Origin of the sequence: Pseudoalteromonas apostichopi (assembly GCF_030297135.1) — a bacterium.
Classification (GTDB): Bacteria; Pseudomonadota; Gammaproteobacteria; order Enterobacterales; family Alteromonadaceae; genus Pseudoalteromonas; species Pseudoalteromonas apostichopi.
Map to the genome: position 1 here is coordinate 980,413 of NZ_AP028065.1, position 57,671 is coordinate 1,038,083.

A 57,671-nucleotide genomic window follows, 5' to 3' on the forward strand; every position below is an offset into this window, starting at 1 on the left:
CGGCTCTGATAAGGCCTAAATTACCTTCTTCGATAAGGTCAAGTAGCGCAAGGCCACGGTTGTTGTAGCGGCGGGCAATTTTTACCACTAAACGTAAATTACTTTCGATCATTCGCTTGCGAGAGGCTTCGCAGCCTTTCAGTGCTTTTCGAGCAAAATAGACTTCTTCTTCTGCACTTAGCAGCGGAGAAAAACCAATCTCACCTAGATACAGTTGTGTAGCATCTAGATTTTTGGCAACTTCTTCTTTTGCAAAAATTTCATCTTCGTTGTCGACTTCTTCTAATAATTCAGAAGATTCTTCTTCGACTACCGTGTCTTCAAATTTATCGTCAATCGTGTCAGTTTTTTTCTCAAGTTTTGCTGTGTGACCCATAAGCGTCCTCCCGAGCAAATATGTGATTGAGCTAAATCACTTTATCAATACCCTAAATGGCTAAGGTAGATACTTAGCAGGATTGACTGCTTGACCCCGATAACGAATTTCAAATCTCAAAGCCGTAACCGAAGAGTCTGAACTGCCCATTTCTGCTATTTTCTGCCCCGCCTTTACTTCCTGTTTTTCCTTTACAAGCAACTTTGAATTGTGCGCATAAGCACTTAGGTAATCATCATTATGTTTCAGAATAATTAAATTACCATACCCCCTCAATGCGTTGCCCGCGTATACCACAGTTCCATGTGCAGCAGCTAAAACAGAAGCCCCTTGTTTATTAGTAATTTGTAATCCTTTAAAGCCATTCTCTTTATTAGAGAATCGTTGTGTTACTTTACCTTTTGCAGGCCAGCTCCATACAACTTTTGCATTAGAATTACTGTTTTTATCACTAATTATTTTGTTGGCTTGTTTCTGAACATACTCTCGTTGTTTTGGCTGATCAAGCTCTTTCTTTAATTTTTTGTTATTTTTTTGTGTATAAACAGTAGACTTTTTACTCAAATTCGTATATTTTTTCGTCTTTTTTGGTTTTTGTGCCGATTTTTTAAGCAGCACTCTCTGCCCAGGGAAGATAGTATAAGGTGCTGGAATATCGTTTATTTTTGCAAGAGTGCGAAAATCTTGCTGAGCGCTGAAGGCAATTGAGTACAAAGTATCTCCCTTTTTGACTACATATTTTGAGCCAGAGATATTTACTTTGCGAGTGGCTGGTTTAACTTTATTATCTAAACTACTGACAGGCGCCGGTGCTTCGCGAGAAGTACAACCAAAGAGCAAAATACTAAGAAACAAAGTAACATAGACTGTTAACTGCCTGCTCATCGTAAAATGCTCCTTATCGTACTAATTTAATGGTTTTGCGGGTTATCGCAGTAAAAAGTACGCAACCACTACTAAAACAACTAATCCCCAGCCAAGCGCTTCAACATATTGACGTAATTTTTGTTCCATTTTAACACCCCCCCACTTCATTAAAGCCGACACTAAGAAGAAGCGTGCACCACGGCCTATTGTCGAGGCAATTAAAAACGGCAAGAATGCCATTTGCATCAAGCCTGCACCTATGGTGAAAACCTTATAAGGTATAGGTGAAAAGCCCGCTAAGAAAACAACCCATACACCATAGTTTTCGAACCAGCTTAATGCAGTATCAAATTTAGCTTGCCAACCCATTTGTGTGATGAGTGGTTCAACCACAGGTTCAAATAACCAAAAACCAAGTAAGTAACCTAAAATACCACCGATTACAGAAGCTATGGTGGTAAAGCTGGCAAAGCGCCACGCTTTATCTGGTTGGGCTAGCGACATAGGCGCTAGCATGACATCCGGCGGCACCGGAAAAAAAACGGATTCAGCAAAGCTCATCCCTGCTAAATAGCGCTCTGCATGGCGGTGTTTAGCCCATATAAGCGCCATATCATATAACTTAGTAAACAACTTCAAAGTTTAACGTCCTATTCAATATCACCAGGTACCAAAGGTACAAATCGTACTGGTGCAACTTTATGTTCTGTAAATGTGTCGCCATTTCTAACGACCATCATTAATTGCTGATCTTGCTCACCAATAGGTGCAATCATAACGCCCCCATCAGCAAGTTGTGCAAGTAGCCCTTGCGGCATAGTGGCAGCTGCAGCTGTAACAATAATTCCTTCAAAAGGTGCTTGTGACTGCCAGCCCTGCCAACCGTCTCCGTGTTTCATGGTGACATTGTATAAATCAAGCTTGTGTAAACGGCGCTTTGCTTGCCATTGCAGTGCTTTGATACGCTCCACCGAGCACACTTTAGTAAAGGTTTTTGCCAGTATTGCGGTTTGATAGCCGGACCCAGTACCAATTTCAAGCACTTTGTCACGTACCCCAGCTAAGCGAAGTAATTCTGTCATGCGCGCCACAATATAGGGCTGCGAAATCGTTTGTCCTTGACCAATTGGCAATGCGGTATTCTGATAAGCTTTGTGCTGTAAAACATCATCGATGAAAATATGTCTGGGTGTCGAGGCAATCGCTTCAAGCACAGTGCTATCTTCTACACCCTCGCGTTTTAATAATTCAGCTAATGCGAGTGCGCTGCGATTATAATTAGTCAGCACTATTAATCTCCATATTTGCTAACCAGCTATCAACGGCTTGTAAGCTTTCTTTCGCCGTCATATCAACACTGAGAGGTGTGACTGATGCGAAACCATTATTAATGGCGTAAAAATCAGTACCTTCACCAGCATCACTTTCAGCACCTAAAGTCCCATACCAATAAATATCACGACCCCATGGATCTTGTTGTTTAGTCATGGTTTCAGCTTTATGGCGCGAACCTAAACGGGTGACCTTTACGCCTTTTAGCTCAGTTAGCGGAATATCTGGCACGTTTAAGTTGATGATTTGATCTTTCGGTAATGGGTGCGAGGCCAACTCTTTAATAATGCTTACAGCAACGGCCGCAGCAGTCTCAAAATGATTTCCTTCTTTAGAGCATAACGAAACAGCAATAGCAGGTAGTCCTAGATGGCGTCCTTCGGTAGCAGCTGCAACAGTACCTGAATACAAGGTATCATCACCTAAATTTGCACCGTGGTTTATACCGGCTACAACTAGATCTGGCTGCTGTTCAACTAATTCATTAACCCCTAAATGCACACAGTCAGTCGGCGTGCCATTAATCGAAATAAAGCCATTATCAAGCGTGGTTGCACGCAATGGATTCATTAGCGTTAATGAATTACTTGCGCCACTACAATTGCGATCTGGAGCCACTAAGGTCACATCAGCAATTTGCGTTAACGCATGATACAAAACCGCAATCCCTTTAGCATGCACGCCATCATCATTGCTTAGTAAGATTTTCATTTACGCATCCTTTTGTTTTTGTTCTTTAGGGCTAGCGTCTTGATACTCCACCAGCTCTCTTAACAAGGCTGTAGCAAAACAACCTTTTGGCAAACCAAAACTTAACTTTAAAGTGCTTTCGTCAATGGTTTCAACTGCCAATGAGTCTGGAATAAGACGTAACATTCTACGTTCGTTCTTAAGGCCTAACTCGCTTAGCCCATCTATCCAAGATTGATAAGGTTCGAGCCACATTTTTTCGGTCTTGGTCAAACCCTTTTCGCCTTTACCAACCATAGGGGCCGACATCATAATATCGCCAGACGCTAAACGCGCTATATTGTCATCACTTATATTGTCTTCAAAAAACGCATTACTTCCGCTAAGCATAAACACTTCGCGGTGCATTGTTTTAGCAAGGCCATGCTCGGCAACACGCTTGCTTACTATTTCATTAAAGACATAAGAGCGTGCAGCTGAAATAACTAAACCACGCAATTTTTTATCACGGATACGCTCTCCAGCAAACATTCGCTTTGCCATTTCAAGGTTGTGGCCACCATGACCAAAGCGCTGCTCACCAAAGTAATTAGGCACCCCTGCGCGCACCGCATTAATACGACACAAAATATCCAGTGGCTCAGTCACATTTCGTAAAGTAATGCTAAAGCGATTGCCTTTATGGCAGCCGGTTCGAAGCTTACGATTATGACGCTGTTGCGATACAACAAAAAACTGCTCGTTATTTAACTCACTAAATTCAATGTGCTTTTTAATCGGTACTGGCACACTAAACCATTGTGTACACACACCATGGCGGTCTTTTAAACCCGCATAACTTACATCACGTGGGGATACGCCAGCTTTTTCGGCAATGCGTTTAGCAACAAACTGAGTATTTTCGCCTTTTTTTACAACCTGTAAGCAAACATGCTCACCAGAGCCTGTAAACTCAATACCTAAATCTTCATCAACCATGAAGTCTTCGGCGTGGGTTTTAAAATCAGCCTTAGAAAGGGGTTTACCGTATAAGTAGTTTAACTCACTCATGCGTTTTGTTTGCTCATAATCACTACAGCGTGGCTAGAGATACCTTCTTTACGGCCTTCAAACCCTAACTTTTCTGTGGTTGTTGCCTTCACATTTACTTGAGAAATATCAGCTTCAAGGTCTTGGCATAAGTTTTCACGCATAGCTTGAATATGCGGCAACATTTTTGGCGCTTGAGCAACAATCGTGACATCGGCATTGCCAAGTACGTAACCTTGCTCTTTAGCAAGACCAACCACGTGGCGTAGCAAAATTCGGCTATCAATATTTTCGTATTCGCTGGCGGTATCAGGGAAATGCTTGCCAATATCACCCATTGCTAATGCACCTAAAATGGCATCACATAATGCGTGGATTGCTACATCACCGTCTGAATGAGCTAAGAAACCTTGCGGATAATCTATTTTTTCACCACAAATTACCAGCGGTCCTTCGCCGCCAAATTTGTGTACATCAAAGCCATGGCCAATTCGAATCATGAGGTACTCTCGTTTTGTTGTTTTTGCAGTAAAAATGTTGCTAAATCTAAATCTTCTGGGGTGGTGATTTTAATATTATCACTACGACCAACAACCAGCTTAACAGGCTGCTTAGCCCATTCAATTGCCGATGCCTCATCGGTGATAGTCACACCACTTTTAAGAGCTTGTGATAGCGCATCTGTCAGCGCCTGATAAGGGAAAAATTGAGGGGTTAAAGCCAGCCATAAATCATCACGTGGCACCGTTTGCTCACTGTGCGTATGGCCGCGCTTGATGGTGTCTTTTACTTTTGACGCTAAAATACCGCCTTCATTATCTTTTATACATTCAGTTATTAAACGCTGAATATCAGCCAAACACACTAATGGTCTTGCTGCATCGTGAACAAGCACCCAATCTGGCGGATTGTCGGCAAGTGATACCAAGGCATTTAGCACAGAATCAGCGCGCTCTTTGCCACCTGAAACGCGTTCAATACGCTTATCAATATGAGGTAAATCAGCAAAATAACCATCATCATCGCTGATTGCTACTTTAATAGTATGTAAATCGTTCAGTTCGGCAAGCTTACTCAGGGTATGTTCTAAAATAGTCTTACCCGCAAGTTCAATATACTGTTTTGGCGCCGAATGCTGCATTCGACTCCCTACTCCCGCAGCGGGAACAATGGCGGTTATAATTTGCTTAGTGTTCATTTTGCTGTTGACCTGGTAATACACGAATAAAGGTTTCGCCAGGTTTGATCATTCCTAATTCATTGCGCGCTCGCTCTTCGATTCCCTCTTGACCGAGTTTTAAATCTTGAATATCGGCTTTGAGGACCTTGTTGCGCTTTAATAATTTTGCATTAGTGTCTTGATGAGAGGTAACCGCCTGTTTTAAACGAGTGTAATCTTGCACTCCATTATGGCCAAACCATAAGCGATACTGAATAAATAAAGCCAAACATAACAAGGCGAATTGAAAAACCCGCATTGAACACTCCTTCGCGGTTAAATTAAGTCAAAGGGCGTTTTAAATTACGCCAATTTATATTGCTTGCAAGTAGCATTTCTCTTAATGACAAACGCTTAGGTGTAGTGCGTTTATTAAATTGCCATTGATGGCCACAGCACGCAGCTGCCATCACCGCTTTTGCAGGCTTTAACAGGTGTACATGTGTGTGCTCTAACGATTCACCTGAATTATCAAACCAACCAAGCTCGTTGCAATGTACCTTATTGTCGCTTACTTGATCTAAGCTGTCTATGCGCACCGTAGTACATTGTTCGTCATTAATTAGCACGGGAACAATTAACCCGCGCTTAGCATGGTGACTATAAAACTCTTCTGAGTCTTTTTTATTATAAACTGGCGGCGTTGTTTTTTGTTTTTCAAGCCAACTACCGTTTTGTGAATCTAGCTGCAATGGCGCATCACCACTCACAATACGCATAGCCAAACGCTCTATGTAGTAGGGCAAGCTTGCTAATAAGCGTTTTAGCCTTGCAGCATCTGGTTCATCAACCAAACGTGGGATCTCACGAGCATAAAATGCGTTGCATAACTGCGCATACAAAGCACGATCGGCATCAGTCTGCCAAATTTCGGCTTGTTGCGAGTGTTCGCTCTGTGAAGTTGGTTTAGACAATGCGCGCTCTTATAAAACAAATGCTTGACTGTTTTATAGCATAGAGCGTTTATTGAGCGCTACTTTACTGCGCCTTTTTTACCCAATTTTGCGTTGCCAGTTTCTAAAAACTGCACCACTGCATCACGCTTTTTACCTAATAACAAACTACCATCAGCTAAAAACATAAAGTTTTGCCAACAACGTTTAAAAACCGCAAAGCTGGTTTCAATAATATTGTCGCGAGCCATACAAAAATACACAGTGGTGTTTGCTTCCCACGCTAAGTGGTTAAGGATCTCTTCTGGTAACTGCTCATCACCAGCTTCCCACGCATTTTCCCAGTTAATGGTTTCTGAAAAGCTGTCTTCTTTGCCACACCAATCTGTTTTATCAAAAAAGTCCGGGTGGTCATGCTCACGGCTTACCATAGTGGTCCATAAAACCGCAGCGCGTTCAGCGCTCATAGGTTTGATTTGCGTTGCGTCTTCGCTGCTTATAGGCATATCTTTATGACGGAAAACCCAGGCTTTTTTGTATTCATCTAACGAAATATAATTCATAGTTTAGGCAGTTTGTTTCAGCGTATAATGTGCAAACTGCAATTATACCCAAATGACTCCAAGATGCGAGATAAACACATGACAATCAAACCTGGTATTTACCAACATTACAAAGGCCCAAAATATAAAGTTGAATATGTTGCTACTCATAGCGAAAGCAATGAGCCACTGGTAATTTACCAAGCGCTATACGGAGAATTTGGTATGTGGGCACGCCCGCTCAGTATGTTTACAGAAACAGTCATTGTAGAGGGGAAAACTGTACCGCGTTTTGCATACCTTTCAGACGTCGTCTAACTGTGGCATCATGACGTTATTAATCACTGCTCAGACCAGATAAGGTGACATCGTGCTTTTTAATTCAACCGATAACTACATTGCCAGTAACTCATTAAAACAAGCGGTTAACGCAGCAATCTTGCTCGAAAAACCCCTGCTTATAAAAGGTGAGCCAGGCACAGGCAAGACCATGCTGGCGGAAGAGCTTGCGAAAAGCTTAGACACCACGCTGATTCAATGGCACATCAAATCAACCACTAAAGCGCAGCAAGGCCTTTATGAATATGATGCGGTATCACGCCTGCGCGACAGTCAGTTAGGTGATGAGCGTGTGCACGATATCAGCAACTACATTGTAAAAGGCAAATTATGGCAAGCCTTTACCTATGGAGAGCAACATAATAAACGCCCAGTGCTATTGATTGATGAAATCGACAAAGCCGATATCGAATTTCCAAACGACTTGCTATTAGAACTCGATAAAATGGAGTTTCATGTTTATGAAACCGGCGAGCGAGTGATTGCTAAGCAACGTCCGATTGTGATCATTACGTCGAATAACGAAAAAGAGCTGCCAGATGCCTTTTTACGTCGTTGTTTTTTCCATTACATTGATTTTCCAAGTAGCGAAGAAATGGCACAGATTATCGATGTACACCACCCTCACGTTAAACAAGATTTAGTTCGCCAAGCACTTGAGGTGTTCTTTAATCTACGTGAAGTAAACGGCATTAAGAAAAAGCCATCAACCAGCGAATTGCTTGATTGGTTAAAGCTACTGATGGCTGAAGATATAGACGCTAAAACACTGCATGATAAAAGCCAAAAAGGTGGCTTAATGCCGATGTTTGGGGCGTTATTAAAGAACGAGCAAGACATTAGCTTAATCGAAAAACTTGCTTTTATGAGCCGCCGTTAAGATGTTAATTGCGTTTTTCTTTAAGCTTCGAGAATACCGCTTACCAGTTAGTTTGCGAGAGCTACTTGATTTGATCAATGCGCTCAAGCAAGGGGTTATTTTTGCAGACGTTGACGCGTTTTATTACTTAGCGCGTACCATCATGGTTAAAGATGAAACCCATTTTGACCGTTTTGATAAAGCCTTTGCTGATTACTTTAGTGGAGTCGCTGACCTTGATCTTCTCGAAAGCTTAAAACAACAACATGCCTTGCCTGATGATTGGCTGCGTAAAGAGTTTGAAAAGCATTTAAGCGAAGAAGAAAAAGCGCAATTACAAGCCATGGGCGGCCTTGATAAACTCATGGAAACCCTCAAGCAACGCCTTGAAGAGCAACAAAAGCGCCATGCTGGGGGTAATAAGTGGGTGGGTACTGGTGGCACTTCGCCATTTGGCGCCTATGGTTATAACCCAGAAGGTGTGCGAATAGGTCAAGACGGTAATCGACATCGCCGTGCAGTGAAAGTATGGGATAAACGCAGCTACCGAAACCTTGATAGCGACCGTGAAATAGGTTCTCGCACCATTAAACTTGCTCTTAAAAAACTGCGTAAATTTGCCCGCACTGGTGCCAGCGATACACTCGATCTAACCGAAACTATCCGCGCAACGGCAAAGCAAGGCGGTATGCTAGATGTAAAAATGGCTCCAGAGCGCCACAATGCAGTAAAAGTATTGATGCTGTTTGATATCGGCGGTTCAATGGATGATTACATTCATACCTGTGAAGAGTTATTTAGCGCTGCACACAGCGAGTTTAAACACCTTGAGTTTTACTATTTTCACAACTGTTTATATGAACATGTTTGGCAAGACAACGAACGTCGCCACTCAAATGTGATTGATACCATGACCTTGATTAACAAGTTCACCAGCGACTACAAGGTGATCTTTGTTGGCGATGCCACTATGGGGCCCTACGAAATAGCCTACCCCGGTGGCAGCGTAGAACATTGGAATGAAGAGCCTGGCAGTGCCTGGCTAAATCGTATAACCAATCACTTTGATAAAGTCGCTTGGCTCAACCCACAACCTGTTGAACACTGGCGCTATTATCAATCGATTGATTTTATAAAGCAGCTAATGGACAACCGCATGTACCCACTCACGCTAGATGGGATTAGTAATGCCATTAGGGAGTTGAGTTAGAGCCGTCAGCTGACGGCTGAAAGCTGATAGCTGATAGCTCCCTTTACATTACCTTCCAAACCAAAAACACCAGCGCAAAGCCAACTAAATAAAGCAAACCCAGCCAGCTTAGGGTACGTAATAAGGGTGAGTGATGAATGCTAGGTTCTGAGCGCACTAAACTAAAGTTCAGCCATGCAAATACGGGAGTCGTTACAAAAGCGAGGGTCATTGCAAAAGTAAGCATTGGCCCAAGGGCTGATTTAAAAAATAAAATCACTGCCATGCCAGCAAATGCTTGCAGTAATAACCACATATTTAAACTATGTTTAGATTGTTTAATCGATAGCAGTTTATGCGACTCATTTAATGTTCTGGCGTAGCCGTCAAGCACTGTTAGCGTGGTACCAAACATACATAAAAAAGCGATACCCGAAACCAGCGGCCTTGCCCACTCGCCCATAGTGAGGGCATACATATCAATTAGCTGCTTAGCAAAGGCCACGCCACCTAATTGCACAGCTTGTGCTTGGCCATATTGCACTAATACACCTAGTGAGAAAAACACGAGCGCCAGTGCTGCGGTAAGCCAGTAACCCAAATTAAAATCAAACAAGCCTTGTTGTTTTGTCACCGCTTGTTGGTGCTGCTTTTCTTTTAGCCACAGTGAGCTAATTGCTGATATTTCGATAGGTGCAGGCATCCAGCCCATCAAAGCAACCATAAAGCCAAGCATGGCAAGTTCATAAGGCGACGGGCCCACATAGTCAACAGACGCCGCTGTTCCATTATTCATAACGCCATTATTAATCGCTACTATCAACGCAGCTACTGTTGTAACCGTTAGCAGCCCCATAATTAGCTTAGAAACATTATCGAGCGCTTTAAAGTGCCCCAATAACAAAATAAGCAAACATACAGCCAAAATCAGCCAGCATAATAAGGTTACAGAAATAGTAATAGGTAATGCGTAGTGCAGCAGGCTAGCCGTTAATAATAAAACCCCTGCAGTGTTCACCACAGCGGCAACAATATTAAGCGCAATAAAACTATAGAAATACCCAGGCCCTTTTTGCTTATAGCCCTCAACTAAACTTTGCTTAGTCGCGAGTGTGTACTCCATGCCAAATCGAAAGAATGGGTACTTCAATACGTTTACTACAATGATTAGCCAAAATAGCTGCCAGCCGAATAACGACCCTGCTTGTGTTGATGCTACTAGATGTGAGCCACCAATGGCGGCTGTAGCCATTAAAATACCCGGCCCTAGAGCATTTAATTTAGATTGCCAATTTGATACTGCTGATTGCATACGCTTTGTGTGTTTTATTCTTAGTTACAAGCAACTTACAGCGTTTTAGGTGAGATTGGAAGCAGAGCAAGTTAGCAACTCTAGACAACTTACAATATGTGTCAAGTAACTCACTAACTTTACTCTTTCCCCTAGTAACTCGCTAACTTTTTGAATTTCAACCTGAGTGACGGCTGAAGGCTGAATAATAAGACTAAAAAAGCCAAGCGTTTCGCAACGGTTGGCTTTTTTAGGTTAAGTTTTAAGGCTAGTCACTTGGACTGGCGAATTATAATTAGCTCAGATTCATTTCCTGAATGATTTCGTGGGCAATTTCCGGTGTAGTACTGACCGGCTTTTCGTGTAGTTTGGCTTTCATTTGCCCTTTACGATGCTTCAGAGATGCATCTAGTTTTTTTGCGGCACTTGCAATTGCTGGGTACATCACATCATCCTCAGCTTTTACTGATAAACTTGCACCTTCATAGGTTGTGCTGATCTCAGCTTGATGTTTGTGATGTTCTTTTGAAAGAATAATATCAAGAGATATTAGTGATGGAAAATGGCTTGCAATTTTCGAGAACTTCTCGTTGATGTGCTCTCTTACAGAGTCAGTAACGTCAACATGATGACCAGAAATATTAATCTTCATAGGGTATCCTTTTTTATTGTTACCTCACAGTTAGTATTGGGGGCGAATTGAATTAACACAAGCGAAAATTGCAGATAATTAGTAATTGATTGTAACCACTGATGATTTAGATCATGCGTTGCGGATAAAGTATGCAAAAGCCCGCACCACACGGGCTGTTCAGAGAGGTTAACATCTGCTCATTAAGTGTACGAGCAACAATAATCTGCGAAATCAGTTACCTTGACGCGGAAGGTAACGTTCGCGTCTACATTAAATGAATCTCCCGCCTTCATGGTTTGCCACTGTGTTTCGCCAGGCAGTAATACTTGCCACTCTCCCGCTAGCAGCTCCATGTGCTCTTTTTGATTTGTGCCAAACTCAAATTCTCCTGGCTGCATAAAGCCCAATGTTTTAGTGCTGCCATCGGCAAATAGCACAACACGGCTCGAAACTTTTCCATCAAAATAGACATTCGCTTTTTTTACAACACTTACACTGTCAAACTGAGTCATACTTACTCCTGAGATGTTTTGTTATTAACGTATAAACATTGCCAGTTGTCGGTTTAGTATTCAAGTAGGGCTGGGTGAGAAATAATCAAGCCGGATTAGCTGTAAGATCGTACAATTGTTGTAGGACAGGCTTTAGCGCGAGTATCTGAATGGATCGTTTTACGTTTTAATGGAACCTCAAAGAATATGGCTTTAACGCTTTGTAACGCGGCTTGCATCCAAGCTCAAACCGATACCATATTTAGGTATCTATTGGTATTTAGGGCTATATCATGGCTAAAACACTAGCATTACTTTGGGTGACCATTTTGACAGTTTTATTGCTAATCAACTCCAAAGCGGCCGCTATGGCTCAGCAAGTGAAGTCATACGCGCCGCTTTACGTTTACTTGAAAGCCAAAAAACGAAAATGAACACTTTACGCCAATTACTTATTGAAGGTGAAAATAGTGGAGTTGCGGATTATGACCTTGATTCGTTTATCAATGAATTAGATAAAAATGAAATAAAATGAGGCCATTTTAGTTAACTAACAAGGCAAAATCTGATTTAAAAGATGCAGCCTTGTTTACATCTCGACGCAGGGGTCGTAAACAGCGAAATATTTATCTAAAACAGTTTGATGACATATTCTGGCTATTAGCCGAAAACCCTGAAATTGATAAAGACTGTGACGAAATTCGCGATAGCTACAGAAAATTTCCACAAGGAAGCCACGTAATCTTTTATCGTCAAATCGGCAGTCAAAATATTGAGATTATCCGTATTCTCCACAAAAGTATGGATGTGAATCCAATTTTTGGCGCATAGCCTTCATTTAAAAGGCGAAAGTAGCAAACTCAAATCTGACTTCTGGTATTTAACTTAGAAACATGACTTTTCCCGCCAAATAAATTTCACGCCTACGGTGAGGAATTTTTAAAGCTGACGGCTGAAAGCTGAGAGCTAAAACCGTTGGGTTTCACTCCGCTCTACCCAACCTACGGGGCATAAAAAAGCCCGCGCTGTGGTTATACAGGGCGGACTTTTAAATTTTAGCGGCTAAAGCTTAGAACAAAGCGTTTGCTTTGTTTACGATGTTTTCAACAGTGAAACCAAAGTGCTTGAATAGTTCGCCTGCCGGTGCTGACTCACCGAAGGTCGTCATACCAACTACTGCGCCATTTAGGCCTACGTATTTGTACCAGTAGTCTGCGATGCCCGCTTCAATTGCTACGCGGCGTGTTACGCTTGCTGGTAGTACGCTTTCTTTATAAGCAGCGTCTTGCTCATCAAATAAATCAGTTGAAGGCATAGATACCACGCGTACTTTTTTACCTTGTGAACGAAGTTCTGCAGCGGCATCTTGTGCAAGCTGTACTTCAGAGCCTGTTGCAATAAGGATAAGTTCTGGCTCACCGTCACAGCTAAGTACGTAACCACCTTTTTTCACATCAGCTAACTGCTGTGCAGTTCGCGTTTGTTGCTCAAGGCCTTGGCGAGTGAAAATCAGTGACGTTGGGCCATCTTTACGTTCAATAGCTTGTTGCCACGCAATTGCAGACTCAACTTGGTCACATGGGCGCCAGTTCACTAAGTTTGGCGTTAAACGCATGCTAGCAATTTGCTCTACTGGTTGGTGCGTTGGACCATCTTCACCTAAACCAATTGAATCATGCGTGTATACGAAGATGCTCGGCTGCTTCATTAATGCCGCCATACGTACTGCGTTACGAGCGTATTCCATGAACATTAAGAAAGTAGCGCCGTAAGGGATAAAGCCTTTGTGCAGTGCAATACCATTCATAATCGCTGACATACCAAATTCACGTACACCGTAGAAAATATAGTTACCGCTTGCATCGTTTGCTTCTAAGCCTTTTGAACCATCCCAAAGTGTTAAGTTTGAACCAGCAAGGTCAGCAGAGCCACCCATGAATTCTGGTAATAATGGACCAAACGCGTTTAATGCATTTTGTGATGCTTTACGAGTTGCTGGGTTTGCTGGGTTTGCTTGTAACTCTTCGATGTAAGCTTGTGACTTTTCAGCCCAATCAGCTGGTAACTCACCATTTGTACGGCGTTTAAACTCAGCAGCAAGTTCAGGGTATGCGCTTGCGTAAGCGGCAAATTTTTCGTCCCAGCTTGCTTCTAGTTGCTTACCTTTTTCTTTGCCATCCCACTCGCTGTAAATATCAGCAGGGATCTCAAATGCATCGCCAGTCCAACCTAGGAACTCACGAGATGCTTTAATTTCGTCTTCGCCTAGTGGTGCACCGTGACAGTCATGGCTACCTGATTTGTTAGGTGAACCGTAACCAATCACTGTTTTACAACAAATGAGTGATGGCTTATCAGTAATGCTGCGAGCTTCTTCGATTGCGGCGCGAATTGCATCTGGGTTATGACCATCTACATCGCTTACTACGTGCCAGCCGTATGCTTTGAAGCGTGCTGGTGTGTCATCGCTGAACCAACCTTCTACTTCACCATCAATTGAGATGCCATTGTCATCCCAAAACGCAACTAGTTTACCTAGGCCTAATGTACCCGCCAATGAACAGGCTTCGTGAGAAATACCTTCCATTAAGCAGCCATCGCCCATGAATGCGTACGTGAAGTGATCAACAATATCGTGGCCTTCACGGTTAAACTGTGCAGCTAGCGCTTTTTCGGCGATTGCCATGCCCACTGCATTTGTGATCCCTTGACCTAATGGGCCCGTAGTAGTCTCAATACCAGGAGCGTAACCATACTCTGGGTGACCTGGTGTTTTTGAGTGCATTTGACGGAAGTTTTTAATTTCTTCTAGTGGTAAGTCATAGCCACTTAAGTGCAGTAGAGAATAGATCAGCATTGAACCGTGACCATTCGAAAGAATAAATCGATCGCGGTCTGCCCACTCTGGATTCGTAGGGTTGTGCTTTAGATAATCGCGCCATAGTACTTCCGCGATATCTGCCATGCCCATAGGGGCGCCAGGGTGGCCAGATTTGGCCTGTTGTACTGCGTCCATTGATAAGACGCGAATAGCATTTGCAAGTTCTTTGCGTGATGGCATGAATTCTCCTACCTTTATGTATTTGCGCTGGTTGTTTATGAAGCCCCATTCTTACTTATTGTAAGGGTACAGTGCAATTAAAAATCCGCATTAAATGCACCAATTATGGGCGTTTATTAAGAACAATACGTTATTAGTAATTTTAAATGGACGTCTAGGCGTAAAATTACTATGCAAACATATTTGTTTTAGATAAAATACGCCCCTTAATTTTTTAGCGCTATTACCGACGTTTGTGAAGCGCAATATTTGTGAGCAGAAATACAATGGCAAAACATTTATTTACTTCTGAATCTGTTTCTGAAGGTCATCCGGATAAAATCGCGGACCAAATCTCTGACGCGGTTCTAGATGCTATCTTAGAGCAAGATTCTCATGCCCGTGTTGCATGTGAGACTTACGTTAAAACTGGTATGGTGATGGTTGGTGGTGAAATCACAACTAGCGCTTGGGTTGATATCGAAGAAATCACACGTAAAACAGTACGTGAAATCGGTTACACGCACTCTGACATGGGTTTCGATGCTGACTCTTGTGCAATCCTAAATACTATCGGTAAGCAATCTCCAGACATCAACCAAGGTGTTGACCGTGCTCGTCCTGAAGAGCAAGGTGCTGGTGACCAAGGTCTAATGTTCGGTTATGCATGTAACGAAACTGACGTTTTAATGCCTGCACCAATCACTTATTCACACCGTCTAGTTCAGCGTCAAGCTGAAGTTCGTAAAAGCGGTGAGCTTAACTGGTTACGCCCAGATGCAAAATCTCAAGTAACGTTTGCATACGAAAATGGCAAGCCTGTTGGCATTGATGCAGTTGTTCTTTCAACTCAACACTGTGATTCAATCTCACAAAACGACTTAGTTGAAGCGGTAATGGAAACTATCATTAAACCGGTTCTTCCTGCTGAGCTTATCTCAAGCGCAACTAAGTTCTTCATCAACCCAACTGGCCGTTTCGTAATCGGTGGCCCAATGGGTGACTGTGGTCTTACAGGTCGTAAAATCATCGTTGATACATACGGTGGTATGGCTCGTCACGGTGGTGGTGCTTTCTCTGGTAAAGATCCATCAAAAGTTGACCGTTCAGCTGCATATGCTGCTCGTTACGTTGCTAAAAACGTGGTTGCTGCTGGCCTTGCTGACAAATGTGAGCTACAAGTTTCTTACGCTATCGGTGTTGCAGAGCCAACGTCTATCAGCATCGAGACATTTGGTACAGGTAAATTAGAAGAAGCGCGTCTAATCGAATTAGTACGTGAGCACTTCGACCTACGCCCTTACGGCTTAATCCAAATGCTTGATCTTGAGCGTCCTATCTATCAACCGACTGCGGCATACGGTCACTTCGGTCGTGATGAGTTCCCTTGGGAGCGTACAGACAAAGCAGACGCACTTCGCGCAGCTGCTGGCCTGTAATAGGTTTGATAAAATGAAAAAAGCGCCGTTTGGCGCTTTTTTTGTGTCTGATTTATAAGTAACTCACTATCTTTTCGTAAACTGCGACACCCCAAACTAAAGCAAGAATAAGCAAGCTCAATGTCACTGCCGCAGAAGCCATATCTTTAGCCCTTCCCGATAATACATGATACTCAATCCCTACTCGGTCAGTGAGCGCTTCTATTGACGAGTTAAGTAACTCAACAATTAATAATAACAAGTAAGGAATAAACAACACTAACCAATGATTCAACGACTGTGCAAACACGACTGATAAAGGTAATAAACACACCCCTAGGTAGATTTCAGAGCGAAATGCGGACTCTTCTTTAAATGCCGCTTTAAATCCTTTAACTGAACATTTAGTTGCTTTAAAAATGCGTCCAATACCAATACCATTTGGCTTATTAACCAAGGGAATTTTTGGTTCTTTCATGCTTTTCCTACTGCTCGCCTTTTAGCAACAAGTGCCACGCTATGCCCATATATTGGTTATATGCGTTGAATGTTGCGTTATCTATTTTTGCAAAAGGTGTGCTTTGTTTGTTGTAACGCACATCATATCGCTGCTTTTCGTTGATCAAATGATATTCATAAATCCCCGAAAAGTCACCTCGCCATAATTGTTGTCCTTTGCGAGCTGTCTGAAAGCCATAAATTGTCCGGTCTGTTGTTGGTGATAATAGTGATTTACCAACGCTATAGAATGCACTATTTGGCTTTGCCACCAAATTCAAAATAGTAGGAGCAATATCCATATGGCTGGCCAGCTGCGGTTCTGCCTTTAGTTGCTGTATAGCTTGACCATAAAAAACAATGGGTACATGAGTGAGTTCATATAAATTAGGCTGGTCATGAATGTAACGACGGCTGTAATGATCGCCAGTAATAACAAAAAGTGCATCAGGGTATTGCGACTCCATCTTATCAACAAACTCTCCAAGCATATGGTCCGCATACCAAAGGTGGCCAAGTGTATAGGGCGACAAAAGTTCTGAGTTTAACTCTCGTAATGCTGAAGGGTAATCATCAATAGACTCCAAGGGGTAGCCATACTGTTTTAAATTTAAATTAAAAGGCCCGTGATAACTGGTTGTCATTACAACATTAAAGGTATTTTCTTTCGCTTTATTAGCAACCAGTTCGAATAGTTGTTGATCATCTATACCCCACACACCTGCTGAACCTTTACCTCCCATGTCTGCTGCTGAATATAATCTATCAACACCTTGTGATTTTGCGTATGTCCCAATATTCTGCCAAGACAATAACCCCCCATAAAAAAACTGGCTGCGATAGCCTTGCTGTTCCAATTGCTCGAATAACGACATTGGACTAGCTGGTTTTTGTGGGCCAATCTTGCTCATATTAACGCCTGCATAAGGAATGCCGGATAAGATGCTTGAAAGCGAGTTCATTGTGCTACTCGCTGCAGGCAATGCATCTGGGAAATACAAACCTTTTTCAGCCAGTTTTTGTAACTGTGTTGTAAGACCTAGCCCAAAATACTTTTCTTGCAATGGCCACGAATCATAACTTTCCATTATGATAAGAAATATTCTCGATGGCTGCGTAGTAAGTACGCCAGTTGTAGTATGCTTTAAATTAATTAGCGGTTCGCTAATAGATTGATCATTAGCTAAATAAGGATTCTTGGAGTTAGCGCCATGACTCTGAAGTTCATTATAATCTCTGATTGCGTATATAAAGCTTCTCAACGGATTTATGACTAAGTTATTGGCGAAAGGATCTGGTGTCACTGCAGACCATTTGCGCATTGCAGGGCGAGATTCAAAAGACCCTCTTACAGCACAAATTGTTAAAACAACCATGATTATAACAAGCACTGTGCGCTTGACTTTACAATCCGTAAACAAATTACTCAGTACATGAAGCTGATGCCGATTAATCCAATTGCAAATGTTAAATGAAAAATACAATAAAACACATAATGTAATGACACTACCCCATGGTTTATATTGCATAGCGACTGTCTTGAGAATTGCGGCCTGATCGTCATGCAGCCCTTCAAACATGAAGTAATTAAACTGACTACCATACTCAGCTATGTAGGTCACACTAACAACACATAGTAACACGCTTAAACTAAGATATATCTGAGCACTGTAATGACGAACACTAGCAACCCAATGCGATTTTCGAATTGGTTGTAAGAAACAGTTAAAAATAAATGGAATTGCTAAGCAAACACCAGCAGCAGCAGAATCAAAGGCAAAGCCTGCTTTTAATGTCGTTGCAAATGTATCGAGTGTTAAAGGACTACTAAGATGGTCATAAAAATAGAATAAGAAAAACACTCTAAATGCCATAAATAAAGTGACACCAGCTAGCCATAACATTGCCAACCGAGTATTTTCCTCAACAAAGGCATACCACCGACTTGTAGCAAACGGCTTAAGTTCCATAAATACAATTTCCCTGTAATAAAAACGAAACAGAGTGTACTTAAAAAAGGAACGAATTCAATCAATCTATTGTAATTATATGTAATATTTTTGTATTACTACTCAAAATGAGGGCATGAACCGATACGGCTGGGTGATTTGATACGAGAAAATTGATTATTAGCTAATTGTTCTCGGAGTGCTTCTAGAGTTTTATAGACGCTTTTTAACGACACTTTATTACTTAACCAGCGGGGAATTGAGCCACTTGGATCTGCATAGGCTTGATGGCGTACCAACAAATTGCTTTGTTGCTCTTCTAAACGCCAATAAGCGGTAAGGTCTTTAATACGCACAATGCCTGCAACTTCGGCTTTTGCATACGGTTGGCTTTTGATTTGTAACTCTGTTTTGTGTTCATCCAAAGCATGATAACAAGAGTAACTCACTAAATCTCGGTCTGACACCGGCCAAGGCGAATTAAAATGGGTGTAAACAAGCGTTTCCGAGGGGCTTAAGCGCTCCATTAAGGTCACGCTTTTTACATTTTCAAGCCAATTTGGTGCATTGTCGGTATCACTTAACAACGCCATAAAGTCACTTGCTTTGGCATTTTTAACCAGCACATAGGCATTAATTTCTACAATGCCAGTGTCGTGTTTTTTGTAGCTAACTTTAATATCGTCTTGCTGTTTGTAAGTTTTCCATTCGATAGGATTAGCAAATGCCGATAAACTCAACCATGCTAACCCAATCCATAGGCCAAAGCGCATTAATTTACAGCCAGTAAGGGTCTGTATTAAATGAAGCGTGGCGACTTTGCTCCATTGCACTCACTAAAAATTCAGACTTTTGATCAAGCCATGATTGAATTTTTGTCAGCTCTAAGTCGTCTTGTCCTGCACATAATTGCTTTAAGTACTCAAGGGTACTTAACTCATAAATACCATGCGAGATATCGACCCACGGCATACGAAACTCATTTCGATCTTCTCTATCGAACAAAGCCCCTAAGCAGTTGCCGCTAAGTAATGAGTTTTCAAGACGCGTGCGCAGTGCCAAATAATCTTTATCTGTAAACACTTGCTGCTCAGGAATGAGCTCGTGCATGTCGTGCCAATCTTTAGCAAATAAACGCTTAGCAATATCGGCAACCGGTTTTTCCGCAGCCTGAAACTCAGCTTGCCCCCATGATTTGCGCCATTGCTTTTCAATTAACCACGTCGTTAGCTGTAATAGCAAGCGGTTGTATCGGGTGCTATGGAATAGTGTTTCAATATCGTCAATGCTTGGCTGTAGTTCTTTTAAGTCATTAATAACCTGTGTGAGCTCTGGCGCACTGTTGATCTTTTTGTAGTATGCATGGCGCTTTGAAGTGTACGTTTTTAGCTGAATTGCATTTTCAACCCAAGCTAATTCACTTAATAACCACTTTAACTCAGTGCGCAATGATTCAGTGTCGTCTTTGCTAACAATGTCGTCAAAAAGCCAAAATGTATGACGAATTAAACGAATACCGTCGGTCACACGCTTAAGCGTTTTTAAACTCGGTTTAATGAAGTAACACGCTTCATGTTTTTGTACAAAACGAATCGCGTAGTTGATACTTTCGATTAATGCTTGCTCTTGCGTAGCATCACGTTTTAACGGCACAAAGCCGATTGATTTACTTGCTTTTAATGGCTTGTCATCGGCAAGCCCATAACCACGTGCAGCTTTAGAATAAAGACCTAAGCGAACATGACTCTCACTAACTAATTTATCCGCTAATGCAAACAGTTCATTGCGGCTACCTTCGATAAGTTCGATTTCAAGTTCAGAAATTGGCTCAACCTGACCCGATGCAGCAACTTCACCTTTATCTAACACCACTTCAATTTTTGCACCATTTTCGGTTTCGAGTAACCATGTACGGCGAATGAAATTTGTACTAAAAATTGGGTATAGATTCTCAGCAATGGCAGACACTTGCATTCCATGCGGCCAAATAGCGGCATCAAAAGCAAGTAAATCAGGGCGATTACCTGTGAGTGGTAAGTTGTATTCAGGGCGCTGATGAAGACCACCAACCACTTCGCCGGCAAGTTTGATGGTTTGCTCACAATCACTATCGCAACAACGAGTACGTAGGCCAATATCTAAAGCACGTAATTCTCGGCTTGGCGTATCGTAATAAGCATTTTGTAAGCTTCGCGACGGTTTATTAGTAACGGTTTTTGCAAATTGGGTAATTAATGCGGGGATCAGTGGAACAACGGCATCTGACACCAAAAACTTCAGTTCTATCTCAGTATCCATTCGTTTTGCGGAGTACATTTAAAATAAATAAGTGCTCAAAATAAACAAAGCAGCTACTTAATGCAAATTTTTTCCTGATTTTTGCGACCAAGTCTAATCACGGATTACAATATCAGCCTTGCTATTGATAGTTGAAATCCCTACTATCTCTATACTTAAAGAAATTATAAATTTAGCCACTTCTAGGCAAGATCACATTAACAAGGTAGATTGATGTTAAAACAGTGTATTTTTGGGTTGCTCCTTGCGGCCACCTCTTTTATTAGTTACGCAGAAGAAGCGCCAAGCAGCGACAGCCAAAACACCGCCTATATAGTCGATAACCTGTACACCTTTATGCACTCTGGTCCAAGCAAAAACTACCGTATACTGGGCTCAGTCGATGCAGGCACACAAGTTATGTTGTTATCGGATGAAGATAATGGTTACTTTAAAATTCGTGATGATAAAGATCGTGAAGGCTGGGTAGAAGCAAAATTCGTAACCGAAAATGCAGGTATCCAACAACAATTTCAAGCCCTAAATAATGATATGACGTTAATGCAAGAGCAACTTCGTCAAGCAGAGATTGAGCTGCCGCAATTACAAGAACAAAATAGAGCACTGACAGATCAAAACCTAGCACTTAGCAAGCAAATCGAAACCCTTAAGAACACCATCGAGTCTGAGCGTAATGCAAAACAAACCGCAAGTGCTAAAGAGAAACGCCAGCTATTAACTTATGGCGGTGCCATTGCATTTATTGGTTTACTGTTAGGCATTATCCTAACTGTAGTGTTATCTCGCCGTAAACGCTATGACGGCTGGGCATAACCGGTAAAACTGCAAAAAAGCACCTATTGGTGCTTTTTTTGTATCTATATATCGAATCTAAGTCCGGTATCTTGTTTAATTTTTTCGATAACCATATAAGTATGATGTGTACCAACCCCTGGAATATCAACTAAATCTCCAAGCACTTGGCGGTATTCATCCATATCTGAGACTCGCACTTTTAATAAATAGTCATAGCCACCAGCAACCATGTCACATTCAACGACTTGAGGAATATTTAAAATATACTCGCGAAACACTTTAAAAACAGATGTATTAGATGTCACCAAGGATACTTGCACGTGTGCTAACAAGCTCTGGTTAAGTTTACCTTCGCTAAGCTTTGCGTAGTAGCCTTCGATGTAGCCTTCTTGCTCTAAACGTTTTACACGGTCTAGACATGGGCTTGGGCTCAGGTTTACCTGTTTTGCGAGGTTTACGTTCGATATTCTGCCATTTTTTTGCAGAGCGTCTAAAATTGCTAAATCGATGCGATCTAACATGCGTAATCTATTCGGACTGGTCATAACAGAATTTTATGCGGCTAAGTTAACGGTATGCCCTGTAAATTATCGTAAATCGAAAAATTTAACCAGCATATTCTGCTGGATTTTAATTAGAATGCACGAATTATATCAATGGTAAGAAATGCAATTAGTTCATTTTTTAGACTCCACACACCAGAGGGTTACATATGCTATTTAATGGCGATTTGACAACTGAATGTCCAATTAGACAAAAGATCCGTGATTTCTACCGTATTGACGAAAATGCGGTTATTGATCACATTTTGCCTTTGGCTGAAGTAGGCGTGAAAGCGCGTAGCCGAGCGTGGGAACGTGCTCGTCAAATGGTTTTAAATATCCGTCGCGATCAGGATGGTCAAAGCGGTGTAGATGCACTATTAAATGAGTTTTCACTTTCAAGTGAAGAAGGCGTTGTTTTAATGTGTCTTGCAGAAGCACTATTACGCGTTCCAGATAAAGCGACGCAAGAGTCACTAATTCGTGACAAACTTGCTAAAGGTGACTGGAGCTCTCATTTAGGTAGCAGCGATTCTTTATTTGTAAACGCCTCATCTTGGGGTCTGTTAGTAACCGGTAAAATGGTTAATTACAGCGACAAATCGAAAGAGCAACAGTTCGGTGTGCTTAAGAAAACAATAGGTCGTCTAGGTGAGCCTGTTATTCGTAAATCTGTGAACTTCGCGATGAAGATCATGGGTAAGCAATTCGTTATGGGTCGTACTATTGACGAAGCAATTGAACGTGCAGCGGATAAAGAGCAAAAAGGCTACGTATATTCATACGATATGCTAGGTGAAGGCGCGCGCACCATGAAAGATGCTGAGCGTTACTTCCAAAGCTATATGACTGCTATCCACGCAATTGGTAAAGCGGCAAATGGCCGTGGTCCAATCAAAAGCCCGGGTATCTCAGTTAAGATATCTGCAATTCACCCGCGCTATGAATTCACTCATCGCGAGCGTGTTATCGCTGAAATCGTACCTAAGTTAAAAGAGCTTGCGCTTGCAGCGAAAAGCTACGATATCGGCTTTACTGTTGATGCTGAAGAAGCTGACCGTTTAGATATCTCACTAGATGTGATTGAAGCAGTATTTAGCGATGACGATTTAGGTAACTGGAACGGCTTTGGTTTAGCAGTTCAAGCATATCAAAAACGCGCTATTTTTGTGGTTGAGTGGGTTGCAGAACTTGCTCGTCGCGTTGGTCGTAAATTAATGGTTCGCCTTGTAAAAGGCGCATACTGGGATACCGAAATCAAAACGACTCAGCAAGATGGTTTAGATCACTACCCTGTATTCACACGTAAAGCGACCACTGACGTTTCTTACAAAGCGTGTGCTATCAAACTACTTGAAGCTCGTGATGTTCTGTATCCGCAATTTGCTACTCACAACGCATATACTGCAGCAACAATTTTAGAAGTCGCGAAAGGCGACAACGAAGGTTTTGAGTTCCAACGCTTGCACGGTATGGGCGAGTCATTATTTGATCAAATCGTTGAGAAAGAAAAAATTCAATGTCGTGTTTACGCACCAGTTGGTCAGCACGAAGACTTACTTGCGTACTTAGTACGTCGTTTATTAGAAAACGGTGCTAATTCATCATTCGTAAATGCGATAGTTGATACCACTAAGCCTGTTGAATCACTATTACCTGATCCTGTCGAAACGCTGCAAGGTTTACGTAATAAATACAATACGCAAATTAAAATGCCAATTGATTTATATGGTGAAGAACGTGCTAACTCAAAAGGCATGGACTTGACTGACATCAATGTAATCACACCATTTAAAGAAAACCTTGATACGTGGTTTGAAGAGCATCGTATTGAATTAAGCGATGTGCCTGAAGGTTCTATCCCTGTGAAGAACCCTGCAAACCATAAAGAAATCATTGGTCATGTGAAATTACAATCATCAGAAGAGATGACTGCACTTTTAGAAAATGCAGAGAAAGCATTTGAATCATGGTCACAGACACCTGTTAAAGAGCGCGCAAACTTACTACGCCGCGTTGCTGATATCCTAGAGCGTCACCACGATGAACTTGTCGCTATTTGTATTAAAGAAGCAGGTAAAATTACCCAAGATGGTATCGATGAAGTTCGTGAAGCAGTGGATTTCTGCCGCTACTACGCAGCACGCGCTGAGGAACTATCAGAAGATGAGCGCTTTGAAGCGCGTGGTGTGATCTTATGTATCAGCCCATGGAACTTCCCGCTTGCTATCTTCTTAGGTCAAGTTGCCGCAGCAATCGTAACTGGTAATACAGTTATTGCTAAACCTGCTGAGCAAACCAGCCTAATTGCTCTTCGTACCATTGAACTTATGCTATCTGTAGGTTTACCAGAGCATGTTGTACAACCTGTTATTGCTCGTGGTAGCGAAGTAGGTAAAACTATCGTTCCTGATGAGCGAATTCAAGCTGTTATGTTCACAGGTTCTACAGAAACAGGGACTCTCATTTCGCAAACACTTGCTGCGCGTAACGATATTCAAGTACCGCTTATCGCTGAAACCGGTGGTCAAAACTGTATGATCGTTGACTCAACAGCTCTACCAGAACAAGTTGTTGATGATGTGATCAGTTCAGGTTTCCAAAGTGCTGGTCAACGCTGTTCTGCACTACGTGTATTATTCTTACAAGAAGATGTTGCTGATGGCATCATTGAGATGCTTAAAGGCGCTTTAAAAGAGCTTCACGTTGGCGACCCTTCATTACTTTCAACGGATATCGGTCCTGTTATCGACGAAAAAGCACTTAAAAACTTAACTGACCACGTTGAGTACTTAAAAGGTAATGCAACACTTCACTATGAATGTGCAATTCCTGATAACAGCGAAAACGGTGCTTATTTCTTTGCACCTCGTTTATACGAGATCAAAGATTTATCGGTGCTTAAACGCGAAGTTTTTGGCCCGTGTGTACATATCATCCGCTTCAAAGGCACAGAGCTTGATAATGTGATTGATCAAATCAATGGCACTGGCTTTGGCTTAACCATGGGTGTGCACTCACGTATCGAAGAGCGCTGCGAGTACTTAGCGAAAATGTCACGTGCAGGTAACGTTTACATCAACCGTAATATGATCGGTGCGATTGTTGGCGTACAACCTTTCGGTGGCCGTGGTTTATCTGGTACAGGCCCTAAAGCCGGTGGCCCTAACTACTTACAACGTCTTGTGAAAGAAAAAGCATCACCAGATAACGTACAAATGACAAATCTAACACCTGATGAGTTAGATACTCACCACTACTCAGGTGCTGCTGAGCAAGTTGCTAAGCTGATGGATAACTCATTACGTGATGAAAAAATCTGGCGTGCAACACCACTTAACGACCGAGTTTCTGCTGTTCGTCAATTACTTGCAAAAGTAGCGACTGTTGAAATCATTGATGAACTTGCTGATGACTTAGCGTTAACCTTAGCTGATGCACGTGCACAGCTTAACCGTCTTGAAAAACACATGCGTAAACACACTGTGTTGCCTGGGCCAACGGGTGAGTCTAATACGCTGCACTTAGAGCCTCGTGGTTGTGTAGTTTGTTATGCCGACAAGAGCACATCGTTTAACTTCTGGGCAATTTCAATTATCACAGCATTAGCTGCTGGTAACACAGTAATCACGGTTGCTTCTGAGTTATTCTTTGATGAAGCAGTTGCATTTAGAGATAAGTTTATTTCAACAGGTATTGCTGAGGGTGTATTCCAAGTTGCTAAACCTAATCAGTTACAAGCAATTTTAGCACATCCTCACCTTGCTGGTGCTGTTGTAGCTGCACGCTCATCACGTTTAGGCTACTTCAGCCAGCAGCTAGCACAGCGTAAAGGTGCGATTCTGCCAGTGATCAGCTCAGAGTACTACGACACGCTAATCAAGCGTTTATTAACTGAGAAAACAATTAGTGTTGATACAACCGCATCTGGTGGTAACACATCACTAATGACATTGGTTGAAGACGACGAGTAATCGTATTGATTAAAGGAAATTAACCCCTCCTGATCTAAATAAAAGCCCTCGCAATTGCGAGGGCTTTTTGATTTTTAAAGATACCTTTTCATTATTCTTGTTTACCGAGATACAAATTTTCTGCTAGTTTTATAGTATTGAACTCGATTAGAAGTAAAGGCCTTGAAAACACTCCCTATCAATCAACTTAAGCCGGGCATGTTTGTCCAAAGTGTAACGAAACAGACTGGCAAGATCCGTATTAAAAACCAAGGTTGGGTAAAAACACAGGGAAGCATAGACAAGCTGATCAAGGCTGGCATATTAGAAATAGCTATCGACCCAAACAAAACACTGACTTTAGACAGTGAGAATAAAGTGGTTGAGCAGCAAAATAACCCACAACCTGCTGACGACACCACTGCTTTTGATCCCTGGCACACCACTCATAGTGTGTCGGCAGAAATGAGTAAGGCAAATAGCTTATATAACGAAGCAAAGTCATTACAAAACAAAGCCTTTGACGATATACGTGATGGTAATAAAATTGATATAGCTCCTTTTAAAGACCTAGCAAACGGTTTTATTGATTCGGTTTTTCGTAATCAAGACGCCCTCGCCTGTATCACTCGTATGCGTGAGAAAGATGCTTATCTACTTGAGCATTCAATCAACGTATCAATTTTAATGAGTATTTTTGCCAAACATTTAGGGATAGAAAGATCGATAATCCAAGAAATTGCCACAGGTGCATTACTGCACGATATCGGCAAAATTAATATTCCGGATGAAATTCTCAATAAGCCAGGCAAGTTAACAGATGACGAATATAAAACCATTCAAGATCATGCTCGCTTTAGTAAAGAGATTTTAGAGCAAGCAGGCTTGAGCGGGATTGCTGTTGATATAGCTGGCTTCCACCATGAGCGCCTAGATGGCAGTGGCTACCCATTTGGTAAAAGCGCTGATGAAATAAGCTTGTACGTACGTATGGCTTCAATTGTTGATGTGTATGATGCATTAACCGCTGAGCGGGTCTATAAAGCTGGTATGGAGCCAATAAAGGCGTTTAAGATACTTAAAGATGGCTGCCCAGATAGCTTTGATGGAGACCTAGTAACCAAATTTATACAGTGTATCGGTATTCACCCTGTTGGCACCTTGGTAAAACTTGAAAGCCAAAAATTAGGAGTGGTAACACGTAGTAACCCTACCAGCCCATTAAAGCCCTCTGTAAAGGTTTTTTATAATGCCAAACATGCACACTATACCGAAGTACAAGATATCGATTTAGCAAACAGCCGCTGTCACGATAGCTTAGAAGCAGCTGTCAGACCGACTGACTTTAATATCGATCTGATCCGCTTCTTTAAGAACTCTATTTTACCTTAGCCCTTAGTAAGACTGGCTACTCAGGCCAGTCTTGTAATGCTTTTAATGTAAACTCATAACCATCGTAGCTTAATAAAGTTTGCTCTGGGGTGATTTCCACCACAGATAAAACGCCGATGTTATCTCCTTCATATAACTCTCGGCCATTAAGCTTTATCCAACGCTTAGACGTTTCTGAAGCATAGATGTGTGCTTGGTATTTAATTGTTGGAATAAGGCTTTGTAATGCATCTGGCAAGAGTTCAATAGGCTCTGCATAGGACGTGTTTTTAGTACTTCGAGTAATATCGACACTACGTTTGCTGTCAACATCTTCAACAGCCTTAGCAAAAGCGTCTTTCAATGTATCTGGCACATCTCTTAACTCATCATTGGCTGATGATGTAGAAACAGGTTGAACTGGCTGACTACCGAGTGGTTTACCAAGCACCTTATATTTACTTAAATCGACACCGTTACTACTCATTTGTTGAGGATTAATTTGCTGCATTGGTTGCGAGAACTGTGGCTGTGATTGATACGCAGGCTGATTTTGGTATACCGGTTGCTGGTACTGAGGTTGTACTTGATAGCCTTGATTGGCGTACACAGGAGCTGAATTAACTGGCACTTGCACCCATTGATATTGCTGACCTTGCACCGGAACTTGCTGCATCATTTGTTGCTGTACCGCTGCTTGTTGCATTACTTGACCTTGCTGAATCGCAGGTGCTTGTCCTGCATTATTTGTAGCTTGCTGAGGTTGAATTTGTGCTACTTGCTCTTGTTTAGCAGGCTGTTCTTTTTCAGGGCTTGTCTTAATCTCAGTCGAGGTGCTTTCGGCCACTTCATTATTGTTATTAACGACCTTTGGCTGCTCGGCAAATGGTTTAGTTTTCTGTAACCATTTACCAATCGAAAATCCAGCCATAAGCGTTAATATTGCCGCTAGTAATAGGCCAAATAAAAAAGCTAATCGACGATAACGTTTAAGTTCTTGCTGTTGTTTGAGCGCTAGTGCAGCTTGATCGTGATCAACCGCGGTTTGTTCGTGCTGACCAGACTGTTTAATTGCATCTAATAATAATGACATAAATGTAAACTCGTTATATTAGGTAGGATAAACCAATACCCATCCCTAATACGGCTAAAAATGAAACTGGATAAAGCCAAACATAACTCGGCTCTTTATTTTCTACTGCAGCAACAGGAGTGCTGGTTGGCGGTAGTGCTTCGGCGGCAGAGCGCATCACAAGCTCACTGTCAATACTCAGTTTTTGTTGAGAAAACGCGCCGACTAGGCAACGCTCACACAGTAAATTGATTAACCTTGGAACGCCTTGAGTAACTTGATAAATCGCTTTTAATGCATCACCCGAGAATAAAGCTTGTTCTGTCCCCGCTTTAAACAAACGATGCTTAACATAGGCAAACACTTGCCCTTCAGTTAGTGGCAATAAGTGATAACGCGCAGTGATTCGCTGAGCAAGTTGTCTTAATTCAGTGCGTTTTAGTAGCTCTTGAAGCTCCGGTTGCCCTACTAACACAATTTGCAGCAGCTTCTTATGATCTGTTTCGATATTGGTTAACAGCCGCAACTGTTCTAACACATCTGGCGCGAGTAGTTGTGCTTCATCAATAATTAAGATGGTATGGCCGCCTGCTTGATTATTTGCCTCAAGGTGTTTTTTGATTACATCAGTGAGGGTCTTTAAGGTCGCATTAGTGCTGTCATAGTCGATATTCAATTCATCACAAATACTGGCAAGCAGTTCAAGCTGTGACAAAGCAGGGTTATGAATTTGTGCTACTTGAGTATTTTCAGGTAGCTGCTCTTGCAGGCTTCTCGTTAGTGTTGTTTTACCTGTACCGACTTCACCTGTTAATAAAACGAAGCCACCCGCTTCACCTAATCCGTAGGTAAGGTGTGCTAATGCCTCTTTATGACGCTCACTAAGAAATAAATACTCAGGATTTGGGGCAATTGAAAAGGGTTTTTCTGACAAGCCAAAATAGCTTAAATACACCGTGTTATTCCTTGCGTTTAAAATCACGGTCTATAATGGCAAAAAACCTCGCTACTTAAAACCTTGTTTACATTTTATTGGTTAAATAACGTAAAATAGCCAAAAGGCAAAATTAGAGGTGTTTTATGCAGGTTTATTTAGTCGGTGGCGCAGTCAGAGATGCCCTACTTGGTCGTGACATTAAAGAGCGTGACTATGTGGTGGTTGGCGCAACGCCTGAGCAACTTATTAGTCAAGGCTATCAACAAGTTGGTAAAGACTTCCCGGTATTTTTACATCCTCAAAGTAAAGAAGAATACGCGCTAGCTCGCACCGAGCGAAAACAAGGCCAAGGCTATAACGGCTTTATTTGTGATTTCGCGCCGGATGTGACACTAGAGCAAGACTTAATTCGCCGAGATCTCACTGTAAATGCCATTGCACAAGCTGAAGATGGCAGCTTAATTGACCCTTTTTCTGGCCAACAAGACTTAGAAAATCGCTTACTTCGTCATGTTTCTGATGCCTTTAGTGAAGATCCATTGAGAATATTACGGGTAGCCCGTTTTGCAGCTCGTTATCATTACCTAGGTTTTACTATTGCTCCAGAAACCAAAGCTCTTTTAATTGATATGGTGAAGGCGGGTGAACTTAACACTCTCACCGCTGAACGAGTGTGGTTAGAGTGCGAAAAGTCTCTCAGTGACGGTGCATTTAGCGAGTTTCTAAATGTGCTTGCTAGTATTGGCGGTCTGCATGTCGTAAGCGCGGAGCTTGAAGAAAAGTGGTGCGATGAGCTTTACAACACGCTACAAGCACGCTTTGCCTATGCTAATAAACTGCAAATTAATGACATTGCAGTGTTATTCAGTCAAGTCACCTTATCGCTTTCAAGTGACGAGATAAATACCATTGCAACTAGCATACGCTTACCTAATGAAGTACGTGATTTAGCGCTATTTAGTCAAATACATCAAACAACGTTAAGCGCAGAAAAACCGACTAGCGAGGCTATTTTTAGCAGCTTTAATCAACTTGATTTATGGCGTCGCCCAGAACGCTTTGAACAGGTATTAAAGGTTTTAGAGGTTAGTCATCAACAGTCAGTTGCCTGCTATGAGTCAATAATAAAAGCAGCAGCGCAAGCGCGTGCAGTTAATCCGCAGCAGTTTATTGCGCAAGGTATTAAAGGGGCAGAAATAAAAACCGCGCTTGAGCAAGCGCGGTTAGAGGTTATTAAAAATTACTTTTCGTAGCGCACCAAACGCAAATAAACATCAGATGTTTTTGCATGAAGGCTATTTATGCCTTTATCAAATTGATACACCCAAGCAAGATCAGTGCGACTGATCCCTGAAGTGCTACTCCAATAGTTTTGCAGCTTAGTTGATAAAAACGCCGTTTCGTTAATACTAGGCTGCACACAACTGTGCTCTAAAATGCTTGCTAACTCCTTAACATTTGGCACATGCCAATCGCTGTAATCAGCAAAGGTTGCATTTTCAGCCCCGCGCAGTGCCTCACCCCAGGTAAGTTGCTGGCTGGTCCCTTCACAGGTATCCGTTTCACTATTATAGCTTTGACCAAATGTACAACGTTGCCACATAAGGCCCGTTGCGCTGTCGCTGACTGTACCATCTTCGTTAATCACAAAACGGCTATCAGGGGTGGTCTCTGTGACGGCGTTATAACATACTTGCGCTGCGACATAACCCGATTGCAAAGCAATAACGGTAAGTGCGGTAATTAAAGGTAACTTTCGCATATTACTCTCCCGGCGTTCTGACTAAGCGCACAAAGGCGGTGTTATTTTTGGGGTACGCTAAATCATTAGCACTACTCATATCAATAATATAGGCCTGCGATAGACTTGTACCATCTGCCGCTGTTTGTGAGGTCCAATATGGCATAAACGAACTGCTACTAGTACTTAGCTGAGTATCACTAGGCTGATTAGGGAAAAAGTCTGTATTAAGTAACGTAGACTCACCTTGTTTGGCATAATCTAATAGCCCTAATAATTCAGTGTAAGTGGGCACACGCCAGTTTGTACCACCGCAAAAGTCGCGGCTATTTACATCATCAATATAAGTTTGCAAGCCACAGTTACTAGTACTTGGGCATGAAGAGCCCGCAGCCCCTTGCACACTGCCAGTTTGTACTCCAGTTGAACCATTTAGATACCAAGTATAATGATTTGATCCAGCACGCTCGGTGGTTGACGGTGGCAATGTTGAACTTGCTTCTTTCACTTCCCATATTAGCCCTGTCACGTTATCGCGTACGCAGCTAAAGCGAGTAGCATCATCAGGTAGTTCATCGGCAAATTCATTCATTTTCGTAAAATCAAACGCCAAGTCACCCTGACCAACTTTATCGAGTTGATTTGCGACGCTGTCACGACCTATATCAGCGTCTTGGCTTGGAAAGTCTTCGCTGTCACAATTAATTTTTTGTGAGTTGTTGTAGCAATCACTCATGCCGGTATCATTAATTAAACCCAGAGGTTTTGGGCTTATATCTATAATCACAATATCCGTGTCGCTACGTGATTTACTGTCTGTCACGGTAACTTCAAAGCTCAGCTCTGAATCGGTATCAACATCAGGAGCGACGAAAGTTGTGATACATTGATTCTGGTTTGCCAAAGTCACTGTTTCGCCTGTTAATTGCTGCCAAAAACATGATTTTGTTGCCGTCACGATTTCACTATTGCTAGCATCAAGCGTCACGGTATCAAACTCAATAACTTGTTGATCAACGCCCGCATCAGCAATAATTACTTCAACCGTTTTATTTAATGTAAACGACGCTTCAGTGCTCGCTGAACCACCTTCATCGTCGGTTACAGTCAAGCGCCAAGTCATCGCTGTATTTGATTCAAGTAGTGGGTGAGTGAAACTAATGGTTTGCTTGTCGTAACTATCAGCCGTTAATTCAGGACCATCAAGTTGAGTCCATAAGTAGCTATCAACCGAACCATTTTCATCGATATCAGCAGACTCTTCGCCACTTAATGTAATCACATCATTGTATTGTGATGGTAACTCTTCTGGCGCGGTTTGAGTGATCACTGCAACAGGCAGTTGATTATTAGAGGTAATAAAAATACTAACTTGATCGGAAACAAGTTGCCCATCAGTTTGATAATTTACTTTTAAAACAAGTTCAGAGTCGAGTTTAATATCAGGAGCGGTAATGGTTTGTTCTGCGCCTTCAGCTGGAAAACCTTCTACTGCTGGGCCACTGACTCGCTCCCAGGTAAAAGTGCCATCTGCTGGAGAGCCTTTGGCAGAGACAGTAAATTCACTTTTTTCAATAATTTGCTGATCTGAGCCTGCATTAACTGTTGCTGCGACTGGATTCGAATCACTCGAACCACCACCGCCGCCACAGGCTGTTAATGTCGTTAATGCAACTAGGGTAAGAGGCACTAATCTCATGTTTACCACCTTAAAATGCAAAGTCGGTCATGGCCGACTGCCAAATAAGCTAATAATAAGCAATTAAAGTGCCAGACTCGGGTTTATAAATAACTTTCTTGATGGATACGAACGAAAAGCTTTGTACCTACTTTACTGTAATCGACTTTGTATTCTCTGCCATCGAGGGCTTGGATAAACAACAAACGTTTTTCTTCTGCAAATACATCAGGGCTTGCTACATACACCATCTCTAAGTAGCGCTCTTTGGCTTCACGACGGTTTTTTGGCAGGTCTTCTTTAAACGGCTCTAAACCATTTTGAGTAACTTTAATGCGTGGGTGATTCTCACCATTCACAACCACTAAGTCGAGTTTTTTATCTTTGTGTATTATTGTGTTTCGACCGCTTTTAATAAAAGAACGTTCTTGACTCATAGTCTTATCCTGCTACTTACTGCACCTAACTGCTTACTTTTTCTGTAAACGCGCCTCAATAAACTCATTAGGATTCAGTTTCCAACGATTTAAATCAGCACTAAATTGCCAAATATCAACATCAAGAACATTGGCTGGCAATAATAAATCGTATCCTGTTAATTGCCTTAAATGCTGCGTACGATTAGCAAACATGGCAATCAATCCTTTGTAAAGCTGACCACTAGGGGCAGTGTAGTCCGTCTCTTCTATTAACCATTCTGATGGGCAATCACCATTTTTGCAATATTTTTGAATGACTTGCATAAATAAATGACGTTGCTCTATCAGTAATCGTCCAGCAATTCTCGGGGAAATCTGAGTAAAAAATTCATCTATGTTATTGAGTTTAATACCAACTGCGTTTAACTCAAGGTATTCTAAGCCTTGTTCCACTTTTGGTATACCACTATGATGAAAATTAGCACGATTTAGCTGCCAATTCCCAATTTTATGATGATAAATAAGTAAATTCTGAGTAAATGTTAGGCTAAAGTATGGTTCTTGAGTTTTTAAAAAGCCAATAAAAATTGCGGCAATACAGGTTGTTGCTAAAAAAATCTCAACAATGCTAATTTCACCGGGCCTCAATAAGTTAACCAACATAATAATGATTAACCCAATACCGCCAACAATTAAAAACTCGCTGCCATGGCGAGATGCTTGAGCACGCACTTTGAGTGCAGGAAGTTTCTTATCCATATACTGAAAAGTAAAAAATAAACATCACAATTGTGACCAAAACTATCTTTCTAAGCGTTAAACAATAATTACACTTTGGTTCTTTACCCATACTAAAACCTCTCTTTTAGTCACAATAAAGGAACAAATTAGCCGAACTTTTAACTTTTACGCCAAATGCACAAATTTATGAGATACCTGACATACGGGGCACGTACTAATTTTGTACACTACACTCAACTAATTTTCTGGTAACACGATGATGTATTCTACACAATCTGGTAAAGCACTTTTTCCTTTTATTATTACCCTTTTACTTGGGTTATGTATTTATTTGTATTTACCTTCAAGCCAAGGGGAGCAAAGCAACTTTGGCAACCGTGCAACACAAGTAACAGCGCACACTGTTACAGCCGAGGAAAATGCAGTACTCATTGAAGCAATTGGTAGCGCTCGTGCTAACCAAGCGATTTATATTCGCAGCGCGCAAAACGATTATGTTACCGATATCTTTTTCAATGATGGCGACTTAGTGAGTAAAGGTCAAAAACTAGTTCAATTGCAATCTCAAGAAGAAGAATTAGCAGTAAAAGAGCTAAGTATTAATTTACGCGAAGAACGCCGTCAACTTGAGCGCCTCACTGAGTTATCTCGCTCACAAGCGACTGCTAAATCATTACTTGAAGAGCAATTATCGCGGGTTGACGCAACCGAAGCACAACTTGAAAGTGCTAAAACAAAGCTGGCAGAAATGACCATCAAAGCGCCATTTTCTGGCTTGCTAGGCAAGCGCGAAATTTCAATTGGTACTTATGTTAGCAATACAACAAACATTACCACACTTGATGATATCAGCATTATTAAGGTCGACTTTAAGGTGCCAGAAAAATACCTAGCTCAGTTGCAGCTTGGTATGAAAGTGATGACGCAAAATGATGCCTACCCAGAAAAAACCTTTAACGGTAAAGTGACCCACATTAGTTCTCGTATTGATTCTATAACACGTAGCGTTGAAGTAACTGCAAGCTTTATTAATAAAAGTGGTTTATTGCGACCAGGCATGTTGCTGAACACGGCGTTAGAGTTAAGTTCAAACCAAGCGCTAATGGTGCCAGAGAAAGCCGTAATCCCTCAGCAAGACAAACACTATGTGTTCCAAATTGAAGATGGCGTTGCTAACAAAGTAGAAGTACATGTGGCAGGTCGTCACAATGGCTGGGTAGCCATTGATAAAGGCCTTGAAAGTGGTCAGCAAGTTGTGACTGAAGGCATTATTAAGATCCGTACTGGCAGCAAAGTAAGTATCAAGGGCTAAACCATGAAAATTACTGATACTAGCGTTAAACGCCCGGTCTTTGCGATCGTAATCAACCTGTTATTACTTACCTTTGGTTTGGTGGCATTTTCTATGCTCCCACTGCGAGAATACCCGGATATTGAAACACCGATTGTCAGCGTTAGCACTGATTACACTGGTGCCAGCGCAGAGATTATTGAAACCAAAATCACCCAAGTACTCGAAAACCGCATTTCGGGTATCGAAGGCATCAAAAGTATTAATTCATCGAGCCGTAATGGTCGCTCAAATATCACCATTGAGTTTAATATCAGCCGTGATATCGATGCTGCATCAAACGATGTACGCGAACGTGTAGCCCGTGCCCTAGATAGCTTACCTGAGCAAGTTCGCCCGCCAGAGGTATCTAAATCAAACAGCGATGAAAGCCCAATTGCATGGTTCGTACTAAACAGTACTACCATGGATTCATTACAGTTATCTGATTATGCACAACGCTTTATTGTTGACCGATTAGCCGTTGTTGACGGTGTCTCAAACGTGCGTGTTGGTGGTGAACGTAAATACGCAATGAAAATCTGGTTAAACCGTAAAGCGATGGCTGCACGCGGTATAACCAGTAGCGATATCGAAAACACGTTACGAACTGAAAACGTTGAATTACCCGCTGGAGAAATCGAGTCTATCGACCGTGATTTTACAGTACGTACCGCCCGTAGTTATAAAGATCAGCGAGACTTTAGAAACTTGGTTATTAAACGTGGTGAAGATGGCTATTTAGTACGTTTAGGTGAAGTGGCTGATGTTCACTTAGAAGCCGCTGACGACGAAAGTCTGTTTCGCGGTAATGGCAGAAATATGATTGGCTTAGGCATTGTAAAGCAGGCCAAAGCCAATACTCTTACCGTCGTTGATAATGCCCGCGCAGAACTTGAAAAAATCAAGCGTAACCTGCCAGAAGGCACAACCATTCAAGACAGCTATGACTCATCTATTTTTATCAAAGAATCAATTGATGAAGTATATAGAACGCTTGGGATTTCAATGGCACTGGTTGTATTGGTTATCTACCTATTCTTAGGTAATATTCGTGCAACACTCGTACCTGCAGTCACGGTACCAGTAGCGCTAGTTGGTAGCTTTATGTTCTTGCTTGCTATGGGTTACTCAATCAACTTACTGACTCTATTAGCTCTCGTTCTTGCGATAGGTTTAGTCGTAGATGACGCAATTGTAATGCTTGAAAATATTCACCGCCGAATAGAGTTAGGTGAACCGCCTCTTCTTGCTGCGTTTCGTGGTGCCCGTGAAGTTGGCTTTGCGATTATCGCCACTACGCTCGTACTAATTGCAGTCTTCGTACCGCTGGTGTTTATGGATGGCCGTATCGGCGCACTATTCACCGAATTTGCTATGGCAGTAAGCGCCGCAGTGTTCTTCTCTAGTATTACAGCCTTAACCCTTTCTCCGGCACTTTGCTCAAAAGTACTGAAGCCATCAGAAAAAGAAAGTAAGTTTAGCCAGTGGATGGATAGAACATTTAACAAAATTGAAAACGCCTATCGTAATTCACTTACTTCAAATATGAGTCGTAAGTGGAGCTTACTACTAATGATGATTTTGGCTGGTGTTGCCAGCTTTATGCTATTTCAAAAAGTGCCATCAGAGCTGACGCCAAAAGAAGACCGTGGAACATTCTTTATTATGATGAGCGGCCCAGAAGGCGCTAGTTATGAGAATAATGCGGCTAACATGGCAAAAATTGAAGAGCGTTTGATGCCTTACTCTGAATCTGGTGAATTAAGTCGCGTGCTTATTCGAGTCCCGGGTTGGGGTGGTCAAGGTGGCGTGGCTATCATAGGAATGGCTGATTGGGATAAACGCAAGCGCTCAACTTGGGAAGTAATGGATGAAATTAGCGGTAAGATGACGGAAGTGACCGACGTACGGGCTTTTGCGATTATGCGCCGTGGTATCGGTGGCGGTGGTTCATCACGCCCAATTGAGTTTGTATTGCAAGGTAACGATTACGATCAACTAGCTGATTGGCGAGACCGTATTATCCAGCGTGCAGAGAAAAACCCTGGTTTGGTGAGAATCGACCATGATTACAAAGAAACCTTCCCGCAGTTTTTAATCAACATTGATAAAAACAAAGCTGCAGATTTAGGTGTTTCTGTATCTGATGTAGGTCGCACGCTAGAAACCATGTTAGGCCAACGTCGCGTAACGACCTTTATCGACCGCGGTGAAGAATACGATGTAATTTTAAAAGGGACCAAAGAAGATTTTGCTAACCCGACTGATATTTCAAATATCTACTTAAAATCACGCAGTGGCGAATTGGTTCCGCTAGATAGCTTAATTAGTTTAAAAGAAGAAGCCACAGCGTCTCGTTTGAACCGCTATAACCGTATGCGCGCAATTACGTTAAGTGCGAATTTAGCAGATGGCTATACCTTAGAAGAAGCGCTGAACTTCTTAAATCAAGTTGCGGCTGAAGAAAATGACATAGACGGTGCAATTGACTACAAAGGTGAATCGCAACTATTCTATGAAGGCGCATCAGCAATGACCTATGTGTTCATTCTTGCACTAACTGTAACTTTCTTAGTACTTGCAGCCCAGTTTGAAAGCTTCATTCACCCGTTTGTGATCATGCTTACCGTTCCGCTTGGTTTAGTCGGCGCATTATTTGGCTTATGGTACACAGATCTCACTCTGAATATTTACAGCCAAATTGGTATCGTAATGCTAATTGGTTTGAGTGCGAAAAACGGTATTTTGATTGTTGAGTTTGCTAACCAACTACGCGATAAAGGCGTTGAGTTTGACGAAGCGATTACTCAAGCAGCTACGCAGCGTTTACGCCCCATTATCATGACCTCACTGACCACTGTAATGAGCTCGGTACCGCTAGTACTTGCAAGTGGCCCAGGTGCAGAAAGCCGTATGGTAATTGGTGTGGTGGTATTTACTGGTGTTATTGTTGCAACCTTACTTACCTTATTCGTAGTACCTGCAGCATACAGTGCGCTAGCCAGAAATACCCAGTCGCCTGAGTACTTACAAAGCAAGTTAGAACAACAGGCAAAAGATAAGCCGTTAGAAGAAATTTAAACGAGTTTAAGATGTTACAAAACGCCGTCTTTACGGCGTTTTGTTTTTTCAGCTATAGTCAGCAAAAAGGTAAGGAAGTTAAATATGGATAACAACATACAAATAGCTACTTTTGGCGGCGGCTGCTTTTGGTGTATTGATGCAGCATTTAGACGTGTGAAAGGAGTACTTAATGTCAGCTCTGGCTATGCTGGCGGCGAGATTGAAAACCCAAGTTATCAGCAAATTTGTACTGGCTTAACAGGTCATGCAGAGGTTGTTCAGCTTGATTTTGACAGCAGTGTTGTGAGCTATAACACCCTACTTGAAATGTTCTTCACTTTACATGATGCCACACAGTTAAACCGTCAAGGTAATGATGTCGGCACGCAGTATCGCAGTGTGATTTATTATCATGATGAACAACAAAAAACTGAGTCACAAGCCATGATTGATGCTTTACAAAAGCAAATTCGTGAACCCATTGTGACTGAACTCAGCCCTCTATCAAACTTTTATCCTGCAGAGCAGTACCACCAAGACTATTACAATGAAAACCCGAATCAAGGTTATTGCAGCATACTTATTGCCCCAAAGCTTGCTAAGTTCGAGCAATATTTCGCTGATAAACTAAAATGAAAAAAGCCCGCTAAGTAGGTAGCGAGCTTTTAGACGCAGAACTAATAATGAAGCTGAGCTTGTTTTTACTTATACAAATGACATGAATGGGCAAATTAATGTCAATTACTCGCTTTAAGCAAACAGCTCAGTTGACCTTAAAGGCTATTAGAACTGATAACGGGCACCTACAAACAGGCGACGCTCAGCCGTGTTGTAGTAATAAAATTCGTCATTGATAAAGTCACCATCTAAATCAGTGCCATAGGCATCAACGGCGTTGTACTCTTTATCGAATAGGTTTTCTATTCGTAGTGACACAGTTAAGTTGTCAGTCGCTTGGTAGTGACCGACTAAGTTCCATAACGTATAAGAAGGTAAGTGCGTTAACTTACCATCACGATCACCACGGTATTGCATATCGATACCGGCATCAAAATCACCCCATGCTTTGTGCAATGACCAATTCACACTGTGATTTGACACATAGGTGAGTGACTGACCTGTTTGTGTATCTTCCGCTGAAAGGTAGGTAAAGTTAAAGCTATGATCAAAGCCAAACACTTGGTTTTTAAAACTAAACTCAACACCTTCGTGGCGAGCTTCGTTTATATTGGTTGGGATCCATTGCCCTGATGCATTTGGTGCCCAAGCGATTTTATTGTCGATTTCGCTGCGGAAAATCGCAATATCAAGACTAATATCATTCACATTGAGTGATAAACCAAGCTCTTGGTTATCTGATGTTTCAGGGTTTAACTCTGGATTACCTGAGCCTGGGTAATATAGATCATTAAATGTTGGAGATTTAAAACCAGTACTTTGACTAACACGGAATGTGGCGATGTCATTTAAGTGATAGCCTACAGCTGCAGTGTATGTTGTTTCATCACCAAACTGCTGATCATCATCTTGGCGAACTGTCAGGTTAGCGAGTACTTGTTCGTCATCATAATATGCGCCAACAAACACAGCGAATACTTCACGGCTGTCTTTTAAGTATGTACCTGAGTTAGTGTTCACTTCATCTTTATACCAATTCAAACCGCCACTAAGAGTCAGTGCTTGATTGAAAAAGTATTGGCCATTGTAATCGATTTGCTCACGCTCAGTTTCAAACTTATCAACCACCGTTGCACCAGTGTAATCAAAACGTGAGTCATCTGAACTATCACTTGATATGGCAATATCGATGGCATGGCTGTGTTTTTCGAAGGCTTTTTTCCAACCTAATGAAGCTTGGTAATTTTCGAACTCGCCTTTTTCTACGGTACTGTTTGCTGGGCTATAAGCACTGTCGTATTTGGCTTCGCCTTCTGAGTACTGTGCTTGAGCTAAAAATTCACCTAATTGCTCATTTTGATAACCTAGATTAAAGCCAAGGTTTTTGTTTTCGTAGCCGTCTTCATCTGGCGCTAGACCTTGAAGAACATCAAAACCATCTGTTTTTTCATAACCAGCATTAACAGCAACATCAACACCCGCAAACTGACCACCCGTCGCTACTTGGTACGCTTGATAAGAGTCTGAGCCAAAAGTCACGTCTAAGGTCGTGTTTTGTGCTTTACGCGTAATGATATTAATCACACCTGCTAGCGCATCAGAGCCATATACAGCAGCACGTGAGCCTTTAATTACTTCAACACGCTCAATACTGTTTAAAGGAATATTGCTAATACTTTTATAACCAAGTGTTGCAGAGCCTGTACGTACACCATCAATTAAAATAAGCGTATGACGAGAGCTTGCACCACGTAAAGAAACACCTGAGCTTTGCCCAAAACCACCATTAGCATTAATTTGAAAGCCTGCTTGAGTCGCCAGTAAGCTTGGTAAGTCACGCACATAGCTTGCTTCAATATCAGCACGGTCAATAACAGTGACACTGGCTAATACATCATTAATTGATTGTTCGAATTTATTGGCAGTAACTGTGATGTGCTCTATTGATTGCTCGTCAGCAGATACAGAAAAAGATAACGCAGCAGCAACCGCTACGCATAACGCAGATTTATTTAGCATGATATCCCCTAGCCTGTGCCCACCGCACACGCGAATAGTAAGTTAATTCAAGGCCGGTCTCCGGACTCTGTACATGCATGGCATATACATTACCGTTGCGGGGGCAGTGTTGGCATTGTTTTCTCCCTGAAAACGCACCGACTTCCCGATTATCTTGCGACTATTTCACCCTTTGAAATATAACGTATCTGAAGATACAGCAAGCACCTCGAAAATAGGCCGTTATTGTGATGATTTTGGGGAAGAAAGTCAATGGACGGCTATACTTCTAAAGTAAAGCTTTAAGCCTAAAGCTTCAAACTGTAAGTGGAGTCAGATCAAAAAGCCAATCAGCATGGTGATTGGCTTTTATAAAACAATGATTACCAGAAGTACTCGTGAGGTTTTGAATTTCCTAACGGAAAAACAATTCCTTCTGGGTCAGCACCATTCAGCACAAGCTTGCAAAGAGCTTTATTTAAGCGTCTTCTTGGCTTGGTCATCGTCATTTTCACCCACCAACTTGGTGTTTGTTGGTAAAAATAAGTACTGTGTGGGCCTGTGTATTTTCTGTTTATTTTACCGTGTTTATTACGGTCAATTGTTTTGTTCTTTACTGACATAAATATCCTCTAGCTGAAAATAGCTAGAAGATATCTTTTTCTCTGTAACCTAATATTCGTCTCAAAATACGCTCCTTGTAAAGTTCAGAAACTTGCAGGTTTATAGCTTAAAACCTACAGCTCAAAGCTATAAACACAGAGTATTAATCGCGGAAGTTTTTGAACTGGAATGGTTGACCTAAATCAGCAGTACGAACAACTTGCATTGCTTCTTGTAAATCATCACGTTTTTTACCTGTTACACGTAATTCTTCACCTTGAATAGCGGCTTGCACTTTGATTTTTGAGTCCTTGATTAATTTAACGATTTTCTTCGCTACGTCTTTTTCAATACCTTGCTTAAGCGCAACGTCACGCATTACGTATTTACCACTACGCGACTCATCTCTTAATTCTAAGCTAGATACATCTAAGCCACGCTTTGAAATTTTCGCAGCAAGAATGTCAAAAAGTTGCATAACTTGTTGTGGTGCTTCTGCTTTTAACTTGATTACTTTATCACTTAGTTCGATTGATGCATCAACACCACGAAAATCAAAACGCGTCTCTAGTTCACGCTTTGCATTATCTACTGCATTCTGCGCTTCGTTCATTTCTACTTCAGAAACAATATCAAATGAAGGCATGGGGTTCTCCTAACATAGTCTTTTTTAAATTCATTTATGGTTGGCAATTATAACGCTTATTTGTCGATTCTTTCTATTTTTATCCGATTTGTTCAGGTGCGATGCAAAAATTGTTTGATATACTGACCATTCAATTTCGGCATTTTTAGGGTTTATTGTGACAAGGCGTGTTTACCAAGTTATCTTTTTAGCCAGCATTATTGGCTTTACAATTTTATTTGCCAAAGAAATTAAAGGGGTGAGCAACCTCTTTCCACACGTAGATAAAGTGGCGCATTTTGGTATTTTCTTTGTACTGGCTATGGTGATGGACAAAGCCTTTAAATTGCCTCTTTTGGTGCAAATTTTACTATTAGCCGGATATGGTGCGGCCATAGAGTTTATGCAAGATATGCTGCCTTACCGTCAAGCTTCGGTTGGGGATTTTGTCGCTGATTTTATCGGTGCTGTAAGCTATTTTATTATAAAACTTGGTTTTCATGTAGGTAGTAAGCAACGTAATGGCTAACATATTAATTGTTGGCGACGGTGCGATTGGCTTGTTATTTAGCCATTTTTTATCTGCACAACATGACATTACATTACTGACCCGTAAGCCAACCCTGACCACGCGCTTTTATCAAGCCAGTAATGGTAAATCACATCCAATTAAAGCTCGCCTTATTCACCACAAAGAGCTTAGTCAATTCGCCCCCTTTGACTTAGTATTAATCACAGTTAAAGCATTTCAGGTGCAAGCTGCCTTTGGGCAAGTAAAACCTTACCTTAGTAAAAAATGCCAAATCGTTATTTCTCATAATGGTATGGGTAATGTTGATGAAGTTAATGCCCTGTTGTTAGACTCTCAAGGGTTAGCGTTTTTAACAACGCGTTTAGCTGGCTTTAAAACAACGCCTTATAGTGTGAGCCATACTGGTAATGGCGAAAGCGTGCTGGGTGCTTGCAATATCGCTGCTAGTGGAAAGCTCAATGAGCTAAAGCAGCAGTTTAGCTATTTACCACACTTTTCTGTTAGTGATGATATCCACTCATTGCGTTGGCAAAAGCTGTTAGTGAATATTGCCATAAACCCGTTAACAGCGATTCATAACATTAAAAATGGCCAATTACGTGCACCGCAATTTAGTACTCGTATCATTAACTTGCTCAATGAAGCATGCCTTGTTGCCAATAAACAAGGTGTTGACGTAAAGCTTAGCGAGGCACTGGACCAAGCCTATTCAGTGATGACGGCAACCGCTGAAAACTTTTCTTCTATGCAGCAAGACATCAGCCATAATCGAGAGTCTGAAATTGATGCAATTTGTGGTTATGTGTGTGAACAAGGCGCTAAATTAGGCGTAAAAACACCTTATAATCAAGCAATGCTTAGCATGATAAAAATAAAAAGTTAGCGAGGGGAAAGAGTAAAGTTACTAGCTTTCGTTTCTCGCAGTTATTTTCGGCATTAAAAAAGCGCGAACATGTCGCGCTTTTATCACTATCCCTTACGGGCGATACACTTTTACGTTGCTGTAGCCTTCTTCGTGAAGGATCAGCGCTTGTAGCTGGCTCATCACACCTTTAGCACAATATAAGTAATATTCTTTATCTTTTGGTAAGTCACCAAATTTAGTCGCTAAGCGGAAGAAAGGTAAATGAACAACTTCAATACCTTCAAGCTCTAATGGGTTTGCATCTTCTTCTTCAGGTGAGCGAATATCAACAACAACTGCCCCCTCTGGTAAGTCAGATACAGACTCAGCTTCTTTCACTTCTTCTTTTGCTTCGGTGTCGATATCGCGAATATCCATCACACGGGCATTCTCAACAACCGTATTTAGCACGTCGAAGTCAAACTTAGCTTCTTCAGCAAGAATCGTTTTGATTTTTGCTTTAACTGTTGGCTTCTTAGAAATAACACCACAGTACTCAGGCATGCTTTCTGCCATTTCAGCCGTACCAATTTGACGTGCAATATTAATAATATCTTGTTTATCGTGTTGGATTAACGGACGAATAATTAAGGTTTCAGTTACACGGTCAATAACACTTAAATTAGCAAGCGTTTGGCTCGATACCTGACCAATGCTTTCACCAGTTACCAGTGCTTGTACACCTAGCTTTTCTGCAACTTGGCTACCTGCACGCATCATCATACGTTTAAGAACAACACCCATTTGGCTGTTTTCAACGTTTTCTAAAATTTCAGCGACTACAGGTTCAAAATCAACCGTAACGAACTTCACTTTATGAGTAGAGCTAAACTGCTTCCAGATGTAGTAACTCGCTTGCTTAACACCGATTTCGTGAGCCGCACCACCTAGGTTAAAGAACAAGAAGTGAGTACGTGCACCTTTACGGATCATTTGATAGCTTGCAACACCTGAGTCAAAGCCACCCGACATTAGCGATAGTACATCTTCTTGTGTTGGTAGCGGGAAGCCTGCCATACCGTAGTGAGTTTGAGTAACGATATAAGCTTTATCATCACGCACTTCTAAACGAACTGTCACCTCTGGGTGAGATAATTTAACGCGTGCACCTTCAACATGCTGGTTTAAGCCACCACCTACGTAGCGCTCTACATCGCTTGAGGTGAAATCATGCTTACCTGAACGTTTACAACGCACACAGAATGTTTTGCCTGCAATGGTATGACCGATTAGTTCAAGTGCTTTTTGGTAAATATCGTCGATTGAGTCGAAGTCTGTTTCTGTTACTTCAATAAACTGTACGATACCTGGAATGCGTTTTAAGCCATCGATAATATCTAAGCGAACTTGCTCAGAGTCTAGCAAACTGACAACAGAGATATTATCCCAGTTGTTTCTTACCTGAACTTTTTCGTCAACGCGACGTAAAACGATCTTAATATTATTTTCTAATAACTTGGTAAAACGTTTACGAACAGATTTACTCTTGATCGCGATTTCAGGGTGTAGTTTGACGATAAATTTAAGCATAGTTCACTCTTAGACTGTGGATTTCACACGCCCCAAGGTTAAGCAACCTCAAGGGCGCGCGATTATAACAAAAATTATAGCGTCTAGGAAATAAACTGCTTTGCGGGATTATTGTTCGCTTTGCTCTGTTTCAGCAAGGGCTAAATACTTAGCTCTTAATTGGTTAACTTGCTCTAGATGTTGCTCTGTGCAATGAGCTTTTAATAGCAGTAATACTTTTAAAATACCGTTATAAATATCAGCTCTGGCAAGTTCACCACTTAAGCGGCGAGCTTTGATGTAAGGCGTCCAAAAGCTCACAGTCATTTTAAGCATATGCGCAAGCTCTGTAACATCTTCGTCTGCAATGCAAATAACACCGCCTTCACGTAATGCAAAAAGTACATCTTTAACTTGCTCTAAAAGCTCAGTTTGAAACGCAATGTAGCCTTTTTTCAGCTCTTCATCACGAGATAAAATATCGCCTAAGTTGTCGTAGAAAAACTGAAAGCGCCACATTTGTTCAAACAACGAATCAAGATAACCCGCTAGGTTTTCAAGCGCATCGTCATCAGGAGTCAGTGGCTTGAAATGAGTGTGTAGATGGTCGCTGTACAAAGCAAATATGTGACGAATAATATCTTCTTTATTTTTAAAGTGATAATACAAGTTTCCTGGGCTTATCCCCATATGCGAGGCGATATGGTTGGTTGTTATGGCACGCTCACCGTGGCGATTAAATAACTCAATGCTGGTGTGTATGATTTTGTCCTTTGTGCTCATAGCCTATTTACTCTGTTTTTTATGATTATTACGTTCCCCAGCCAAGCAGTATAAACAAATGCGTGGCAATTAAATACTACCTTGAAAAATAATAACCTCAATCGGTTTACTACCTTATATAGGTGAAGGTTCCTAATCCGATACGCGTATTTTCTAAGCTGCATAGTCGAGAAAACACTGTTAATATAGCAGGCAAATTTATAAATCGCTGATAGTTATGAACGTTACTGCAATCTATCCGGGTACCTTCGACCCCCTTACAAATGGCCATACCGACTTAATTCATCGAGCTGCAAAAATGTTCGAAAAAGTTATTGTTGCTATTGCACATAACCCTAGTAAGCAGCCGTGCTTTACACTCGATGAGCGTGTTGAGCTTGCCAATAAAATCTTAGCGCATCTTGATAATGTAAGTGTGATTGGCTTTTCTGGCTTATTAGCTGATTTAGCTCGCGAGCATAAAGCCGAAGTACTTATTCGAGGTATTCGTGCAGTGTCTGACTTTGATTATGAATTTCAGTTAGCAAATATGAATCGTCGACTAAATCCAGATCTAGAAAGTGTATTTTTGACACCTGCAGAAAAAAATTCATTTATTTCATCTACTCTAGTCAAAGAAGTAGCACGCCACAATGGTGATGTAAGCGAGTTTGTTGACCCTATCGTAGCCAAAGCACTACAGGAAAAAATTCACGGATGAAATTAAAAAAGTTCATTAGCTTAACTGCATTACTAATGTGCTCTGCGCCAAGTCTTGCAGAACCATGGATAGAAAGCGACGACCCTTTACTTCGCGCTTCAATCGAAATGCTATTTAACCAAGGTGTCATAAAACAACCTATTAATAGTTACCCCTTAATGTGGCAAGGTATTGCACGTGATCTAAACATTGCAGATACCAGTCAACTTGATGAGCAGAGCTTATTTGCTTATCAGCATGTTAAGCATGCCCTTGATAATGCAAAACAAAAGTCGAGCTCAGGCATTCGCCTGAATTACAACAGCGAACCACTAACCCAGCAAGGGTTTGGTAAACGCCACCAGCAAGAAAGTGGCATAAATAGCTATGGTTCTATCACAGGGAAGCGCGTAAGTGCTAAGGTCAGTGTTAATTACGCCGATGATGCACTTGATAAACAACATGTGACCTATCAAGATAGCTATTTAGCAGTTTTACTAGGTAATTGGTCAATCAGTGCTGAACAAGTAAGTCATTGGTGGGGGCCAAGTAACGATAACGCCCTACTGCTATCAAATAATGCCGCGCCAATGAAAGGCCTGCGCTTTACGAGAGCGAATACGCAATATGTAGGCCCAAGTTGGTTATCGTTTATCGGTAACTGGCAGTTAACGGGTATTTACGCCAAACAAAAGCCATTTCTTAATAATTCCGAAGACGGTGACTTTTGGGCGTTAAGGTTTGCAAGTACACCATTAACAGGGCTTGAAGTTGCTATTAATAGTGCAGGCTCTGACTATTTAACTAACCTAAAAATTGACCCTGTTACCCTTGAGAGCATCGAATCAAAACACCGATTAACCAGTTTAGATGTAAAGTATTCTACAACTCTAATGACGCAGCCTGTTGCCTTTTATGCTGAAGTTATGGGTCGAAATAAAAGCGGTTTAGCACCGAGCGAGCCATTCTATACGCTGGGTGTTGAAAGCTACTTTGGTTCAACAGAGGGTTTACTAAAGAGTTATTTTGAATACTCAAATACAGAGCAAACTTGTGAGCAAATTAGCGATTGCGTATATGGCTCTGGCAGCTATACACAACGCTCACGTTTACTTGGCAGCTCAACACCACTGCAAAGTAAATCTGCTATCCTTGGTGCCTATTACCACACTTTAAATGGCTATGGTGGCCATGCAAAGTTACGTTGGATTGAAAGCGAAACCACACACGCTGAGGTCGCATCTGAGATGAGTCAGTTGCAGTTAGAGCTCGGTTATCAACAATCTATGTTTAATGGTTTGTGGAAAGTGACAGGGCTTATTTCAAAAGATGAAATAGGTGATGAGTCAGAAACAAACACAGCCCTTAGAACCAGTTGGGAATACCGTTTCTAACGAATCGAGGTCAAGCCGCTTCAGCTTGGCCTCGAACTTTCCGATAAAGCTTCACAAAACCCAGAAAATCTTTATTACTGAAAAGTGCAATGAGCATCATTGCATCCATAATATTGACAGTAACTGTATAAAAACCCCATAACCACCACTCTTCTGTATTCTCGAGTATATTAATATCTATATACATACTTATGAAAAGAGCACTGTTAATTAGTAAGCCTATTATCACATAAAGTTTTGCTGGGTAACTATTGATAGACTTATCTTTAGTAATCAACAGTATTGCACCAATACAAGTTAGATCTAGAGCTGTCCAGACTACATAAGCAGTTGCATAACTCATCGACTCAATCTGGAAAGTAGCTGAGGTTAGTGGATCGGATGCTAAATAAGACAAAAACATTGTTAGCGAAATCCACATTAAAGTTTTATCACCATTGGGAACTATTGACTTACTGACCATGTTATATAGGAAAGCCATCAGAAATCCCCACATAATAAAAGTTGCTAGATAAGCACTCACATACTTATGAAACTCAGCCAAAACTATTCACCTTTTCTTTTGGAAAGTTCACACTTACTACACGATGAAGCTTTAGAAAATCCTTATTGAAAAGCAGTATTAGAATCATAGTTACATCTACAGTATTTACGCCAAATGAGTACAAAGTCCAAAGAAACCACTCTGATTTATTCTCATAAATGAAAATATCTATATATATATGGATAACATTAGTATGGAATTAAGAGTTAGCCCTAAAAGGATATATGTTGTTCCGCAAAAGTTAGCTACCTTGGCACAATACATCCAAGATAAGATTACAACAATCGTGAGTAAGTCAAAGTAAAACCAGTTCAAATAGCTATAAACGGAGAGCTTGACGAAGCCGCTGATGAAGTATGAAACCATCATAATAAAAGATAAAACGAGAACTCTACTGTCTGTTTTATTTATATTAACCGCTAAGTTAAATAAAAAGGCCATTAAAAAGCCCCACTCAATGAAGGCCCCTAATAGGTCCCCCAAAAAAGCATCTATATACATAATTTAAGCTTGTGGGTGGGCTACTTTCTGTCTAAATAAATTTGATATGGATGACTTAATTTTTACTAAGCCCAAAAAGTCTCTGTCAACGATAAGTGCAACTATCATGACGAAATCTGCAATGTTGACACCAAAAGAATAGATATCCCAAAGAAGCCAAGGTTCTTTTGTGTATTTGACATAGATGTCATAGTAAATAGCTAGAAATAATACTGTATTTATTAATAATCCCGCACAAACATAATAAAATGCAGTAGGTTTATGGTCTTTTACAAATTTAGCAAAAAAGATAATTAAAGAGAGGGTAACTAAATCCCAGACAGCCCAATGTAGGTATGTTTCAGTAGTAGAGAACCAAGAAAAAAAAGAATCACTTGAGAAGTAAGAGACAAACATTATAAAAGAAGAAAATAATAAAATGATATTTTTCTTCGGAGTAGCTGTATACAAAAAGATATTAAAGAAAAAAGCCATCATGAAGCCCCAAACCACTAGGGCTCCTAATGATAAACCGAAATGATCTGTCAAAAACATCTACTATCCACTTTTATTGTGGCCTTTTATCTGGATCAATAATGATACCACCGCCACGTTGAAGGTCAGCATCACCAGATAAAGCCAAGGCTTCACTTGATAAAGTTACTGTATCAGATTGCAGGGTTTTATTACTAGTAGTTTGTTCCAAAGCAGGCTTTGTTTGTTGCATTTGGCTGTATGCTTGCATTTGCAACTGGCTATTGTTTGAAATTTGCATGAGTTAATTCCTTTAAGTTAATTGTTTTTTCAGTACAGCTTACAATAGCTTGCAAGCTGAGTTAAGCGCTCTCATTTTTTTGACGCTTTTTTATACTTTAACGCGACATTGTCGCCGCGTCGATAATAAAAGCAATTAACGATCCAACTTTTCTAAAAGTGATCTTTTTTGATCATAAAAGTTAATAAACCAAAATTTCAGGCATAAAAAAACGCACAGGGGTAACCGTGCGCTTTTCTTATCCAGGGAAATTAAGCCACGTGTTTACACGGGATCACCGCGCTATTACTTGGCTTTAAAATATATTCCATCGCTACTTCATCGCAATTATCTTTGCGAAGACAAAGCTCGCAATCTTTGATCACTTTTTCTGGCAAACTATCTTTACTACAAAAGATAAAGCCTTGGCTTGCAAAGAACTCTGGCACCCGCGTCAGAACAATTACGCGACTAAGCGCCAAGCTTTTAGCTTTTTTAAGCAAATGTTCAACAAGTCGACGCCCCTGCCCAGCAATACGTGATTCAGGGCTCACACCAAGCGAACGAATTTCAGCAAGACCTGTATCGTAAATATATAGCGAGGCACAGCCAGCCACTTGGTTTTCAACTTCAGTGACAGCAAACTCATTAATTGAGTGAATCATATCGCTCTTAGCCCGTGGTAGATTTTCACCTACCGTTGCCCAATGCTGAATTAGCTTAGCAATAGACTCAACATCATTTAAGGTTGCGTCACGTACCGCTATTTGCTGTTTTTTTTTGCGTATTTAATGGCACTCGTTACTTGCTCGATAGAGGTGCCACCCTGTGCTTGTCTTGCTTTAATGCAGGCGTCTATTTCTAATACAGCATATACATCTGACTCGAAAATGCTATGCACAGACTTAAATTGCTCTAAACTTAAATCTTCTAAGTTATTCCCTTGTGCAATAGCCATTTGCACGAGCGTACCAACAATATGATGACCTTCTCTAAATGGAATACCTTTAGCCACTAAATAGTCAGCAAGTTCAGTCGCATTTGAGTGACCACCTTTTGCTGCCGCTAATGTTTTATCAGCATTAACTTTGATGCCTTTGATACACGCCTGTGCCATATGAATACATGCCAACCAGGTCGGCATTGCATCAAATAAGCCTTCTTTGTCCTCTTGCATATCTTTGTTATAAGCAAGTGGTAGCGCTTTAAGTGTCATCATCATTGCACTGAATGCACCAAAAACACGGCCTGTTTTACCACGGATTAACTCAAGAGCATCTGGGTTTTTCTTCTGCGGCATAAGTGAAGAGCCTGATGTTACCCCATCAGAAAGCTCAATAAAGCCTGCTTCACCAGAGTTATAGAAAATTAAGTCTTCTGCCATACGCGATAAGTGAATCATTGAAATTGATGCACAGCTTAGTAGCTCAACCACAAAGTCACGATCAGATACTGCATCAAGGCTATTACGTGTTGCACCGGTAAAACCTAACCCTTCGGCAAGAATCTGCCTATCAATTGGGTACGCCGTTCCAGCTAAAGCACCACTACCAAGAGGGCAATAATTCATACGATTTTTAGCATCGGTTAAACGGCTTTCATCACGTTCAAGCATTTCAACATAGGCCATGCACCAGTGGCTAAATAATACAGGTTGTGCACGCTGTAGGTGTGTGTAACCTGGTAAGATAGTGCCTAGTTCACGCTCAGCCAAGGCAATAAACTCACCTTTCAGCTCTGCGATTGCTTCAAGAATATGCTCAGCTGTATCACGACACCATAAGCGGAAATCGGTCGCGACTTGGTCATTACGACTACGACCTGTATGTAACTTTTTAGCTAGGTCGCCCACTTTATCAATTAGCGCTGACTCAACATAAGAATGAATGTCTTCATGCCCTGCGACAGCTACTGCTTGTGGATTTGCTTTAACCTCATCTAGCAGCTTATTAAGTGCTGCAACTAGGTCATCGTATTCTTGCTGATTAAGTACGTTAACTTGTTTTAACGCTCCTGCCCAAGCAACTGAACCAATAATGTCTTGCTCTGCAAGTTGATAATCAAAAGGAAGTGAATCGTTGAATTGTTTAAACGCTTCATCTGGACCCGTAGAAAAACGTCCGCCCCATAGTGCCATTGAACTGTCTCCAAATTCGGCTATTGCCCTGCCGTGCAGGGCAATAATTAAATTACTTTTTCGTTAGTGCTGAGATTCTGCTTGATAGCGAGAATAAACGAATGAAGCCTTCTGCATGTGATTGATCATATACATCATCTTCACCGAAGGTTGCGAAATCTTCACTGTATAAGCTATTCGGTGATTTTTTCTGTACCGCAGTTACTTGGCCTTTATAAAGCTTAAGCACCACTTCACCGGTTGCTAACTTAGACAGTGATTCAGCACCAGCTAGAATCGAGTCTTTTAATGGTGTAAACCAACGACCGTCGTAGACTAAGTGAGAGAACTCACCACCAAGTACTTCTTTCCACTTACGGCTTGATTTGTCTAATACTAGCTCGTCAATCGCTTGAAGAGCAGCCATGATCACTGTGCCCCCTGGTGTTTCATAACAGCCACGAGACTTCATACCGACTAAACGGTTTTCTACAATATCAACACGACCTACACCATGTGGCGCAGCAATGTCGTTTAATTTAACTAAGCAGTCATATGGTTTAAGTGACTCGCCATTTACAGCAACCACTTCACCTTCAACAACATTTAATGTCACATATTCTGCTTCATTAGGCGCTTGCTCAGGTGAGTTTGTCCAAGTCCATACTTGCTCACTTGGTTGACACCATGGATCTTCAAGCTCTCCACCTTCGTGAGAAATGTGCCATGCGTTAGCATCACGACTATAGATTTTTGTCGCAGATGCAGAGCACGGAATATTACGCTCTGCTAAGTAATCAAGTAATGATTCACGACTTGATAAGTCCCACTCACGCCATGGTGCAATGACTTTTAGATCTGGTGCAAGGGCTGCGAAACATGATTCAAAACGTACCTGATCATTACCTTTACCTGTACAACCATGCGAAAGCGCATCAGCACCTACTTTACGGGCAATTTCAACCTGTGCTTTAGCAATAATCGGACGTGCCATAGACGTACCTAGTAAATAAGTGCCTTCGTAAATAGAACCCGTTTTTAATGTTGGGTAAATATAGTCACTTACCATTTCGTCTTTTAAGTCAACGATGTGGCACTCTGAGGCACCCGAAGCAATTGCTTTTTCTTCAACGCCTTCAAGCTCTTCAGCACCTTGGCCTACATCAGCAACAAACGCGATTACTTCACAGCCGTAGTTTTCTTTTAACCATGGCACAATTGCCGATGTATCAAGACCACCAGAATAGGCTAATACGACTTTTTTAATTGAACTCATTGGTGTTCCTTAAACAAAATTTGGATTTAATAATGTGACAAGTAGAGCATTTTGCGCGTGCATACGATTCTCTGCTTGTTGAATAATTTTTGATGCTGGGCCATCCATTACCTCAGAGGTAATTTCAAACTCACGATGCGCTGGCTGACAATGCAGTACAGTTTGCGCACCCGTTTTCTCTAATAGGGCTTGATTGAGCTGATAAGGCATATATTTAGCTTTCACCTGCTCAAGCGGTGTTTTATCACCCATTGAAACCCAGGTATCAGCATAGACTGCATTTGCTCCGACTGCCGCCTCAATTCTGTCACTGACCATTACCGAAGCACCATTCATCGCTGCAATTTGCTCTGCTTGCTTAAGAATTTGTGAATCCGGTGAGCTACCTTTAGGACAAACAGCTACAAAATCAGTGCCTAACGTGGCAGCTAATAACATGAGAGAGTGTGTTACGTTGTTACCTTCACCTAAGTAAGCAAGCTTAAGCTTACTTACGTCGCCATGTACTTCTTGTAGCGTCAAAAAGTCTGCAAGTGCTTGGCATGGGTGATATAAATCACATAAGCTATTCACTACAGGCACAGATGAATACTCAGCAAGCGTAGTCAATGTTTTGTGTGCATACACGCGAGCAACAATGCCATCAGCCCAAGCTGACATATTGAGAGCAAAGTCTTTAACCGATTCACGACCACCCATAGCACCGTTTTGTGAATCTAGATAAACCGCGTGACCACCCAGTTTATTAATACCTATATCAAATGATAAACGAGTACGTAAACTTGGTTTTTCAAAAAGTGTAACGACAGATTTGCCTGCTAATGCTTGGCTAAAGTCTGCTGGATTTGCTTTAATTTTTTGCGCTAAATTAAGTAATTTAAGAGCGCCCTTTTGGTCTAATTCAAGACCGTTTAAGAAATTTTTTAACATGAAATACCTATGGTGTAATTTTTGTTCCTACATGCTCGCCTTTTAATAAGGCGACTAAATTTTCTGGCTTTAGCCAGCTGGAGATATACACACCACGTCGTAAATGTTGGGCAGCAAGAAGGCTGGTCTTTACTTTGACCTCCATCCCGCCCTGAATAACTCCTTCAAGGATTAGTGTTTCGATTTGCTGCGTATTAAGGTGATGTAGTGGCTGCTTATTTGCATCAAGCACAGCTTCTACGTCAGTCATAAAAATAAGTTCTGCATCGAGTTCTTTAGCAATAGCCGCCGCGGCTTCATCCGCATTGACGTTGTACCATTGACCATCTTCGCCAAAGCCAATAGAGCTCACCAGTGGTAAACGACCTTGCCCAAGTAAGCTTGGCAATACGCTGTCACAACTACCTGAACACTGGCCAACTTGCGCCAATACTTTAAGTTTTTCAGATACCAGTACACCCGCTTCATAAAGGCTTAAACCCACAGGTTTGTGGCCAGCGCTGATTGCTTGACTCATCAATTGTTTATTGGCACAACCTGCCAGGGCGCCAACAATATAAGGCATTTGCTCATTTGGGCTAATACGTAAGCCTTGATGTTTTGCTGTTACAAAGCCTGCGTCTTTAAGCCAAGCATCAACCAAAGCTCCACCACCATGCACAATGACAAAGTTATCTTGTTGCTCAGTGGCTAAAACATCAAAAAGAGCTTTTGCAGCATCAGCGCTATTTAGCACAGCACCACCGACTTTAATGATCCAAGTTTTCATTACAGCGCTCCTACTAAACCAGTGTGGTGAGGTTCACCCATAGCTAAATTAATACACTGTAATGCTTGCCCAGCCGCGCCTTTTAATAGGTTATCAATTGCTGACATAACAATGAGTTGTTCACCTTTTTGTTGCCATGCAATATCAACAAATGGTTGTTTAGCCACGCCTTTAATACTTGGAACTTTATTTCCAAGTAAACGGATTAAAGGCTCATTAGCTAACACTTGATATGCTGCATCCACTTGCTCTGCTGTCACACCTGGCTTTAATTGCACATAAATAGTTTCTAAAATTCCACGGGGGAAATTACCTAAATGAGGGGTGAATAACACAGGGTGACCAAGGTGCTGCTCAATCTCAGGTGTGTGTCTGTGATTAAATAAACCATAAGGGGCAAGTGATACTTCACAAAAATGCGTATTAACACTGGCTTTTCTACCTGCGCCAGTAACTCCAGACACAGCATTAACAATAATGGCTTGCTCAGCTAATAAACCAGCTTCTTTAAGTGGTTTTAAAGAATTGAGTGCTGCTGTTGGGTAACAACCTGCTACAGCAACAAGCTTTGCTTTACTTATAGCATCGCTATTCCATTCAGCTAAGCCATAAGCCGCTTGCTCTAAAAGCTCAGGGTGTTCATGTGCGAAACCGTAATAAGTTAGGTAATCCTCATTCCCAGCTAAACGGAAACCACCAGACAGGTCGAATACTTTTTTACCCATGGCTAAAAATTGTGGTGCAAGGTCAACGCTTACCTTGTGATCTGTACATAGACATACATAGTCCGCATTACTTTCGATATCCTTATACGCTTGGGCAGTCAGAGGCTGTAGTGGATACTCTAACAATCCAAGGTGCTCTGGATATAAATCGCTTAATAATTTGCCTTTATCTAAGCTTCCTTCAGATACATAACATGCTTTCAGGGTCAGTTTTGGGTGCTTAGCAACTAAACTTGCTAGCTCTGCGCCGCTATAACCACTTGCGCCAATAATCACTACATTCATTGCTTACTTTTACCTATTCAATCTATTTATCGATACGCCTAAAAATACTCGCTCAAATGCGAATAAAAACACTGTCTAAAGTAATGAAATCAGGTTATCGTCGTTTCGTGTTCATCGTAAAGCTTTACTAATATTTATGCTTAAAAAGTGAATTGATATTCATCATAAATACTTTTATATTGTTATGCAATTAGATTGAATAATTATTTTTGGATTTTTTTATGTCGCTACCCTCTTTTTTATCTATGTATCAGCAGCTAATTGCTGCTCCTTCAATTAGCGCGATTGAAGATTCTTTGTGCATGAGCAATAAAGGGGTTATTACCTTGCTCGCACAGTGGTGCGAAAGCCTTGGGTTTACATGTGAAATCACAGAGCTTGAAAACGGTAAAGGGCGTTACAACTTATTAGCTAGACGTGGTGAAGGAGACGGCGGTTTAATGCTTGCCGGCCATACTGACACTGTACCATTTGATGATAGTCGTTGGAATTATGATCCGTTCAAACTCAGCGAAGATAACAATAAACTTTATGGTTTAGGTAGTATTGATATGAAAGGCTTTTTTGCTTTCGTACTGCAAGCTATTAGCGAACTTGATGCAAGCAAGCAAACTGAGCCTCTATTAATTCTAGCCACAGCCGATGAAGAAACTACAATGGCGGGTGCACAGCAAATCTGCCGTCACCCGAACTTAAAACCTGCACGCTGTATTATTGGTGAGCCAACAGATATGACTCCGGTATTTACACATAAAGGTCATATGAGTACAGCTATTCGCGTAATTGGTCGCTCGGGCCATAGCTCAGATCCTGAACGAGGTTTGAACGCCATCGAAGTCATGCATAAAATGATTACAAAATTGTTAATCATAAAAGAAGAATTAAAGAATAAATATTCAGTAGAACACTTTGAAATTCCGTACCCTACTTTGAACCTTGGCCATATTCATGGCGGTGATAATGCCAACCGCATTTGCGGCTGCTGTGAAATGCATATTGATATGCGACCGTTACCCGGTTTAAGTGTACAAGAACTACAAGCGATTTTGCTTAGTGCCGCAGAGGAAATTAATACTCAATACCCCAACGCAGTGAGTGTTATCGATATGCATGAACCAATCCCTGCGTTTAGCGGAAGTACAGATACTGCACTTGTGAAACTGGCCGAAAAAGTCTCCGGTCAGCCAGCTGTCGCTGTAAACTATTGTACAGAAGCCCCTTTTATTCAACAACTTGGCTGCGAAACAATTGTCATGGGGCCAGGCTCAATTAACCAAGCTCACCAACCAGATGAGTTTTTAGCGATGGAAAAAATCAAACCTTCGCAAGCGATTATCAGTAACATGATTAAAGCTAGCTGCTTTAACGACTAATTAAAAAAGGAGCATCATGCTCCTTTTTTATCACTAACTCATATATTTACTTAAGTACTTTTTAAATACTGGGTCAGTTTTCGCTAGCTCTTTTTGCTCCGCTAAAATATCTTTTAGAATAGCTTTTGAGGTTAATGGATTGGCTAATACGACACGAAAAACCACGGTGGGTTGA

The 57,671-nt window shown here is 41.4% G+C and carries 57 protein-coding genes, 1 pseudogene and 1 riboswitch (2 of these 59 only partly in view); of the genes and pseudogenes, 18 read left to right on the plus strand and 40 right to left on the minus strand.

Annotated elements, in window-relative coordinates; genetic code table 11:
* The 11 genes in view from rpoS to QUE86_RS04420 are tightly spaced (at most 60 nt apart) and all read right to left on the minus strand, a layout consistent with a single transcriptional unit that may run on beyond the window.
* A protein-coding gene (rpoS, locus tag QUE86_RS04370; protein ID WP_130050703.1) for an RNA polymerase sigma factor RpoS crosses the window boundary here: on the minus strand, nt 1-376 show its start. It extends 608 nt beyond the left edge of the window; the window shows 376 of its 984 coding nt (coding positions 1-376); it begins with the start codon at nt 374-376; its stop codon lies beyond the left edge, outside the window.
* Nucleotides 377-436: 60 nt separating this feature from the next.
* On the minus strand, nt 437-1,261 hold the full coding sequence (locus tag QUE86_RS04375; RefSeq protein ID WP_130050702.1) for a peptidoglycan DD-metalloendopeptidase family protein: 825 nt from the start codon (nt 1,259-1,261) through the stop codon (nt 437-439).
* 42 nt (nt 1,262-1,303) lie between these two features.
* A complete protein-coding gene (locus QUE86_RS04380; RefSeq protein WP_130050701.1) occupies nt 1,304-1,882 on the minus strand; it encodes a YqaA family protein in 579 nt (192 codons plus the stop codon).
* Between the two features lie 11 nt (nt 1,883-1,893).
* Nucleotides 1,894-2,532, minus strand: coding sequence for a protein-L-isoaspartate(D-aspartate) O-methyltransferase (locus QUE86_RS04385; RefSeq protein WP_054551144.1), 639 nt, complete (start codon nt 2,530-2,532; stop codon nt 1,894-1,896).
* Complete coding sequence (gene surE, locus QUE86_RS04390; RefSeq protein ID WP_130050700.1) at nt 2,522-3,286, minus strand: 5'/3'-nucleotidase SurE; 765 nt, start codon at nt 3,284-3,286, stop codon at nt 2,522-2,524. Before surE ends, QUE86_RS04385 begins: the two co-directional genes overlap by 11 nt.
* Nucleotides 3,287-4,315, minus strand: coding sequence for a tRNA pseudouridine(13) synthase TruD (gene truD, locus QUE86_RS04395; RefSeq protein ID WP_167658563.1), 1,029 nt, complete (start codon nt 4,313-4,315; stop codon nt 3,287-3,289).
* Complete coding sequence (gene ispF, locus QUE86_RS04400) at nt 4,312-4,794, minus strand: 2-C-methyl-D-erythritol 2,4-cyclodiphosphate synthase (RefSeq protein ID WP_130050698.1); 483 nt, start codon at nt 4,792-4,794, stop codon at nt 4,312-4,314. Before ispF ends, truD begins: the two co-directional genes overlap by 4 nt.
* Nucleotides 4,791-5,492: a 2-C-methyl-D-erythritol 4-phosphate cytidylyltransferase gene (ispD, locus tag QUE86_RS04405; RefSeq protein WP_178927361.1), complete on the minus strand. Its 702-nt coding sequence runs from the start codon at nt 5,490-5,492 to the stop codon at nt 4,791-4,793. Before ispD ends, ispF begins: the two co-directional genes overlap by 4 nt.
* Nucleotides 5,482-5,772 carry a cell division protein FtsB gene (gene ftsB, locus QUE86_RS04410; protein WP_167658562.1) on the minus strand — a complete coding sequence of 97 codons (291 nt, stop codon included), beginning with the start codon at nt 5,770-5,772 and terminating at the stop codon, nt 5,482-5,484. Before ftsB ends, ispD begins: the two co-directional genes overlap by 11 nt.
* Nucleotides 5,773-5,794: 22 nt before the next feature.
* On the minus strand, nt 5,795-6,427 hold the full coding sequence (locus tag QUE86_RS04415; RefSeq protein WP_130050695.1) for a hypothetical protein: 633 nt from the start codon (nt 6,425-6,427) through the stop codon (nt 5,795-5,797).
* 59 nt (nt 6,428-6,486) lie between these two features.
* On the minus strand, nt 6,487-6,969 hold the full coding sequence (locus tag QUE86_RS04420) for a DUF2947 domain-containing protein (RefSeq protein WP_286259455.1): 483 nt from the start codon (nt 6,967-6,969) through the stop codon (nt 6,487-6,489).
* Between the two features lie 78 nt (nt 6,970-7,047).
* On the opposite strand from QUE86_RS04420, the gene QUE86_RS04425 reads away from it, so the two are divergent.
* From QUE86_RS04425 to QUE86_RS04435, 3 genes are read left to right on the plus strand one after another with little or no spacing between them, the layout of a single operon-like run.
* A complete protein-coding gene (locus QUE86_RS04425) occupies nt 7,048-7,266 on the plus strand; it encodes a DUF1653 domain-containing protein (protein ID WP_167658573.1) in 219 nt (72 codons plus the stop codon).
* A 52-nt stretch (nt 7,267-7,318) separates the two neighbouring features.
* Nucleotides 7,319-8,167 (plus strand): AAA family ATPase, encoded by an 849-nt coding sequence (locus tag QUE86_RS04430; protein WP_063703233.1) that lies wholly within the window; start codon nt 7,319-7,321, stop codon nt 8,165-8,167.
* Between the two features lies 1 nt (nt 8,168).
* Nucleotides 8,169-9,356, plus strand: coding sequence for a vWA domain-containing protein (locus QUE86_RS04435; RefSeq protein ID WP_054551134.1), 1,188 nt, complete (start codon nt 8,169-8,171; stop codon nt 9,354-9,356).
* A 43-nt stretch (nt 9,357-9,399) separates the two neighbouring features.
* On the opposite strand, the gene QUE86_RS04440 is transcribed toward QUE86_RS04435, so the two are convergent.
* The 3 genes from QUE86_RS04440 to ppnP all read right to left on the minus strand — a co-directional run bounded on the left by QUE86_RS04440 (nt 9,400) and on the right by ppnP (nt 11,772).
* Nucleotides 9,400-10,587 carry an NRAMP family divalent metal transporter gene (locus QUE86_RS04440; RefSeq protein WP_434784473.1) on the minus strand — a complete coding sequence of 396 codons (1,188 nt, stop codon included), beginning with the start codon at nt 10,585-10,587 and terminating at the stop codon, nt 9,400-9,402.
* Nucleotides 10,588-10,921: 334 nt separating this feature from the next.
* Nucleotides 10,922-11,278: a ribosome hibernation-promoting factor, HPF/YfiA family gene (gene hpf / locus QUE86_RS04445; RefSeq protein ID WP_130050692.1), complete on the minus strand. Its 357-nt coding sequence runs from the start codon at nt 11,276-11,278 to the stop codon at nt 10,922-10,924.
* Between the two features lie 182 nt (nt 11,279-11,460).
* The gene (gene ppnP, locus QUE86_RS04450) at nt 11,461-11,772 is read right to left on the minus strand and encodes a pyrimidine/purine nucleoside phosphorylase (RefSeq protein ID WP_130050691.1); all 312 of its coding nucleotides are present in this window, start codon (nt 11,770-11,772) and stop codon (nt 11,461-11,463) included.
* A gap of 295 nt (nt 11,773-12,067) precedes the next feature.
* Here ppnP and QUE86_RS04455 point away from each other — a divergent pair, with 295 nt between their 5' ends.
* Both QUE86_RS04455 and QUE86_RS04460 read left to right on the plus strand, forming a co-directional pair.
* Nucleotides 12,068-12,286 carry a type II toxin-antitoxin system ParD family antitoxin gene (locus QUE86_RS04455; RefSeq protein WP_130050690.1) on the plus strand — a complete coding sequence of 73 codons (219 nt, stop codon included), beginning with the start codon at nt 12,068-12,070 and terminating at the stop codon, nt 12,284-12,286.
* Nucleotides 12,287-12,336: 50 nt separating this feature from the next.
* Nucleotides 12,337-12,582, plus strand: coding sequence for a type II toxin-antitoxin system RelE/ParE family toxin (locus QUE86_RS04460; RefSeq protein WP_233786757.1), 246 nt, complete (start codon nt 12,337-12,339; stop codon nt 12,580-12,582).
* Nucleotides 12,583-12,820: 238 nt separating this feature from the next.
* On the opposite strand, the gene tkt is transcribed toward QUE86_RS04460, so the two are convergent.
* Complete coding sequence (tkt, locus tag QUE86_RS04465) at nt 12,821-14,812, minus strand: transketolase (RefSeq protein ID WP_130050689.1); 1,992 nt, start codon at nt 14,810-14,812, stop codon at nt 12,821-12,823.
* A gap of 266 nt (nt 14,813-15,078) precedes the next feature.
* Here tkt and metK point away from each other — a divergent pair, with 266 nt between their 5' ends.
* Complete coding sequence (gene metK, locus QUE86_RS04470; protein ID WP_054551125.1) at nt 15,079-16,230, plus strand: methionine adenosyltransferase; 1,152 nt, start codon at nt 15,079-15,081, stop codon at nt 16,228-16,230.
* Nucleotides 16,231-16,282: 52 nt separating this feature from the next.
* On the opposite strand, the gene QUE86_RS04475 is transcribed toward metK, so the two are convergent.
* The 4 genes from QUE86_RS04475 to QUE86_RS04490 form a co-directional block, all read right to left on the minus strand.
* Nucleotides 16,283-16,687, minus strand: coding sequence for a diacylglycerol kinase (locus QUE86_RS04475; protein ID WP_286259468.1), 405 nt, complete (start codon nt 16,685-16,687; stop codon nt 16,283-16,285).
* A 7-nt stretch (nt 16,688-16,694) separates the two neighbouring features.
* Nucleotides 16,695-18,677, minus strand: a complete 1,983-nt coding sequence (locus QUE86_RS04480; RefSeq protein ID WP_286259470.1) for an LTA synthase family protein — start codon at nt 18,675-18,677, stop codon at nt 16,695-16,697.
* A 98-nt stretch (nt 18,678-18,775) separates the two neighbouring features.
* Nucleotides 18,776-19,429: an START domain-containing protein gene (locus tag QUE86_RS04485; RefSeq protein WP_286259471.1), complete on the minus strand. Its 654-nt coding sequence runs from the start codon at nt 19,427-19,429 to the stop codon at nt 18,776-18,778.
* A 4-nt stretch (nt 19,430-19,433) separates the two neighbouring features.
* Nucleotides 19,434-20,954, minus strand: coding sequence for a CYTH and CHAD domain-containing protein (locus QUE86_RS04490; protein ID WP_167658545.1), 1,521 nt, complete (start codon nt 20,952-20,954; stop codon nt 19,434-19,436).
* Between the two features lie 213 nt (nt 20,955-21,167).
* Between QUE86_RS04490 and QUE86_RS04495 the strand changes: the two genes are divergently transcribed.
* The gene (locus QUE86_RS04495; protein WP_130050683.1) at nt 21,168-21,767 is read left to right on the plus strand and encodes a TIGR04211 family SH3 domain-containing protein; all 600 of its coding nucleotides are present in this window, start codon (nt 21,168-21,170) and stop codon (nt 21,765-21,767) included.
* A gap of 44 nt (nt 21,768-21,811) precedes the next feature.
* On the opposite strand, the gene QUE86_RS04500 is transcribed toward QUE86_RS04495, so the two are convergent.
* Complete coding sequence (locus tag QUE86_RS04500) at nt 21,812-22,294, minus strand: winged helix-turn-helix transcriptional regulator (RefSeq protein WP_130050682.1); 483 nt, start codon at nt 22,292-22,294, stop codon at nt 21,812-21,814.
* Between the two features lie 167 nt (nt 22,295-22,461).
* Between QUE86_RS04500 and putA the strand changes: the two genes are divergently transcribed.
* On the plus strand, nt 22,462-26,265 hold the full coding sequence (gene putA / locus QUE86_RS04505) for a bifunctional proline dehydrogenase/L-glutamate gamma-semialdehyde dehydrogenase PutA (protein WP_130050681.1): 3,804 nt from the start codon (nt 22,462-22,464) through the stop codon (nt 26,263-26,265).
* A 162-nt stretch (nt 26,266-26,427) separates the two neighbouring features.
* Nucleotides 26,428-27,636, plus strand: coding sequence for a cyclic di-GMP phosphodiesterase (locus QUE86_RS04510; RefSeq protein WP_130050680.1), 1,209 nt, complete (start codon nt 26,428-26,430; stop codon nt 27,634-27,636).
* 16 nt (nt 27,637-27,652) lie between these two features.
* Here the strand turns inward: QUE86_RS04510 and QUE86_RS04515 are convergent, their stop codons facing one another.
* On the minus strand, nt 27,653-28,708 hold the full coding sequence (locus QUE86_RS04515; protein WP_286259477.1) for a general secretion pathway protein GspB: 1,056 nt from the start codon (nt 28,706-28,708) through the stop codon (nt 27,653-27,655).
* A 13-nt stretch (nt 28,709-28,721) separates the two neighbouring features.
* The gene (locus QUE86_RS04520) at nt 28,722-29,642 is read right to left on the minus strand and encodes an ExeA family protein (protein ID WP_130050678.1); all 921 of its coding nucleotides are present in this window, start codon (nt 29,640-29,642) and stop codon (nt 28,722-28,724) included.
* Between the two features lie 125 nt (nt 29,643-29,767).
* On the opposite strand from QUE86_RS04520, the gene QUE86_RS04525 reads away from it, so the two are divergent.
* On the plus strand, nt 29,768-30,877 hold the full coding sequence (locus tag QUE86_RS04525) for a tRNA nucleotidyltransferase/poly(A) polymerase-related protein (RefSeq protein ID WP_239976501.1): 1,110 nt from the start codon (nt 29,768-29,770) through the stop codon (nt 30,875-30,877).
* Here QUE86_RS04525 and QUE86_RS04530 read toward each other — a convergent pair.
* From QUE86_RS04530 to QUE86_RS04545, 4 genes are all read right to left on the minus strand, one after another.
* A complete protein-coding gene (locus tag QUE86_RS04530; protein WP_130050676.1) occupies nt 30,865-31,386 on the minus strand; it encodes an Lcl C-terminal domain-containing protein in 522 nt (173 codons plus the stop codon). The two genes, QUE86_RS04525 and QUE86_RS04530, sit on opposite strands and share 13 nt — an antisense overlap.
* Nucleotide 31,387: 1 nt before the next feature.
* A complete protein-coding gene (locus QUE86_RS04535) occupies nt 31,388-33,064 on the minus strand; it encodes an Lcl C-terminal domain-containing protein (protein WP_167658541.1) in 1,677 nt (558 codons plus the stop codon).
* Between the two features lie 83 nt (nt 33,065-33,147).
* Nucleotides 33,148-33,480: a hypothetical protein gene (locus tag QUE86_RS04540; protein ID WP_167658540.1), complete on the minus strand. Its 333-nt coding sequence runs from the start codon at nt 33,478-33,480 to the stop codon at nt 33,148-33,150.
* A 33-nt stretch (nt 33,481-33,513) separates the two neighbouring features.
* Nucleotides 33,514-34,221 (minus strand): DUF2982 domain-containing protein, encoded by a 708-nt coding sequence (locus QUE86_RS04545; RefSeq protein WP_286259483.1) that lies wholly within the window; start codon nt 34,219-34,221, stop codon nt 33,514-33,516.
* A 241-nt stretch (nt 34,222-34,462) separates the two neighbouring features.
* Here QUE86_RS04545 and QUE86_RS04550 point away from each other — a divergent pair, with 241 nt between their 5' ends.
* The 3 genes from QUE86_RS04550 (at nt 34,463) to msrA (ending at nt 39,235) form a co-directional block, all read left to right on the plus strand.
* Complete coding sequence (locus QUE86_RS04550) at nt 34,463-35,515, plus strand: efflux RND transporter periplasmic adaptor subunit (RefSeq protein ID WP_130052251.1); 1,053 nt, start codon at nt 34,463-34,465, stop codon at nt 35,513-35,515.
* A 3-nt stretch (nt 35,516-35,518) separates the two neighbouring features.
* Nucleotides 35,519-38,617, plus strand: a complete 3,099-nt coding sequence (locus QUE86_RS04555; RefSeq protein ID WP_130050672.1) for an efflux RND transporter permease subunit — start codon at nt 35,519-35,521, stop codon at nt 38,615-38,617.
* A gap of 84 nt (nt 38,618-38,701) precedes the next feature.
* Nucleotides 38,702-39,235 carry a peptide-methionine (S)-S-oxide reductase MsrA gene (gene msrA, locus QUE86_RS04560; RefSeq protein ID WP_130050671.1) on the plus strand — a complete coding sequence of 178 codons (534 nt, stop codon included), beginning with the start codon at nt 38,702-38,704 and terminating at the stop codon, nt 39,233-39,235.
* A 147-nt stretch (nt 39,236-39,382) separates the two neighbouring features.
* On the opposite strand, the gene QUE86_RS04565 is transcribed toward msrA, so the two are convergent.
* The 3 genes from QUE86_RS04565 to QUE86_RS04575 all read right to left on the minus strand — a co-directional run bounded on the left by QUE86_RS04565 (nt 39,383) and on the right by QUE86_RS04575 (nt 42,464).
* Complete coding sequence (locus QUE86_RS04565; protein ID WP_286259487.1) at nt 39,383-41,236, minus strand: TonB-dependent receptor domain-containing protein; 1,854 nt, start codon at nt 41,234-41,236, stop codon at nt 39,383-39,385.
* A 34-nt stretch (nt 41,237-41,270) separates the two neighbouring features.
* Nucleotides 41,271-41,426, minus strand: a riboswitch (cobalamin riboswitch).
* Between the two features lie 172 nt (nt 41,427-41,598).
* The gene (locus QUE86_RS04570) at nt 41,599-41,838 is read right to left on the minus strand and encodes a hypothetical protein (RefSeq protein ID WP_130050669.1); all 240 of its coding nucleotides are present in this window, start codon (nt 41,836-41,838) and stop codon (nt 41,599-41,601) included.
* A 143-nt stretch (nt 41,839-41,981) separates the two neighbouring features.
* On the minus strand, nt 41,982-42,464 hold the full coding sequence (locus tag QUE86_RS04575; RefSeq protein ID WP_063703177.1) for a YajQ family cyclic di-GMP-binding protein: 483 nt from the start codon (nt 42,462-42,464) through the stop codon (nt 41,982-41,984).
* Between the two features lie 157 nt (nt 42,465-42,621).
* On the opposite strand from QUE86_RS04575, the gene QUE86_RS04580 reads away from it, so the two are divergent.
* Nucleotides 42,622-42,972 (plus strand): VanZ family protein, encoded by a 351-nt coding sequence (locus QUE86_RS04580; RefSeq protein WP_130050668.1) that lies wholly within the window; start codon nt 42,622-42,624, stop codon nt 42,970-42,972.
* Entirely contained in the window at nt 42,965-43,858 is an 894-nt protein-coding gene (locus tag QUE86_RS04585; RefSeq protein ID WP_167658538.1) for a ketopantoate reductase family protein, read from the plus strand. The genes QUE86_RS04580 and QUE86_RS04585 overlap by 8 nt, the downstream gene beginning before the upstream one ends.
* A gap of 93 nt (nt 43,859-43,951) precedes the next feature.
* Here the strand turns inward: QUE86_RS04585 and thiI are convergent, their stop codons facing one another.
* The gene (thiI, locus tag QUE86_RS04590) at nt 43,952-45,409 is read right to left on the minus strand and encodes a tRNA uracil 4-sulfurtransferase ThiI (RefSeq protein WP_130050666.1); all 1,458 of its coding nucleotides are present in this window, start codon (nt 45,407-45,409) and stop codon (nt 43,952-43,954) included.
* A gap of 108 nt (nt 45,410-45,517) precedes the next feature.
* Entirely contained in the window at nt 45,518-46,171 is a 654-nt protein-coding gene (locus QUE86_RS04595; protein ID WP_130050665.1) for a TetR/AcrR family transcriptional regulator, read from the minus strand.
* 217 nt (nt 46,172-46,388) lie between these two features.
* Between QUE86_RS04595 and coaD the strand changes: the two genes are divergently transcribed.
* A complete protein-coding gene (gene coaD, locus QUE86_RS04600) occupies nt 46,389-46,871 on the plus strand; it encodes a pantetheine-phosphate adenylyltransferase (RefSeq protein ID WP_130050664.1) in 483 nt (160 codons plus the stop codon).
* Nucleotides 46,868-48,244 carry a capsule assembly Wzi family protein gene (locus QUE86_RS04605; protein ID WP_286259494.1) on the plus strand — a complete coding sequence of 459 codons (1,377 nt, stop codon included), beginning with the start codon at nt 46,868-46,870 and terminating at the stop codon, nt 48,242-48,244. The genes coaD and QUE86_RS04605 overlap by 4 nt, the downstream gene beginning before the upstream one ends.
* Before the next feature lie 10 nt (nt 48,245-48,254).
* Here QUE86_RS04605 and QUE86_RS04610 read toward each other — a convergent pair whose 3' ends face one another.
* From QUE86_RS04610 to argC, 8 genes and pseudogenes are all read right to left on the minus strand, one after another.
* Nucleotides 48,255-48,788: a hypothetical protein gene (locus tag QUE86_RS04610; protein WP_286259497.1), complete on the minus strand. Its 534-nt coding sequence runs from the start codon at nt 48,786-48,788 to the stop codon at nt 48,255-48,257.
* 504 nt (nt 48,789-49,292) lie between these two features.
* Nucleotides 49,293-49,823 carry a hypothetical protein gene (locus QUE86_RS04615; RefSeq protein ID WP_286259499.1) on the minus strand — a complete coding sequence of 177 codons (531 nt, stop codon included), beginning with the start codon at nt 49,821-49,823 and terminating at the stop codon, nt 49,293-49,295.
* 13 nt (nt 49,824-49,836) lie between these two features.
* Nucleotides 49,837-50,043, minus strand: coding sequence for a hypothetical protein (locus tag QUE86_RS04620; protein ID WP_286259501.1), 207 nt, complete (start codon nt 50,041-50,043; stop codon nt 49,837-49,839).
* Between the two features lie 251 nt (nt 50,044-50,294).
* Nucleotides 50,295-52,159 (minus strand): annotated as a pseudogene (argH, locus tag QUE86_RS04625) (argininosuccinate lyase).
* Nucleotides 52,160-52,211: 52 nt separating this feature from the next.
* Nucleotides 52,212-53,414: an argininosuccinate synthase gene (locus QUE86_RS04630; protein ID WP_130050658.1), complete on the minus strand. Its 1,203-nt coding sequence runs from the start codon at nt 53,412-53,414 to the stop codon at nt 52,212-52,214.
* Between the two features lie 9 nt (nt 53,415-53,423).
* Entirely contained in the window at nt 53,424-54,344 is a 921-nt protein-coding gene (locus QUE86_RS04635) for an ornithine carbamoyltransferase (protein WP_130050657.1), read from the minus strand.
* A 7-nt stretch (nt 54,345-54,351) separates the two neighbouring features.
* Nucleotides 54,352-55,113, minus strand: coding sequence for an acetylglutamate kinase (argB, locus tag QUE86_RS04640; protein WP_130050656.1), 762 nt, complete (start codon nt 55,111-55,113; stop codon nt 54,352-54,354).
* Nucleotides 55,113-56,123, minus strand: coding sequence for an N-acetyl-gamma-glutamyl-phosphate reductase (argC, locus tag QUE86_RS04645; protein WP_130050655.1), 1,011 nt, complete (start codon nt 56,121-56,123; stop codon nt 55,113-55,115). The genes argB and argC overlap by 1 nt, the downstream gene beginning before the upstream one ends.
* Before the next feature lie 221 nt (nt 56,124-56,344).
* Here argC and argE point away from each other — a divergent pair, with 221 nt between their 5' ends.
* Nucleotides 56,345-57,496: an acetylornithine deacetylase gene (argE, locus tag QUE86_RS04650; protein ID WP_130050654.1), complete on the plus strand. Its 1,152-nt coding sequence runs from the start codon at nt 56,345-56,347 to the stop codon at nt 57,494-57,496.
* 33 nt (nt 57,497-57,529) lie between these two features.
* Here the strand turns inward: argE and panP are convergent, their stop codons facing one another.
* Nucleotides 57,530-57,671 carry the 3' portion of a pyridoxal-dependent aspartate 1-decarboxylase PanP gene (gene panP, locus QUE86_RS04655; protein ID WP_130050653.1) on the minus strand. It continues 1,487 nt past the right edge of the window, so only the last 142 of its 1,629 coding nucleotides appear in the window; the start codon falls outside the window, past its right edge — the gene reads right to left on this strand; it ends in the stop codon at nt 57,530-57,532.

What these genes read in the sequence shown, in the direction of transcription:
- QUE86_RS04630 (WP_130050658.1), bottom strand. Translation starts at nt 53,414, where the DNA reads ATGAGTTCAATTAAAAAAGTCGTATTAGCCTATTCTGGTGGTCTTGAT.
- QUE86_RS04425 (WP_167658573.1), top strand. Translation starts at nt 7,048, where the DNA reads ATGACAATCAAACCTGGTATTTACCAACATTACAAAGGCCCAAAATAT.
- QUE86_RS04595 (WP_130050665.1), bottom strand. Translation starts at nt 46,171, where the DNA reads ATGAGCACAAAGGACAAAATCATACACACCAGCATTGAGTTATTTAAT.
- argC (WP_130050655.1), bottom strand. Translation starts at nt 56,123, where the DNA reads ATGAATGTAGTGATTATTGGCGCAAGTGGTTATAGCGGCGCAGAGCTA.
- ftsB (WP_167658562.1), bottom strand. Translation starts at nt 5,772, where the DNA reads ATGCGGGTTTTTCAATTCGCCTTGTTATGTTTGGCTTTATTTATTCAG.
- QUE86_RS04545 (WP_286259483.1), bottom strand. Translation starts at nt 34,221, where the DNA reads ATGGATAAGAAACTTCCTGCACTCAAAGTGCGTGCTCAAGCATCTCGC.
- QUE86_RS04550 (WP_130052251.1), top strand. Translation starts at nt 34,463, where the DNA reads ATGTATTCTACACAATCTGGTAAAGCACTTTTTCCTTTTATTATTACC.
- QUE86_RS04540 (WP_167658540.1), bottom strand. Translation starts at nt 33,480, where the DNA reads ATGAGTCAAGAACGTTCTTTTATTAAAAGCGGTCGAAACACAATAATA.
- QUE86_RS04475 (WP_286259468.1), bottom strand. Translation starts at nt 16,687, where the DNA reads ATGAAAGAACCAAAAATTCCCTTGGTTAATAAGCCAAATGGTATTGGT.
- QUE86_RS04585 (WP_167658538.1), top strand. Translation starts at nt 42,965, where the DNA reads ATGGCTAACATATTAATTGTTGGCGACGGTGCGATTGGCTTGTTATTT.
- QUE86_RS04620 (WP_286259501.1), bottom strand. Translation starts at nt 50,043, where the DNA reads ATGCAAATTTCAAACAATAGCCAGTTGCAAATGCAAGCATACAGCCAA.
- putA (WP_130050681.1), top strand. Translation starts at nt 22,462, where the DNA reads ATGCTATTTAATGGCGATTTGACAACTGAATGTCCAATTAGACAAAAG.
- QUE86_RS04515 (WP_286259477.1), bottom strand. Translation starts at nt 28,708, where the DNA reads ATGTCATTATTATTAGATGCAATTAAACAGTCTGGTCAGCACGAACAA.
- QUE86_RS04485 (WP_286259471.1), bottom strand. Translation starts at nt 19,429, where the DNA reads ATGCGCTTTGGCCTATGGATTGGGTTAGCATGGTTGAGTTTATCGGCA.
- ispD (WP_178927361.1), bottom strand. Translation starts at nt 5,492, where the DNA reads ATGAACACTAAGCAAATTATAACCGCCATTGTTCCCGCTGCGGGAGTA.
- QUE86_RS04440 (WP_434784473.1), bottom strand. Translation starts at nt 10,587, where the DNA reads ATGGCTACAGCCGCCATTGGTGGCTCACATCTAGTAGCATCAACACAA.
- QUE86_RS04435 (WP_054551134.1), top strand. Translation starts at nt 8,169, where the DNA reads ATGTTAATTGCGTTTTTCTTTAAGCTTCGAGAATACCGCTTACCAGTT.
- hpf (WP_130050692.1), bottom strand. Translation starts at nt 11,278, where the DNA reads ATGAAGATTAATATTTCTGGTCATCATGTTGACGTTACTGACTCTGTA.
- QUE86_RS04530 (WP_130050676.1), bottom strand. Translation starts at nt 31,386, where the DNA reads ATGCGAAAGTTACCTTTAATTACCGCACTTACCGTTATTGCTTTGCAA.
- QUE86_RS04480 (WP_286259470.1), bottom strand. Translation starts at nt 18,677, where the DNA reads ATGGAACTTAAGCCGTTTGCTACAAGTCGGTGGTATGCCTTTGTTGAG.
- thiI (WP_130050666.1), bottom strand. Translation starts at nt 45,409, where the DNA reads ATGCTTAAATTTATCGTCAAACTACACCCTGAAATCGCGATCAAGAGT.
- QUE86_RS04555 (WP_130050672.1), top strand. Translation starts at nt 35,519, where the DNA reads ATGAAAATTACTGATACTAGCGTTAAACGCCCGGTCTTTGCGATCGTA.
- QUE86_RS04420 (WP_286259455.1), bottom strand. Translation starts at nt 6,969, where the DNA reads ATGAATTATATTTCGTTAGATGAATACAAAAAAGCCTGGGTTTTCCGT.
- QUE86_RS04570 (WP_130050669.1), bottom strand. Translation starts at nt 41,838, where the DNA reads ATGTCAGTAAAGAACAAAACAATTGACCGTAATAAACACGGTAAAATA.
- QUE86_RS04500 (WP_130050682.1), bottom strand. Translation starts at nt 22,294, where the DNA reads ATGACCAGTCCGAATAGATTACGCATGTTAGATCGCATCGATTTAGCA.
- tkt (WP_130050689.1), bottom strand. Translation starts at nt 14,812, where the DNA reads ATGCCATCACGCAAAGAACTTGCAAATGCTATTCGCGTCTTATCAATG.
- QUE86_RS04635 (WP_130050657.1), bottom strand. Translation starts at nt 54,344, where the DNA reads ATGTTAAAAAATTTCTTAAACGGTCTTGAATTAGACCAAAAGGGCGCT.
- argB (WP_130050656.1), bottom strand. Translation starts at nt 55,113, where the DNA reads ATGAAAACTTGGATCATTAAAGTCGGTGGTGCTGTGCTAAATAGCGCT.
- ispF (WP_130050698.1), bottom strand. Translation starts at nt 4,794, where the DNA reads ATGATTCGAATTGGCCATGGCTTTGATGTACACAAATTTGGCGGCGAA.
- coaD (WP_130050664.1), top strand. Translation starts at nt 46,389, where the DNA reads ATGAACGTTACTGCAATCTATCCGGGTACCTTCGACCCCCTTACAAAT.
- QUE86_RS04535 (WP_167658541.1), bottom strand. Translation starts at nt 33,064, where the DNA reads ATGAGATTAGTGCCTCTTACCCTAGTTGCATTAACGACATTAACAGCC.
- QUE86_RS04605 (WP_286259494.1), top strand. Translation starts at nt 46,868, where the DNA reads ATGAAATTAAAAAAGTTCATTAGCTTAACTGCATTACTAATGTGCTCT.
- QUE86_RS04615 (WP_286259499.1), bottom strand. Translation starts at nt 49,823, where the DNA reads ATGTTTTTGACAGATCATTTCGGTTTATCATTAGGAGCCCTAGTGGTT.
- ppnP (WP_130050691.1), bottom strand. Translation starts at nt 11,772, where the DNA reads ATGACTCAGTTTGACAGTGTAAGTGTTGTAAAAAAAGCGAATGTCTAT.
- QUE86_RS04525 (WP_239976501.1), top strand. Translation starts at nt 29,768, where the DNA reads ATGCAGGTTTATTTAGTCGGTGGCGCAGTCAGAGATGCCCTACTTGGT.
- QUE86_RS04575 (WP_063703177.1), bottom strand. Translation starts at nt 42,464, where the DNA reads ATGCCTTCATTTGATATTGTTTCTGAAGTAGAAATGAACGAAGCGCAG.
- truD (WP_167658563.1), bottom strand. Translation starts at nt 4,315, where the DNA reads ATGAGTGAGTTAAACTACTTATACGGTAAACCCCTTTCTAAGGCTGAT.
- metK (WP_054551125.1), top strand. Translation starts at nt 15,079, where the DNA reads ATGGCAAAACATTTATTTACTTCTGAATCTGTTTCTGAAGGTCATCCG.
- msrA (WP_130050671.1), top strand. Translation starts at nt 38,702, where the DNA reads ATGGATAACAACATACAAATAGCTACTTTTGGCGGCGGCTGCTTTTGG.
- QUE86_RS04565 (WP_286259487.1), bottom strand. Translation starts at nt 41,236, where the DNA reads ATGCTAAATAAATCTGCGTTATGCGTAGCGGTTGCTGCTGCGTTATCT.
- QUE86_RS04495 (WP_130050683.1), top strand. Translation starts at nt 21,168, where the DNA reads ATGTTAAAACAGTGTATTTTTGGGTTGCTCCTTGCGGCCACCTCTTTT.
- surE (WP_130050700.1), bottom strand. Translation starts at nt 3,286, where the DNA reads ATGAAAATCTTACTAAGCAATGATGATGGCGTGCATGCTAAAGGGATT.
- argE (WP_130050654.1), top strand. Translation starts at nt 56,345, where the DNA reads ATGTCGCTACCCTCTTTTTTATCTATGTATCAGCAGCTAATTGCTGCT.
- QUE86_RS04490 (WP_167658545.1), bottom strand. Translation starts at nt 20,954, where the DNA reads ATGGATACTGAGATAGAACTGAAGTTTTTGGTGTCAGATGCCGTTGTT.
- QUE86_RS04375 (WP_130050702.1), bottom strand. Translation starts at nt 1,261, where the DNA reads ATGAGCAGGCAGTTAACAGTCTATGTTACTTTGTTTCTTAGTATTTTG.